At 66.4% G+C, this 56176-nt stretch carries 54 protein-coding genes and 1 pseudogene (1 of these 55 cut by a window edge); 31 read left to right on the top strand and 24 right to left on the bottom strand.

What is annotated here, in order from left to right; genetic code table 11:
* The 6 genes from tssG to tssB all read right to left on the bottom strand — a co-directional run.
* A protein-coding gene (gene tssG / locus AC3A6J_RS21140; RefSeq protein ID WP_487861952.1) for a type VI secretion system baseplate subunit TssG crosses the window boundary here: on the bottom strand, positions 1-181 show its 5' end (the start). 830 nt of this gene lie to the left of the window's left edge; 181 of the gene's 1011 nt are visible here — the first part of the coding sequence; the start codon lies at positions 179-181; the stop codon falls past the left edge of the window.
* Positions 169-1932 carry a type VI secretion system baseplate subunit TssF gene (gene tssF / locus AC3A6J_RS21135; protein WP_487861951.1) on the bottom strand — a complete coding sequence of 588 codons (1764 nt, stop codon included), beginning with the start codon at positions 1930-1932 and terminating at the stop codon, positions 169-171. The genes tssG and tssF overlap by 13 nt, the downstream gene beginning before the upstream one ends.
* A gap of 31 nt (positions 1933-1963) precedes the next feature.
* A complete protein-coding gene (tssE, locus tag AC3A6J_RS21130; protein ID WP_487861950.1) occupies positions 1964-2395 on the bottom strand; it encodes a type VI secretion system baseplate subunit TssE in 432 nt (143 codons plus the stop codon).
* Positions 2396-2419: 24 nt separating this feature from the next.
* Positions 2420-2908, bottom strand: a complete 489-nt coding sequence (locus tag AC3A6J_RS21125) for an Hcp family type VI secretion system effector (RefSeq protein ID WP_042579186.1) — start codon at positions 2906-2908, stop codon at positions 2420-2422.
* 214 nt (positions 2909-3122) lie between these two features.
* Positions 3123-4604: a type VI secretion system contractile sheath large subunit gene (gene tssC / locus AC3A6J_RS21120; protein WP_487861949.1), complete on the bottom strand. Its 1482-nt coding sequence runs from the start codon at positions 4602-4604 to the stop codon at positions 3123-3125.
* Positions 4605-4617: 13 nt separating this feature from the next.
* Positions 4618-5112, bottom strand: a complete 495-nt coding sequence (gene tssB, locus AC3A6J_RS21115) for a type VI secretion system contractile sheath small subunit (RefSeq protein WP_487861948.1) — start codon at positions 5110-5112, stop codon at positions 4618-4620.
* A 326-nt stretch (positions 5113-5438) separates the two neighbouring features.
* Here tssB and AC3A6J_RS21110 point away from each other — a divergent pair, with 326 nt between their 5' ends.
* Genes AC3A6J_RS21110 through tssA form a run of 3 tightly spaced genes read left to right on the top strand, consistent with a single transcriptional unit; the run spans position 5439 to position 9433 of the window.
* Positions 5439-7073 carry an ATP-binding protein gene (locus tag AC3A6J_RS21110; protein WP_487861947.1) on the top strand — a complete coding sequence of 545 codons (1635 nt, stop codon included), beginning with the start codon at positions 5439-5441 and terminating at the stop codon, positions 7071-7073.
* Complete coding sequence (locus tag AC3A6J_RS21105; protein WP_487861946.1) at positions 7070-7819, top strand: response regulator; 750 nt, start codon at positions 7070-7072, stop codon at positions 7817-7819. The genes AC3A6J_RS21110 and AC3A6J_RS21105 overlap by 4 nt, the downstream gene beginning before the upstream one ends.
* Before the next feature lie 36 nt (positions 7820-7855).
* On the top strand, positions 7856-9433 hold the full coding sequence (gene tssA / locus AC3A6J_RS21100) for a type VI secretion system protein TssA (protein WP_487861945.1): 1578 nt from the start codon (positions 7856-7858) through the stop codon (positions 9431-9433).
* A gap of 5 nt (positions 9434-9438) precedes the next feature.
* Here the strand turns inward: tssA and AC3A6J_RS21095 are convergent, their stop codons facing one another.
* From AC3A6J_RS21095 to AC3A6J_RS21075, 5 genes are all read right to left on the bottom strand, one after another.
* Complete coding sequence (locus AC3A6J_RS21095) at positions 9439-11073, bottom strand: serine hydrolase (protein WP_487861944.1); 1635 nt, start codon at positions 11071-11073, stop codon at positions 9439-9441.
* A 133-nt stretch (positions 11074-11206) separates the two neighbouring features.
* The gene (locus AC3A6J_RS21090; RefSeq protein ID WP_487861943.1) at positions 11207-11938 is read right to left on the bottom strand and encodes a carbonic anhydrase family protein; all 732 of its coding nucleotides are present in this window, start codon (positions 11936-11938) and stop codon (positions 11207-11209) included.
* 143 nt (positions 11939-12081) lie between these two features.
* A complete protein-coding gene (locus tag AC3A6J_RS21085; protein WP_487861942.1) occupies positions 12082-14187 on the bottom strand; it encodes a hypothetical protein in 2106 nt (701 codons plus the stop codon).
* Between the two features lie 112 nt (positions 14188-14299).
* The gene (locus tag AC3A6J_RS21080) at positions 14300-15394 is read right to left on the bottom strand and encodes a helix-turn-helix transcriptional regulator (protein ID WP_487861941.1); all 1095 of its coding nucleotides are present in this window, start codon (positions 15392-15394) and stop codon (positions 14300-14302) included.
* Between the two features lie 312 nt (positions 15395-15706).
* Positions 15707-16690 carry an AraC family transcriptional regulator gene (locus tag AC3A6J_RS21075; protein WP_487861940.1) on the bottom strand — a complete coding sequence of 328 codons (984 nt, stop codon included), beginning with the start codon at positions 16688-16690 and terminating at the stop codon, positions 15707-15709.
* Positions 16691-17228: 538 nt separating this feature from the next.
* Between AC3A6J_RS21075 and AC3A6J_RS21070 the strand changes: the two genes are divergently transcribed.
* The 5 genes from AC3A6J_RS21070 to AC3A6J_RS21050 are packed head-to-tail and all read left to right on the top strand — an operon-like array spanning position 17229 to position 20742.
* Positions 17229-18014 carry an ABC transporter substrate-binding protein gene (locus AC3A6J_RS21070; RefSeq protein ID WP_487861939.1) on the top strand — a complete coding sequence of 262 codons (786 nt, stop codon included), beginning with the start codon at positions 17229-17231 and terminating at the stop codon, positions 18012-18014.
* A gap of 15 nt (positions 18015-18029) precedes the next feature.
* Positions 18030-18701 (top strand): ABC transporter permease, encoded by a 672-nt coding sequence (locus AC3A6J_RS21065; protein ID WP_487861938.1) that lies wholly within the window; start codon positions 18030-18032, stop codon positions 18699-18701.
* Positions 18702-18705: 4 nt separating this feature from the next.
* Positions 18706-19386 (top strand): ABC transporter permease, encoded by a 681-nt coding sequence (locus tag AC3A6J_RS21060; RefSeq protein WP_487861937.1) that lies wholly within the window; start codon positions 18706-18708, stop codon positions 19384-19386.
* Positions 19387-19399: 13 nt separating this feature from the next.
* Entirely contained in the window at positions 19400-19987 is a 588-nt protein-coding gene (locus AC3A6J_RS21055) for a hypothetical protein (RefSeq protein ID WP_487861936.1), read from the top strand.
* Positions 19984-20742, top strand: coding sequence for an amino acid ABC transporter ATP-binding protein (locus AC3A6J_RS21050; RefSeq protein WP_487861935.1), 759 nt, complete (start codon positions 19984-19986; stop codon positions 20740-20742). Before AC3A6J_RS21055 ends, AC3A6J_RS21050 begins: the two co-directional genes overlap by 4 nt.
* A 19-nt stretch (positions 20743-20761) precedes the next feature.
* On the opposite strand, the gene AC3A6J_RS21045 is transcribed toward AC3A6J_RS21050, so the two are convergent.
* Positions 20762-21358 carry a chorismate mutase gene (locus AC3A6J_RS21045; protein ID WP_487861934.1) on the bottom strand — a complete coding sequence of 199 codons (597 nt, stop codon included), beginning with the start codon at positions 21356-21358 and terminating at the stop codon, positions 20762-20764.
* 404 nt (positions 21359-21762) lie between these two features.
* Between AC3A6J_RS21045 and AC3A6J_RS21040 the strand changes: the two genes are divergently transcribed.
* Both AC3A6J_RS21040 and AC3A6J_RS21035 read left to right on the top strand, forming a co-directional pair.
* The gene (locus AC3A6J_RS21040; RefSeq protein WP_487861933.1) at positions 21763-23148 is read left to right on the top strand and encodes an RAD55 family ATPase; all 1386 of its coding nucleotides are present in this window, start codon (positions 21763-21765) and stop codon (positions 23146-23148) included.
* Positions 23149-23164: 16 nt separating this feature from the next.
* Positions 23165-23608, top strand: coding sequence for a response regulator (locus tag AC3A6J_RS21035; protein ID WP_487861932.1), 444 nt, complete (start codon positions 23165-23167; stop codon positions 23606-23608).
* 269 nt (positions 23609-23877) lie between these two features.
* On the opposite strand, the gene AC3A6J_RS21030 is transcribed toward AC3A6J_RS21035, so the two are convergent.
* Positions 23878-24390: an Lrp/AsnC family transcriptional regulator gene (locus AC3A6J_RS21030; RefSeq protein ID WP_487861931.1), complete on the bottom strand. Its 513-nt coding sequence runs from the start codon at positions 24388-24390 to the stop codon at positions 23878-23880.
* Positions 24391-24482: 92 nt separating this feature from the next.
* On the opposite strand from AC3A6J_RS21030, the gene AC3A6J_RS21025 reads away from it, so the two are divergent.
* Entirely contained in the window at positions 24483-28085 is a 3603-nt protein-coding gene (locus tag AC3A6J_RS21025; protein ID WP_487861930.1) for an indolepyruvate ferredoxin oxidoreductase family protein, read from the top strand.
* A 389-nt stretch (positions 28086-28474) separates the two neighbouring features.
* Here AC3A6J_RS21025 and AC3A6J_RS21020 read toward each other — a convergent pair whose 3' ends face one another.
* Both AC3A6J_RS21020 and AC3A6J_RS21015 read right to left on the bottom strand, forming a co-directional pair.
* On the bottom strand, positions 28475-28897 hold the full coding sequence (locus AC3A6J_RS21020) for a TA system VapC family ribonuclease toxin (protein WP_487861929.1): 423 nt from the start codon (positions 28895-28897) through the stop codon (positions 28475-28477).
* A gap of 1 nt (position 28898) precedes the next feature.
* Complete coding sequence (locus tag AC3A6J_RS21015) at positions 28899-29138, bottom strand: DUF6364 family protein (protein ID WP_487861928.1); 240 nt, start codon at positions 29136-29138, stop codon at positions 28899-28901.
* Between the two features lie 344 nt (positions 29139-29482).
* On the opposite strand from AC3A6J_RS21015, the gene AC3A6J_RS21010 reads away from it, so the two are divergent.
* From AC3A6J_RS21010 to xseB, 3 genes are all read left to right on the top strand, one after another.
* Positions 29483-30160: a diguanylate cyclase gene (locus AC3A6J_RS21010; protein ID WP_487861927.1), complete on the top strand. Its 678-nt coding sequence runs from the start codon at positions 29483-29485 to the stop codon at positions 30158-30160.
* A 1063-nt stretch (positions 30161-31223) separates the two neighbouring features.
* A complete protein-coding gene (gene xseA / locus AC3A6J_RS21005; protein WP_487861926.1) occupies positions 31224-32963 on the top strand; it encodes an exodeoxyribonuclease VII large subunit in 1740 nt (579 codons plus the stop codon).
* A complete protein-coding gene (gene xseB, locus AC3A6J_RS21000) occupies positions 32960-33295 on the top strand; it encodes an exodeoxyribonuclease VII small subunit (RefSeq protein WP_487861925.1) in 336 nt (111 codons plus the stop codon). Before xseA ends, xseB begins: the two co-directional genes overlap by 4 nt.
* A 518-nt stretch (positions 33296-33813) precedes the next feature.
* Here the strand turns inward: xseB and AC3A6J_RS20995 are convergent.
* The 3 genes and pseudogenes from AC3A6J_RS20995 to AC3A6J_RS20985 all read right to left on the bottom strand — a co-directional run.
* The gene (locus AC3A6J_RS20995) at positions 33814-35118 is read right to left on the bottom strand and encodes a hemolysin family protein (protein WP_487861924.1); all 1305 of its coding nucleotides are present in this window, start codon (positions 35116-35118) and stop codon (positions 33814-33816) included.
* Between the two features lie 134 nt (positions 35119-35252).
* The gene (locus AC3A6J_RS20990) at positions 35253-35579 is read right to left on the bottom strand and encodes a hypothetical protein (protein ID WP_487861923.1); all 327 of its coding nucleotides are present in this window, start codon (positions 35577-35579) and stop codon (positions 35253-35255) included.
* Positions 35580-35673: 94 nt separating this feature from the next.
* Positions 35674-35846 (bottom strand): annotated as a pseudogene (locus tag AC3A6J_RS20985) (IS3 family transposase); the annotation flags it as partial.
* 141 nt (positions 35847-35987) lie between these two features.
* Here AC3A6J_RS20985 and AC3A6J_RS20980 point away from each other — a divergent pair.
* On the top strand, positions 35988-36674 hold the full coding sequence (locus tag AC3A6J_RS20980) for a GNAT family N-acetyltransferase (protein ID WP_487861922.1): 687 nt from the start codon (positions 35988-35990) through the stop codon (positions 36672-36674).
* 20 nt (positions 36675-36694) lie between these two features.
* On the top strand, positions 36695-37066 hold the full coding sequence (locus AC3A6J_RS20975; RefSeq protein WP_487861921.1) for a hypothetical protein: 372 nt from the start codon (positions 36695-36697) through the stop codon (positions 37064-37066).
* A 220-nt stretch (positions 37067-37286) separates the two neighbouring features.
* On the opposite strand, the gene AC3A6J_RS20970 is transcribed toward AC3A6J_RS20975, so the two are convergent.
* The 4 genes from AC3A6J_RS20970 to AC3A6J_RS20955 form a co-directional block, all read right to left on the bottom strand.
* A complete protein-coding gene (locus tag AC3A6J_RS20970) occupies positions 37287-37526 on the bottom strand; it encodes a hypothetical protein (RefSeq protein ID WP_487861920.1) in 240 nt (79 codons plus the stop codon).
* A 339-nt stretch (positions 37527-37865) separates the two neighbouring features.
* On the bottom strand, positions 37866-38180 hold the full coding sequence (locus AC3A6J_RS20965; RefSeq protein WP_487861919.1) for a hypothetical protein: 315 nt from the start codon (positions 38178-38180) through the stop codon (positions 37866-37868).
* Positions 38181-38285: 105 nt separating this feature from the next.
* On the bottom strand, positions 38286-39188 hold the full coding sequence (locus AC3A6J_RS20960) for an MlaA family lipoprotein (protein ID WP_487861918.1): 903 nt from the start codon (positions 39186-39188) through the stop codon (positions 38286-38288).
* Between the two features lie 143 nt (positions 39189-39331).
* Positions 39332-40129 (bottom strand): MipA/OmpV family protein, encoded by a 798-nt coding sequence (locus AC3A6J_RS20955; protein WP_487861917.1) that lies wholly within the window; start codon positions 40127-40129, stop codon positions 39332-39334.
* A 440-nt stretch (positions 40130-40569) separates the two neighbouring features.
* On the opposite strand from AC3A6J_RS20955, the gene AC3A6J_RS20950 reads away from it, so the two are divergent.
* Both AC3A6J_RS20950 and AC3A6J_RS20945 read left to right on the top strand, forming a co-directional pair.
* Positions 40570-41262, top strand: a complete 693-nt coding sequence (locus AC3A6J_RS20950; RefSeq protein ID WP_487861916.1) for a response regulator transcription factor — start codon at positions 40570-40572, stop codon at positions 41260-41262.
* On the top strand, positions 41231-42586 hold the full coding sequence (locus AC3A6J_RS20945) for an ATP-binding protein (RefSeq protein ID WP_487861915.1): 1356 nt from the start codon (positions 41231-41233) through the stop codon (positions 42584-42586). Before AC3A6J_RS20950 ends, AC3A6J_RS20945 begins: the two co-directional genes overlap by 32 nt.
* A 384-nt stretch (positions 42587-42970) precedes the next feature.
* On the opposite strand, the gene AC3A6J_RS20940 is transcribed toward AC3A6J_RS20945, so the two are convergent.
* The gene (locus tag AC3A6J_RS20940) at positions 42971-43531 is read right to left on the bottom strand and encodes a DUF421 domain-containing protein (protein WP_487861914.1); all 561 of its coding nucleotides are present in this window, start codon (positions 43529-43531) and stop codon (positions 42971-42973) included.
* Between the two features lie 265 nt (positions 43532-43796).
* Between AC3A6J_RS20940 and AC3A6J_RS20935 the strand changes: the two genes are divergently transcribed.
* Complete coding sequence (locus tag AC3A6J_RS20935) at positions 43797-44306, top strand: GNAT family N-acetyltransferase (protein WP_487861913.1); 510 nt, start codon at positions 43797-43799, stop codon at positions 44304-44306.
* A 162-nt stretch (positions 44307-44468) separates the two neighbouring features.
* Positions 44469-45113, top strand: coding sequence for a DUF1697 domain-containing protein (locus AC3A6J_RS20930; protein WP_487861912.1), 645 nt, complete (start codon positions 44469-44471; stop codon positions 45111-45113).
* 15 nt (positions 45114-45128) lie between these two features.
* Here the strand turns inward: AC3A6J_RS20930 and AC3A6J_RS20925 are convergent, their stop codons facing one another.
* Positions 45129-45758: a DUF5701 family protein gene (locus tag AC3A6J_RS20925; protein ID WP_487861911.1), complete on the bottom strand. Its 630-nt coding sequence runs from the start codon at positions 45756-45758 to the stop codon at positions 45129-45131.
* Positions 45759-45837: 79 nt separating this feature from the next.
* Here AC3A6J_RS20925 and AC3A6J_RS20920 point away from each other — a divergent pair, with 79 nt between their 5' ends.
* From AC3A6J_RS20920 to AC3A6J_RS20870, 11 genes are all read left to right on the top strand, one after another.
* Positions 45838-46593, top strand: a complete 756-nt coding sequence (locus AC3A6J_RS20920; RefSeq protein ID WP_487861910.1) for a TetR/AcrR family transcriptional regulator — start codon at positions 45838-45840, stop codon at positions 46591-46593.
* Between the two features lie 117 nt (positions 46594-46710).
* The gene (locus tag AC3A6J_RS20915; protein ID WP_487861909.1) at positions 46711-47121 is read left to right on the top strand and encodes a nuclear transport factor 2 family protein; all 411 of its coding nucleotides are present in this window, start codon (positions 46711-46713) and stop codon (positions 47119-47121) included.
* 11 nt (positions 47122-47132) lie between these two features.
* On the top strand, positions 47133-47576 hold the full coding sequence (locus AC3A6J_RS20910; RefSeq protein ID WP_487861908.1) for a MerR family transcriptional regulator: 444 nt from the start codon (positions 47133-47135) through the stop codon (positions 47574-47576).
* A gap of 174 nt (positions 47577-47750) precedes the next feature.
* Positions 47751-48029, top strand: coding sequence for an FAD-dependent monooxygenase (locus AC3A6J_RS20905; RefSeq protein WP_487861907.1), 279 nt, complete (start codon positions 47751-47753; stop codon positions 48027-48029).
* Positions 48030-48283: 254 nt separating this feature from the next.
* Positions 48284-48640, top strand: a complete 357-nt coding sequence (locus AC3A6J_RS20900; RefSeq protein ID WP_487861906.1) for a hypothetical protein — start codon at positions 48284-48286, stop codon at positions 48638-48640.
* On the top strand, positions 48637-49245 hold the full coding sequence (locus AC3A6J_RS20895) for a hypothetical protein (RefSeq protein WP_487861905.1): 609 nt from the start codon (positions 48637-48639) through the stop codon (positions 49243-49245). The genes AC3A6J_RS20900 and AC3A6J_RS20895 overlap by 4 nt, the downstream gene beginning before the upstream one ends.
* Before the next feature lie 365 nt (positions 49246-49610).
* Entirely contained in the window at positions 49611-49973 is a 363-nt protein-coding gene (locus AC3A6J_RS20890; RefSeq protein WP_487861904.1) for a hypothetical protein, read from the top strand.
* 140 nt (positions 49974-50113) lie between these two features.
* The gene (locus AC3A6J_RS20885) at positions 50114-52264 is read left to right on the top strand and encodes a TonB-dependent siderophore receptor (RefSeq protein ID WP_487861903.1); all 2151 of its coding nucleotides are present in this window, start codon (positions 50114-50116) and stop codon (positions 52262-52264) included.
* Between the two features lie 17 nt (positions 52265-52281).
* Positions 52282-53040 (top strand): ABC transporter ATP-binding protein, encoded by a 759-nt coding sequence (locus AC3A6J_RS20880; RefSeq protein ID WP_487861902.1) that lies wholly within the window; start codon positions 52282-52284, stop codon positions 53038-53040.
* Positions 53037-54464 carry an ABC transporter permease gene (locus AC3A6J_RS20875; protein ID WP_487861901.1) on the top strand — a complete coding sequence of 476 codons (1428 nt, stop codon included), beginning with the start codon at positions 53037-53039 and terminating at the stop codon, positions 54462-54464. Before AC3A6J_RS20880 ends, AC3A6J_RS20875 begins: the two co-directional genes overlap by 4 nt.
* Entirely contained in the window at positions 54461-55825 is a 1365-nt protein-coding gene (locus tag AC3A6J_RS20870; protein WP_487861900.1) for an ABC transporter permease, read from the top strand. The genes AC3A6J_RS20875 and AC3A6J_RS20870 overlap by 4 nt, the downstream gene beginning before the upstream one ends.
* The last annotated feature ends 351 nt before the right edge of the window (positions 55826-56176 follow it).

The raw sequence follows: 56176 nt of genomic DNA, 5'->3' as shown, positions 1-56176 counted from the left end.
TGCCGTCGGCTGCGGCACCCCGCATGCGCTCGATGCGCGCGATGTCGTTGTCCGGAAACCCCAGGCTGAGATGGGGCCGCACGCGGATGTTGCGCACCCCGGCGCGGCGCAGAAGGCGGATCGCCTGGAAATAGCCGTAGTTCGAGGCCCGAGCGCGCAGATCGTCTTTCAGAGCAGGCATTGCCGTCCCAGTCTGGCCGGCCATTCGAAGGCCTCGCCCGTGTCGATGTCGCGCAGTTCGAGCCTGGTGTAGGCGTTGATGGTCGCGTAGTCGCCCAGGAAGCGCTCGATCACGCAACCGAAGACATAGAGGCCGCCCAGGCTCGCGAAGTGGCTGCTGCGGCAGCCCAGGCGCAGCCGCTGGCCGCTGAGCATGCGCCGTCCGAGCAACCGCGTCTCCGGCTCGGCGAGAAGCGACTCGATGCCCGCGATGCGGTGCCGGTTGGCGATCTCGCGGCCATGGTCCTGTCGCTCGGAGAAGATGTACAGGCCCAGCATCATCTTGAGGTTGGCCGCATCGGCCAGCGACAGGAAGTTCAGCGAGATGTGCGAGATCATCCGCCACAGCAGGTGCTCGTCGGCCGGCGGATCGAGCTGCGGCGTGACCGGCCGGATGTTGCGAAAGGACAGCCGCTCGGGTGAGCTGCTGGTGGGCTGGCAGATGTCGCCGAGCTTCAGGCTCTCGGGCAGCTCGTGGTTCGTGCAGGTCAGCGAGATCGACAGCGTCTCGCTCGCCAGCGGCTGGTGGCGCGGGGTGGCGATCGACATGAACAGGTCCTGGCCGCGGCCCACGGCCGAAGCGCGGCGAGACAGCGAGTAGCTCGCCGGTGCCTGATCTGCCTGGTTCGCCTGGCCCGGCAGGCCGGCCATGCCGAAGGGCAGGTACACGCGCTCCTCGCCCGCACCCTGCACATAGCCGACGACGCGGTCGACCGAGAAGATCTGGTAGTGGCCCTTCTTCTCGTTCTCGGGCCGCACGCGGTACTCGCTCGTGCGGTGTTCATGCGGGATCGGTTCGCCGGGGTGTTCGAACAGGTTGAGCACCGGCACCACATTGAGCTGAAAGCTGTTGTCACGCAGCTCGGGCGCCCACTCCGGCAGGTCCGTGAGCGTGAGCCAGACGCTGAATTGCTGGCCGGCGCGTGCGTCACCCCAGCGCTCGAACCCGTCGAGCTCGATGAACAGCAGCTTCTCAGGCAGCGCGAAATATTCCTGGATGACGCGAAACCCCGAGAAGGCATGCTGCGGATAGGCCAGCATCTCGTGATCGAAGCCGGCGCATCGAAGCGCCTCGCGGCCGAGTGGGAAGCGTTCGCCGCCCTGTTGCGGGCTTCCGGCGGCGACTTCGACCTGCGCCACGCGGGTCATCAGCAGCATCAGCAGGTTGCTGGCCTGGGCAAAGCCCGCGCCCAGGAAGAGCCGGATCCGCCCGCGCCGCCATTGCGAGAGGTCGATGCCCTGCAGCGCGAAGTCCAGCCGCAGCGCGGGCACCCGGCCCGCATCGTGCACAAGTTCGAAGCCGCGCAGCGCGAGTGGCTCCACCTGCAGTGCATGGCTGAGCCGAAAGCGGCAGCGCGTGCCATCCACCGGCAGCGAGGCGAGCTCGCTGCCCGCGGGCACCTGCACCGCCTCGGTGAGCGGGGCCTTGGGCTCGAACACCACGAGCGTCGCCGCCGGCACCGGCCGAAGGTAGTGCGGGAACAGCTGGTTGGCGAGCTCCTGGAGCAGCTCCGGAAATTCGTCGTCCAGTTTCTGCCTGGTGAGGCCGTTGAGGAAGGCCACGCCTTCGAGCAGCCGCTCCACGTCCGGATCGCCCGAGGGCTCGGCCAGCATCGGCGCCAACGCCGGGTTGGCGCGTGCGAAGTCCACCGACAGCGTGCGCAATTGCTGCAGCTGGTCCTGGTAGTAGCGAAGAAATGTGGCTTTGCTCATCTCGTCTGGGGGCGCGGTTCGCGCGAGGCGGTCAACGCCTCAGTGCATGGTCGGGCACGCTGACCTTGCCGTTGCTGCCGACGATGGTCGATAGTTGCAAGGGGATCTCCTGGCCGTCCACATCGAGCCGCCCATCGACATCGAAGCGCAGCGACATCGGTTCGAGCGGATCGGCACGCAGCCTCACCTGGGGCGCACCCAGGCGGGGCTCGTAGCGCAGGATCACCTGCCGGATGGCGACTTCGATGTCGCGCACCGATCCGGCCGAGAGGCCGCCCGCGAGATTGGTGAAGTCCGGCACGCCGAAGTGCGGATCGAGCGGGACGCTGCCCTGGCGGGTGTTCAGGATGCAGCGCAGGTGCGCGATCACGGAGTCGATCAGCAGGCTCGCCCCGGCGGCAGCATGGCGCTCGGTTCCGCTTTCCCAGCGGGCCACGCGTTCGAGCAGGCGGAATTCACTCACGGCACGCGATCAGCCGCCGTCCGCTCAGGACTTCGGCGCGAGCCAGGAATCCTCGGCTTCGATGCCGTCGGGATTGAAGGTCCAGGTGATCTTCTCGTAGGTGAACGCCACGTCTTCCATGTGCCCCATCTGCTTGTTCTCGGGGTTCAGGCAGTTGGGCGTCCAGGAGCGGATGCTCGTGAGGATGGCGTTCTCGAGCTTGACCGTGTAGTACTTCTCTTCGGTGCCCTTGGGCGAGATCCGGTAGAACTCGAGCTCCACCGACTTCATCTGCTCGCCCGAGGTCAGGGCCTGGAACAGCTTGGGCGAGGACTTGTCGATTTCCTTGGTCAGCGTGGTCGGGCCGTGGACGCGCTTGCCGGTGGGCAGGCCGGTCTGCGGACTCTTGGGAATCTCGATCGTGTGCTCGACGGCCTGCACGAGGATTTTCCCGTCATGGCCCTTGACCTTGGTGGAGCCTTCGATCTTTCCCTGATTCTGACCTTCGAGGGTGAGGTAGCACGGCATCGGCATTTGAATACTTTCTTTGTTCGGCAATTCGTGCCGACGTTAAAACCCCGTCAATTCGAAGAATGCGTTCGCATCATTCGGATTTGAATCGCGGCCTGGGGCAGAGTTATTGGCTGCGTTGGTCTCAATTGTGTTGGGGAGCGGCTACCGCAGCATTTCCTTTTGGGCCGTCCAGGTTACCCATGCAACATGGACGGGCCGCTCCTGCAATAAAGGACTAATTCTTTTCGAGCTTGCCGACCAGCGACAGTGTGAAAGACGCGCCCATGTACTTGAAATGCGGCCGCACCTTCAGATCGACCCGGTACCAGCCCGGCTCGCCCTCGACGTCGAGCACGTTGATCTCCGCCTGGCGCAGGGGACGGCGGCTGCGCACGCCCGCGGCCGGGTTGTCCATGTCGGCCACGTACTGGCGGATCCAGAGGTTGAGCTCCTTCTCGAGGTCGGCGCGCTCCTTCCACATGCCGATGTTTTCGCGCTGAATCACCTTGATGTAGTGCGCCAGCCGGCTCACCACGAAGATGTAGGGCAGCTGGGTGCTGAGCTTGTAGTTGAGCTCGGCCTCCTTGCCCTCCTTGCTCTGGCCGAAGAACTTCGGCTTCTGCGTCGAGTTGGCCGAGAAGAACGCCGCGTTGTCGCTGTTCTTGCGCATCGTCAGCGCGATGAAGCCCTGCTCGGCCAGCTCGAACTCGCGCCGCTCGGAGATGAGGATGTCGGTCGGGATCTTGTTCTGGATCGCGCCCATCGACTCGTACGAGTAGATCGGCAGATCGGACACCGTGCCGCCGCCCTGCGGCCCGATCACGTTGGCGCACCAGCGGTAGTCGGCGAAGCTCTCGGTCAGTCTCGAGGCAAACGCAAAGGCCGCGTTGCCCCAGAGAAAGTCCTTGTTGCCGCCGGTCACGCTCTCCTGGTAGTTGAACTTCTTGCTCGGCACCGTGTCGGCCCCATAGGGCGTGCGCAGCAGGAAGTGCGGCAGGGTCAGGCCCACGTAGCGCGCGTCCTGGCTCTCGCGGAAGGCATTCCACTTGACGAACTGCGGGCCCTCGAACACCGACGACAGGTCCTTCAGGTTCGGCAGCTGCTCGAAGGTGTCGATGCCGAAGAACTGCGGCCCGGCCGCCGCGATGAAGGGCGTGTGCGCCATGGCAGCGGTGCTGGCGGCGTACTGCAGGAGCTTGATGTCCTGCGCCCCGGGGCCGAACTCGTAGTTGGCCACGATCGCGCCGAAGGGCTGTCCGCCGAACTGGCCGTATTCGGCCGTGTAGAGGTTCTTGTAGAGCCCCGACTTCGTGACGTCCGCGGCGTCCTCGAAGTCTTCCAGCAGCGCCTGCTTGCTGACGCTGAGGATCTGGATCTTCACGTTCTCGCGGAAGTTGGTGCGGTCGACCAGGAACTTCAGCGAGCGCCAGGCAGACTCCATGGCCTGGAATTCGGGATGGTGCAGGATCGCGTCGACCGCGCCGGAGAGCCTCTGGTCGAGCCCCGCGATCATGTCGTCGACGGTCGCCTGGGTCACACGCTCGACCGCGTTCTGCGGCTCGAGCAGGTGCGAGATGAACGCCTGCAGTCCCTGGCGGGTGATCGGATAGGCATCGTCGCCGGGTTTGACGCGCGCGGATGCGACCAGTTCGTCCAGCAGCGAGGCAGCGGCGGCGGCAGGCGCAGAGGCGTCCGGCTGGGCTTGTGTTTTTTCCATGGCGGGCCTTCCGTTACTTTTCTTCGATGCCGAGTTCGCCCAGCAGGCGCGCGCGCACCTGATCGTCCTGGACCAGCTCCTGCACGCGCTTGCGGAAATCGGGGATGTTGCCGAGCGGCCCCTTCAGCGCCTTGAGCGCGTCGCGCAACAGCAGCAGTTGCTGCAGCTCGGGCACCTTCCCGACGAGAGCATCGGGCGAGAAGTCGTCGATCGACTCGAAGCTCAGCTTGACCGGCAACGGCGCGCCCTCGGGGGCCTTCGGGTCGAGGTTGCTGTCGATGCCGATGCTGAGTTCGAGCTTCTGGGCCTTCAGCACGTCGTTGAAGTTCTCCTTGTCGACCGACACCGGCCTGGTGTCCTCGACGGCCTGATCGGTGGCGCGCCCCGTGAAGTCGCCCAGTACCAGCAACTTCAGCGGCAATTCGACTTCCGACTGCGCATCGCCGACGGCGGGGCGATAAACGATATTGACGCGCTCCTTGGGAGCGACTGATCCATCGGCTGCCATGGAAATCTCCTGAAATAGGTTGGGTGACCCAACGCAAAAAGCCAGAGGAAAAAACGCCCCATGCATTTCACACAAGACGCCATCGAAAGTATTCATTTCAGTGGCAGGCGACGTTGAATGCCGTGCGTTTCCGGAGCGACGAAGTTTCGGGTTAAAAAGTGTTTCCCCGTTAGTCGATGCATCTCAAACTTTTGTCAATTCGTCTCAACCGTTAATTGGCTGACCGAGTGCGGTTAAAGTCCGGCCGCAAAATGCAACCGTTACAGATGAAAGAACCGGGGTCCCCGAAATTGCGCCCGCCCGGTGTGTTGGCCGGCTGCGCCGCCTTGTCCTTTCTGCTCGGCCTGTCCTACTACCTCCCCGCCCATGCCGGCCCGGGGATGGCGGCCGACCCGTCGCTGTCGACGCTCGCCTGGCCGGCGCCCGCCATCGGCGTGGCGTTGCTGTGGCGCCGGCATGTCCGCGAGTGGCCGCTGTACCTGCTGCTGGCCGCCGGGGCGCTGGCGCTGGCCGGCGCGCGTGCGCCTTCGACATGGTCGGCGGTCAACGTCATGCTGGCCGCGCTGGCCCTGCTCGCAGTCGCGCTGGGCGCCTGGCTCGGACAGCGCTGGATCGCGAACGACGGGCACCTGGATTCCTCGCGCCGCCTTTTGCGCTTCACGCTGCTTCTGCCGGTGGGCTGGTCGATGCTGCATGCGGCGCTGGTCGCCACCCTGCTCTGGTGGGGCAGTGCGGCCGAATGGCTGGCGCCCTGGCGAGGTGTCTACGTTGCCAATGCGGTAGCCATGCTGACGCTGGTGCCCGCACTGCTTGCCTGTGGAACACCAGCGGCCAACACGGTCTTGCGCGAGCGCAGCAACTGGTCGCCGATCGCGGCCACCTTCGCCTGCCTGGCGCTGGCGCTGGTGCCCGGCATGCACGACGAAGTGGTGCGCACGGCCCTCTCCCTGCCGCTGTGCTGGGCCGCGGTGCGCAGCGGCATGGTGCTGGTGGCCCCCCTGAATGCGGTGATCGCCATCGGCATGGTCGGCCTCACGCTGGCCGGCTTCGGCCCCTACGAGGAATTCGGCTACGGCATGTGGACCCTGCAGGTCGACCTCATCGGCATTGCTGTTTTGTCGCTGCTGCTCGCGGTCTCGATCGGCGAACGCCAGCGCATGGCGGCCCGGCTCGACCAGGCACGTCGCTTCGAATCGCTCGGCTTTTTGGCCGGTGGCGTGGCCCACGACTTCAACAATGTGCTGGGCACGATCCGCGCGTGTGCCGAAATCGCCGGCGAGCGCATTCCGCCCGACAGTCCGGCCCAGGCCGAACTGGCGCAACTGGGCCGCGCCACCGACCGTGGCATCGACATGACCCAGCAGATCCTGCTCGCCGCGCGCCAGGGCGATCCGAAGCGCGAGCGTGTCGACCTCGGCGCACTGGTCGACGAGGCGATCGAGATGGCACGCCCGCTGTGCCCCGCGCACATCCGCATCACGCGCGCACCCATGGCCGAACGCGCCCGGACGTTGTCCGCACCCCTGGTGCTGGCCCATCGCGGGCAGTTGTTGCGGGCGGTCCAGAACCTGTTGCGCAACGCGGTGCAGGCAGCGCGGCAGCAGGTCACGCTCACGGTCGGCGCGCACAGCGCCGCGGCCCGGTGCGACGTCCGCTTCGACATCGTGCTGGGCGACCAACGCGCCGGGAACGGTGGCGCGCACGGCTGGGTGGAGGTCGTGGACGACGGCCACGGCATCGCCGCAGATCACTGGCCGCACCTGTTCGATCCGTTCTATTCCACACGCCAGGCGCAGGGGGGCTCGGGCCTCGGGCTGGCGATCGTGGCGGGCGTGGCGAGCGGGCACGGAGGCTTCGTCGGCATGGCCACGGCGCCAGGGCACGGCAGCCTGTTCCGGCTCGAAGTGCCGTTGTTCGACACCGCCGGCGCCGAGCCCCCACTGGAAAGACCATGCGCATGAAGATCGAAGCCACGAACCCGCAACCACGCGGGCCCGTCCTGATCGTCGACGACGACGGTTCACTGGCCACGCTCCTCGGCAGCTACCTGGCGGGCCATGGCATCGAGAGCCACGTGACCCGCAACGTCAAGGAATCGCTCGAGGCCGTCGAGCAGCGCGACTACACCATGGTGCTGCTCGACCTCGGACTGCCCGACGGCGACGGCGTGGACCTGACGCGTCATTGGCGCCAGGAACACCGGTTCCCGATCATCTGCATGAGCGGGCGCGAGGACGAAGCCGACCGGGTCATGGGGCTGGAACTCGGTGCAGACGACTATGTGGTCAAGCCGTTCTCCTTGCGGGAGATGCTGGCGCGCATGCGCGCGGTCTGGCGTCGCACCGATGCAATCCGCAGTCCGGTGACGCGCGGCAAGCATCCGCGGGCCTACCGGTTCGACGGCTGGGAGCTGAATCTCAACACGCGCCGCTTGCGGTCCGGCGAGGGCCGCGAGGTGGCGCTGTCGCCGAGCCAGTTCAACCTGATGGTGATGTTCCTGGGCGCGCCCGGAACGATCGTCACGCGCGAGCAGCTGATCGAAAGAACGCGCGCCTTCGACGACGTGTTCGATCGCTCGATCGACGTTCAGATACTGCGCCTGCGCCGAAAGATCGAAGCCGATCCGAAGCGTCCCGCGCTGCTTCGCACCGAGCGCGGCGCGGGCTACTACTTCGACGCGCTCTGCGTCGAGGCCATCTGGGACTGAGCGCGCTGCGCCACAAGACGACGAGGAACGACCAAAGTGGACATTGCCCTGCTGGACGGCATCGGAAGCCGGCCCGTCACCGCCATGCAGCCCGCGGGCAGCAATGTGCGGGAGGATCCGCGCTTCGACGCGCTGCAGCTGGAGATCGGCAAGCTCTCGAACCCCGGCGCCGACGGCCAGACCGACTGGCCGCGCGTGGCACGGCTTGCTGCGCCGCTTCTGGCCGATGGCGGCAAGGACCTGCTGGTGGCGTGCTACCTCAATGCCGCACTGCTGCAGACGGACGGCCTGACCGGCCTGCGCGCTGGCCTGCAGGTGCTGGCCGACCTGCACGAGAATTTTTGGGAGGCCATGTCGCCACCCGTGACGCGACTGCGCGCGCGCCGCAACGCGCTCCAGTGGCTGCTTGATCGGATCGAGCTGAGTGCCCGGGAGCGGCCATGGAGCGAACTCGCACCGCAGGCCTCCGGGCTGGTCACCGGCCTCCTGGCCGCCGGCCGGCGCATCGATGACCTGCTGCGCGCCAAGGACGAAGAGGCGCCCTCGATGCGGGCGTTGCTGGCGTTGATCGATCAGGTGCCCGTCGCCGAGAACGCAGCGCCGGCGGTCGCCGCGCCAGCAGTTGAGATGGCCGGCACCTCCCCTTCCCCCGTCTCAGCGCCCGCTGCGCTCGCAGCGCCGCCCAGCCTGCCCACGCTCACCGCCCTGGCCCCACCGGCCCCCGGTGAGGATCTCGCCCAGGCGCTGGCACCCGCCCTCGCGCATCTGAACCACGTGGTCGACGTCATGATGGCAGCGGACCCAGGCGATGCCCGCGCCTATCGCATCAGCCGCTTCGCCAACTGGGGCAGCATCGACGCGCTGCCACCCGCCACGGACAGCATGACCCAGATCGGTGCGCCGATCTCGCAGGTGGCGGACGCGATGCGGCGCATGCAGGACGCAGCGGCCGAGCCGCTCGACGCCATCGGCTTTGCCGAGTCCCAGTTTCCGGCCTATCCTTTCTGGCTCGATCTGCAGGCGCTCAGTGCCGCGGCGCTGGCGCAGATCGGCGATGCCGGCGCTGCCGCGCGTGCGGAGGTCGAGCGCAGCACCTTCGCACTGCTGCAGCGGCTGCCGGGGCTGGACAGCCTGTGCTTCGGCAACGGCATGCCCTTGGCGAGCGCGCGCACGCTGGAATGGATTGGCAGCTTGGGCGGGCCCGCGGCGTTGGCCAGCGGCGCCGCAGCGGGCATGACAGGCGACGGCCTTGGCAGCGTGGTGGCGCAGGCCCATGGGCTCGCGGCGAGCGGCGAACTCGAGGCAGCCGTGTCGCTGCTGCGGCAGGCCATCGCCCGCGCTGCGGACGCACCCGCGCAGCTGCGCGCGCAGATCCGGCTGTGCCAGTTGCTCAGCGTGCACCGGGAGGGTCGCGTGCCGCTACCCTTTGCGCGGCTCCTGGTCGAGAGGATCGAGCACCACGACCTGGACCGGTGGGACCCCGAATTGGCGATCGAGGCATGGGTGGCGGTCTACCCCGTCCTGAGCCAGGACGATGCCGATCCGCTTGAGCGGCATGCCGCACTCACGGCCATCGCCCGGCTGGACCCGGCGCGCGCGATCGCGCTGACCTGACCCGCTCAGGGCGTGCGGGTGAACGTGCCGCGGTCCAGGTCCTCCGCGTAGTAGTCCATCGTCAGGCCCGTGGAGATGCCGGAGACGCCGGGCTCGAAGTCCACCCTGCCGAGGGATCCTGCGGGAGCGTTCTCGCCCGACAGGTCGAACACATAGGTGTTGCCGCTCCAGTGACGCAGCGGGAAGCGCCGCTCGCCCGTCGGCCCCATCCTCAACACCAGCCCGCTGCCGTCGAATTCCACGATGGCGCTGCCGTAGTAACGGCTGGCATAGGTGCCGGTGTAGGCATTGCTGCCGAGCGCGGGCACCGGTTGTGCGGGCGACTGCTGGCCGGCCAGCGAGCCCTCGGGCGCGTAGAACGGTTCGAAGCGCTCTCCATAGGCGGCGATCCAATCTTCCGAGGTCGTGCCACGTTCGACCAGTTCTTCGAACGTCTGGTTCAGCGCTTCGGCCGCGCCCACCGGTGCGGCGTTGATCAGCGTGACGATCGCGAGGTCGGCCGCCGGAATCACGGTGAAGGCAGTGCCCGCCCCGAGCATGAAGGCGCCCGAATGGGACAGCTTCAGGCGCCCACCCGTCGACGTGCCGACATTGAATCCATAGCCGTAGTGATTCGCACGCTCGGACGGGTCCGCGGGCGGGGGCCCGTTCACGATCTGTCCGGTGATCGCGGGCTTCAGCGCCGCGGGGGTGTACACCGTGCGCCCCTTGTAGCGGCCGTCGCGAAGAAGAAGGGTCATCCACTTCGCGATGTCGTTGACGCTCGAACTCACACCGCCTGCAGGCGATTGCGCATCGGGCTGGCGCTGGTAGACGGCCTGGTAGCTGCCGTCCTGCATCACGTGCGGCGTCGCGCGGTTGGCGCGCTGCATGAAGTCGACGAAGCGGGAACTGGTGGCATTCATCCCCACCGGCGCATAGAGCACGCGCTCGGACAGCGTCGCCCAATCGGTGCCATAGGCGTTGGCCGCCGCCTCCGCGCCCGCGGTGAGGCCGAAGTTGGCATAGGCGTAGCTGGTCCGGAAGGTCCGCAGCGGCACGTAGCGCAGGCGCTGCAGGATCTGCTCGCGGTCATAGCCCAGGTCCTCGAGCTGGTCGCCGGCAGCAGGCGGCAGGCCGGAGCGGTGCGCGAAGAAGTCGCCGATCGTGACCTGTTGCGTGACCGCCGCGTCCGACAGGCTGAAGCCCGGCAAATGGCTCGCTGCAGGCATGTCCCAGGAGACGCCATGGCCTCCCACGAGCCCGGCGACGACCGTCGCGGCGATCGGCTTGGACATCGATGCAAGCTGGAACACCGTGTCGGAATCGATCCGTTCCGGCGAACCGACCCGGCGCACGCCGAAGCCCTTGGCGTAGACGACCTGTCCGTCCTTCACCACGGCGATGGCCATACCGGGCACCTTCGTGCGTCGCATCACTTCGGCCGCCACGCCGTCGAGCTTGGCCACGGCGGCATCGATCTGCGCCGAGGCAACGGGTGTGATGTTGAACGGCGCAGGCGACGGCGTGCCCGGCGACGAGGGCGGCACGTGGAACGCTGCGCCACCACCACCACCACCGCCGCAGCCGGCCAATGCGGCACCTGCCGCGAGGAAGAGCGCATGGACGAAGCGGCGCAGGAGAACGGGTTTGCAGATCATTGGAATCCGGAAGTTGAAGGAGCCCCGACGAGGGCGGCCGATGGTGCGCAAGGGGCACCGGGATGGCAAGGCTGCAGGCGCGGCCGAGTGATGCAAGCTGAGCGCGGTGCGCGTTGGTCAAACCGCATGTCGGCTAGACCAGCGTGACCCTGCCCGACGCAATGTCGTACATGGCGCCGACGATCTTGATACGCCCGTTCGCCTCCAGACCGGCCAGCACTGCGCTGCGTCCTCGGATGAGCGGCAGCGCCTGCTGCACGTGGGTCTTGGTCACGGCGTCGACGAAGGCGTCGTTCTTCGAAGTGCGCGGGCCTGCGAACACCGTGGCGTCGATGGCCGACTTGAAGCGAGCCAGCAGCAGCGTGAGGTTTCCGAGCACGACGTTGTCGATCGCCCCCTTGGTGGCGCCGCAGCCGGTGTGGCCCATGACCATCACCACCTTGGCCCCTGCCGCGGCGCAGGCGAATTCCATCGACCCCAGGATGTCGTCGTTCACCGCGTTGCCGGCGACGCGCGCGTTGAAGGTGTCGCCAATGCCAAGGTCGCAGACCACCTCGACGGGCGCGCGCGAGTCGATGCACGACAACACCATGGCCGCCGGGAACTGGCCGGCGGCGCTGGAACGCATCTCCGCCAGGAAGTTGCGCTCCTTGTGCACGCCCGACAGGAAGCGCGCGTTGCCGTCCATGATCTTCCCGATCACCTGGTCGGGCGTCATCGCGTTGCGCTGCGCCTCGCTCAGCGAAGCCGCCTCGGTGGACGACGATGCGGTGCCGACGCCCACGCCGACCAGGGCCGCCGCGAAGGAGGTGCCCAGGAAATGACGGCGGTGCGGCTCGCAACAGGCTGGGCGCAGGCTCTTCATGAATGATCTCGAGGGTTGTGACCGCGGCAAGTCTCTCTGCAAACGCCCTCGAGGCGTTAGCTCGTCCGTCTCACGCTTTGGTCGATGCGTCTCACAGGGCCAGCGCGCGGCTTGCGCGCGCTGTTTCGTTCGTCAGGCCGCGCTCAGGGCAGGTAGTCGACCGGCACGGGGAAGCTCAGGAAGTTCTTCGTGAGCTGCTCGTCCCTGATCTGGTTCGGATTGGCCCCGTTGCACCATTGCGCCGACTTTGGATGCACCCCACCGTCGCTTCGGGTCACGCTGCAGGACAGTCCGGCCTTGATCCCGGCCTTGTTGCTGGGACATTGTCCCGGCTCGGCACCCGCTGCGCACGCCGCGAACTGCTCGGTGACATGGAACGTGTACAGGTTGTCCTTCAGGTCGGTGAAGCGCACCTTGACCGGATAGCTCGGCACGCTGCCCACCCGGAAACCCGCGATCAGGCTGTTGGTCGGCATGGTGACGTCCTGCTTGATCGCGCTGCAGCCCGGATCGCTCGCCTCCTGGTTCAATGAGCACACGCCATACTTCTTGATCAGCGGGGTGCCCTGGCTCAGCGTGGACGGCGCGCCGATCGCGAGCGAGAAGCCGTCCGTGAAGCTGAACTGCTTGGTATTCTCCAGCCCGTTGGCGCCGCCGACCACGAAGACCAGGCCATCGCCCAGCTCGCTCATGAAGCCCACGGCGTCGTCGACCGAGAACCCGTAGGCATTCATCTGCAGATCTTCATGGATCAGCGCGACGTATGGGTTGAAGTGCAGCTTGGGGTTGTTCTTGACCGCAGGCTGCCGGTAGCCGTATTGCAGGTCGTGGATGTACATGGGTTGGATCGTTGCATGCGTCCAGCCGGGGATCTTGGTCCCCGCCAGCTTGTTGTCGCCCGCCCCACACCCCTCGTTGAACGGCACCCAGCCATAGATGTGCTTGAGGGCCTCCATGTAGGTGAAGACCGGCTTCTCCGGCTCCTCACCCTTGCAGGATCCGCCCTCGTAGAGCGCCAGGTAGTCCGCGTGGTTCTGCGCGAAGAACTGCCTGACCGTCTCCATCTTCGTCGCCATGTCGGCCGGGCAGGCGATCGTCTCGGTGACGTAGGGGCTGAGGTCCTCGGCACCCCAGTTGGCGCACGAGCCCCACAGGTTCTGCATGCGCTGGACCGCTTCGCCGAAGTGCAGATTCTTCTTCTCGTCTTCGGTGCATTGGCCCCCGATGCACTTCTGCACCGTCAGGACCGGCGGGCTGTCCGCCGGCTTGACCGGCACGTCGTCGTTGGGGGGCAGCACACCCGTTCGTTGCGCGAAGACGTTGTAGCCGCCCGGCAGCTTCAGCGAATGGAGGTTGTAGACCGGCCATCCGCTGCCTGCATCGGTCGCCATGAACGACCCCAGCGCATCGGCGAACTTGCCCAGAGATTGCACGGACCCGCTGTACCCGATATAGGGGTTGTTCTTGGGGCCGATGCCGACCGGCAGATAGACGTGGTCGACGTAGGAGATGTTGTAGCCGACGTTGTCGGGCTTCAGCAGCGGCTTTTGCCCATCCGGAATGATGGCATCGCCGAAGGTGTATTCCGACAGCTGCGCATGGATGTTCTCGGGGAACTGGACCTTGCTTGAATAGACGGTCAATGCGCAGCTCGTGTTCTGGCCCTGGCACGACACGGCGCCTGGGGTTTGCAGCTTCACGTCTTCCTGCTCGCGCAGCCTGTCGTTCCTGTCCGCCAGGACGACACGGCCGCCGTTCCACCAGGTGATGTACTTCTCGGCCGACAGCGCCGTGTACAGCGGGAGGGTGACGGTGACCGACGAGTTGGCCGGAATCCCCGTTCCCTCGTTGACGTACAGCTTGTAGACACTCTCGGTCGGGTACAGCTTGTCGTCGACCCGGAAGCATCCTCGAATCCATTCGTTCTTCGAGTTTTCGCTCGTCGAGAGCACGGGATAGATCACCCGGTCGGAGTTGTTGTGCACCGTGATCGACTTCGGCTTGACCGTGACGGGATTGCCTTCGAAGTCCTTGCAGGTGACATCTGCAGACGGAGTGCCGCCACCGCCGCCCCCACCGCTGCCGGAGTCCGGGGGCGGCACTACTGGCAGGAATGCCACCGGGAAGGAGGAACTCCCTCCGCTGCCGCCGCCGCACGCGGAAAGTACCACCGCGACAACCAGTGTACCGGCGCGAAGCAGGGCGCCGGCCATTCCATGCTTTGCCGACTTGCTTACCAATATGTTCATCGTTTTCTCCAGGAACCCAACGTCAGCGACGGGGTGAATTTCAATTCTGTGGGAGCAGCCAGGGCGCCGAGCCCGAATGTTTCGAATGAAATAAATTGCATTTGAAACAGCGCTACCTCGCCGGCCCTTGCGCAGCGCGAACGTCGCGCGGTGTCGCGTTGAAGCGCTGGCGAAACAGCTTGCTGAAGACGGCCGGATCCGAGAATCCGCAGGCATGGCTGATCGCGCCGATGCTCAGCCGCTCGCCCTCGCCCTGCGCCAGATGGGCCATGCTTTTCTGCAGACGCCGCTCGCGCAACGTGCCGCGCACGCTGGTCTCCTGCGTCTCGAACAGCCGATAGAGCTGCGCGCGCGACATGCTGGTGCCGCGCGCAATGTCTGCCACGCTCAGCTCAATGCGGTGCATGTTGTGCTCGATGTAGCGATGCACCGCCTGCAGTTTGGCGGCGTCAGGGCTTTCGTGACCGGCCGCCGGGGACGCGGACGCCACCGCCTTGAGCAGCGCCTCGGCGACCTGGACGATGCCGCCGACAACCTCGCCGAGTTCCGCGGCTGTCAATGTGGCGGCGTGGACGGCGAAGGTCTGGAGCTGTGCCGCGAGGAAGGGCGCGAGCCCAAGGTGCTCGAGACGCTGCGCAGCGCCCGGTCCGCTGGGGGCCACATGCTCGGGGATCTGACTGTGCCGGGGGGCGTTCAGCCGGATGTAGCTGAAGCGCGCGTGACCCCACCGCCCGCGGAGTGGCTGCATCCCCCGCCAGAGCAAAACGGTGCCAGGACCGTATTCGGTGCGGCCCGCGCCCGCCTCTTCGAGCGCAAGCTCGCCTTTCTCGATCACCCAGATGCTGATGCCGGGCACGATCGGGACGCAGTTCTCTGCAGGCAGCGCGCGCATCTCGGAAGGCGGCACTTCGCTGTGGCCTACCCAGCCACGGCGGCCCTCGCAGAAGAAGCCTTCGGCGCGAAAAGGAGGATCTGCAACGATCTCCAGGTTCATAGGCGCGGCGAGCCGAGTGGCGTGTCCGCACTGCGCCACGACAGGCGCGACGCCTCCCGGCATGAGCGGAATCGTCCATCCGGTCGGCACAAGTGCTCGAAAGCCGTTGCACGCCTCTTCGGGCAGGAGGCGTGCGGCGAAACGCGTCGCTGCCGCGCCCATTCCTGCCACGGTTGCGGGCTGGCCATGTTGCGCGCCTGCGAGCCCGCTCATGCGAGGCCCCTGATTTCACGGCGGGTCGAACGAGGCGTAGAGCATTGATGTGCCATGCGCGGCACCCAGCCTGGCTCAAGCCCCAGAAGCGAGGCGGTCATCGCGCGACGAGTGAATGTCGCGGCGCTCACGGCGAAGGGCCGCGTACAGCGCGCAGCAAGGTCAAAGGCATTGAGGTTCGGCAGCGTGAAATAGTTCACGCGGACGATAGAAGCGCCTCTGGCAGGCGACAAGCACCGAACACGACAGCGTCACTATCCAAGTGCGCCACGGCCGCACCACCGGCCAGCTCGCGCGGCTGCCTGGCCGGCTTCAGCGGGCCTGTCTGAAATCCGCCGGCGTCTTGCCGGTCCAGCGCTTGAAGGAGCGGTAGAAGGAGTTGGGCTCCGAGAACCCGAGCAGGTAGGCGATCTCGGTCAGGGTGGCGCGACCGGCCGACAGGTAGCGCTGCGCCATTTCCAGACGGACCTCATCCAGCAGGGTGGAAAAGCGCACACCCTCGTCCGCCAGGCGGCGCTGCAGCGTGCGCGCGCTCAGGAAGAGCGCGCGCGACACGCTTTCGATGTCAGGAACGTCGCCGTGCAACTGCTGCTCCAGGATCTCGCGCACCGCCGCCGCCGTGCCGCTGCACGTGGTCTCATAGGTCTGCAGGTCGCGCTCGGCCGCATCCTCGAACATGGAGGCCACGCGCCGGTTGGCACTGACCAGCGGCAGGTCAAGATCGGCGCGGCGGAAGACGATCGTATCGTGCGCCTGGTCGAACAGCGCCGGGCAGCCGAAGGCATCGGCGTACATCGTGTGATAGGAGGGCCGCTCCTTGAGGGTCACGCGCACCGGCACGATCTCGCGCTCGGTGAAGGTGCGCCCGAAGACGAGCAGCGTACCCATCTGGATGTCCAACTGGGCCCGTCTGTAGGGTCGCGGCGGTCCGTCGAAGCGGATCCGGAGCTCGCACTCCTCGGCACCGGGATGCATGTCGATGTGGCAGGCCGACACCAGCGCGTTGTAGCGCGCGATCCGGGCCAGTGCCGCGCCGAAGTTCGCGCTCAGCATGCCGGCGAATCCCACCACACCGAACAGTTCCGAGCGCATCGGCTGGAGACCGACCGCGAGGCCCGCAGCGGGGTTGGCCGCTTTCTCGTGCATGACGACGAACACACGGTCGGCCTGCTCGCCGGACAGCGGTTTCCGGAGTTCGTCGGGTTGGAGGCCGGCAAGCACTGCCACCTCGTCCAGATCCATTCCGGCTTTCTGCAAGCCGTCGAGCACGTTGAAGGGGAGGCGGGCCAGGGTCATGGAAATGGGTGGAGGGGCCCGCCTTCGGCGGACCCTGTTGGTGCGGGGTCAGGCCTCGCGGCGAGCCGGCAGCGGTCTGACCTGATTCTCGGCCAGGGAATGTTACAGATCAAGACCGAGCGGTAGTTCAGGCGCGGATCGTTCCCATGCGAGCCGACGCGCGATACGAAAGTTCTAGATCCGCCGCGGAACGATCGCTGGTGAGGTGACGGCCACGCTGCGAGTGCACATGAAGGGTCTGCGCGGGGAGATCATCCGTGTCCGAGCGGCACGAGCGGCGCGGCGAATTCCCGGCCTCGCGAAGCGTCGGATGCATGCGCCAGCCGGGAGGCAGCCGTGCCGAGGCCGAAGCGCACGTCTGGCGGCGCCGCCTTGAAATTGCCTGTCATGCAACGCGTGCGCGCGGACGAAGGCCTGCCCCAAGTGTGCGAAAGGATGGCCTGGCGCCGCACAGTTGCATCCGATGCAAGCGTTGCGCACGCGCAGAAGCTCGTCGAGGATGCCGCCATCACAACGAACGACGCCGGAGACAACGACGATGCACTCTCGAACTTCCTTCACCGGTCCGCGCCGCAGAACCCTCTGCCTCTTGCTCTCGACCTGCGCCTGGATGGCGGCAGCTCACGCGCAAGGCAGCTACCGCATCGCGACCGAGGGTTCCTATCCCCCGTGGAGCTTCAAGGATGCGCAAGGGACGCTGCAGGGCTGGGACGTCGAGATCGCGAAGGCGCTCTGCGAGAAGATGAAGGCCAGGTGCGAGATCGTCGCCCAGGACTGGGATGGGATCATTCCCGGCCTCGTCGCGCGCAAGTACGACATGATCGTCGCGAGCATGGCCATCACGCCGCAGCGGCGCGAGCGCGTGGCCTTCTCGGCCAAGTACAAGGACACCATCTCGCGCTTCGTCGCCCGCAAGGGAACGCCGCCCGACGTCAGCCCCGCCGCGCTCAAGGGAAAGACCATCGGCGTGCAGCGCGGCTCCGTCCAGGCGGCCTACCTCGCGCAGAACTACCGCGACGCCGAGCTCAAGTTCTACGACACGCCGCAGGCGGCCGAACTCGACCTCGTCGCCGGTCGGGTCGCGTACATCCTCGGCAACATGGTCACCTACCATGTCGGCTTCCTGAAGACGCCCGAGGCGAAGGATTTCGCGTTCACCGGGCCGGAGCTCAAAGGCGGCATTCTCGGCGAGGGCAACGGCATCGCGGTGCGCAAGGACGACGGCGAGACGCTCGCGCGCATCAACGCCGCGCTGGAGGCGATCCGAGCCGATGGCACCTACGATCGCATCACGGCGAAGTACTTCCCGTTCAAGCTGATGTAGGCGTCGCGGCCTCCAATGGACTTCCTCCAAGGTTTTGGTGGCCAGTTGCTCCTGGGCACCCTCGTGACGCTGCAGCTCGCCGCGTGCTCCCTCGCGCTCGGCACACTGCTCGGTGCCGCCGTTTGCGCGCTGCAGCTCGCGGGCAACCGCGGGCTGCGGGCGCTCGGCAACGGCTATGCGGCGGTGATCCGCGGCATTCCCGACCTGCTCGTCGTCTTCGCGGTCTTCTTCGGTGGCTCTCTCGCGCTCGCCACCCTGACCGGGCGCTATGTCGAGATCGACACGTTCCTCGCGGGTGTCGTCGCGCTGGCCCTCTCGTTCGGCGCCTACGCGGCCGAGATCGCGAGGGGCGCGCTGCTGGCGGTTCCGAGGACGCAGCGGGAAGCCGCGAGGACGCTCGGTCTTTCAGGCCTTCAGGCGCTGTGCACCGTCGTGCTGCCCCAGGCAGTCCGCTTCGCGCTGGCACCGTTCGGCAACCAGTCGATCGTGCTGCTCAAGCAGACCTCGATCGTCTCCATCGTGGGATGCGACGAGCTCATGCGCAAGGCCGCCGAAGCTTCCGGCGCGACGCGCGAACCGTTCACGATGTATCTCGCCACGGCCTGCATCTACCTTGTCCTGACCGGCTTCGCCACGCTCTGCCTCGAGTGGGGAGAGCGGCGCGCCGCGCGTCCCCTGGCCAGCTGATCCCATGTTCGACATCACCCTCCTATGGTCCGTCGCCCCCGCTCTGCTCGAAGGTGCGTGGCTCACGCTGAAGCTCACCGCATGGGTCGTCGGCATCGGCACGGCCCTGGCTGTCCCCGTGGCGCTTTGCAAGAACTCGCGCGTGAGCGGAATCCGGGCGGTCGCGCATGCCTACCTGCTCTTCTTTCGCGGCACGCCCGCGCTGGTACAGCTTTTCCTCCTCTACTACGGGGCGGGCCAGTTCGATGCCATCCGCCACTCCGCGCTGTGGCCCGTGCTGCGCGATCCGTTCTGGTGCGTCGTGATCGCGTTGGGACTGAATTCCGCCGCCTACACAGGCAAGACGCTCGGGGCGGCGCTCGCGGCCGTTCCGCGCGGCACCCGGGAAGCGGCGCGCGTGCTCGGGCTCGCACGTGCGCACACCTTCTGGTTGGTCGAACTGCCGCTTGCGGCACGCACCGCGCTGCCGGCGTTCGGCAACGAGGTCATCCTGACCTGCAAGGCCACCTCGCTCGCGAGCACCGTGACGCTGCTCGAGCTCACCGGCACGGCTCGGCTGCTCACTTCCGAAACCTATGCGCCCTACGAGGTTTTTCTAGGGGCTGGCATCGTCTACCTCGCCATCAACTACGCGCTGCTGCGCGGGCTGCGCGCGCTGGAAGCCCCTCCCAGCCGCGGGCACTGAATCGAGCATCCCCATGAAATTCATCACCCTTGGCCCGACCGGCAGCAACCACGAATTCGTGGCCCGCCGCTACCTCGACTTCCATGGACTGCAGCACACCGCAAGCCTGGCCCTCGCGCAGGACTTCGATCGATGCGCAGACGCCGTGCTGCGTGGGACCGCGGATTTCATGATCCAGTGCGCCGTGCATCCCGAGACCGCTTCGACCGTCGCGAAGTGCTTCATCGGGCTGCATCTGATCGACACCTTCATCGCCCCGAGCCAGGACCTCGCCATCCTCCAGCGCCACGACGCGGCGCAGCCCACGTCGCTCGCGGTCATGCGCCCCACCCTGCCCTACATCGACCGTCATCGCTGGCAGCACATCGAGTTCGTGGACACTGTCGCAGAGGTCACGCAGGGCGTGATCGACGGCAGGTATCCGGCCGGCGTGGGCTATGCCCGTGCGGCCCAAGAGCATCCCGCGCAGTTGCGCATGGCGCAGTTCATCGGCACGGTGGACGATGCGTGGATGGTCTACGGCCGCACCCGCGTCCGCACGGGGGAACTGACCGCCTGGCGCGACAGCCCGGCAGCCGAACTCTACAAGGGGGCGGCATGAGCGCGGGCACGCCGGCCGCCACCATTTCCCCGGTGGTGTCCGTCGAGGGCCTGTCGAAGGCGTTCGCAGCCCACAAGGTCCTCGACCACATCGATCTGAACGTTTCTGCGGGCGAGCGCGTGGTGGTCTGCGGCCCGTCGGGCTCGGGGAAATCAACGCTCGCGAGGTGCATCAGCGGACTCGAGGGCTACGCAAGCGGTGCGGTGACGGTCAACGGGGTCGTTGTCTCGCCGCGCATGCGCCACGCCGATCTGGTGCGGGCCAATATCGGCATGGTGTTCCAGCAGTTCAACCTGTTCCCGCACCTTACGGTGCTCGAGAACTGCACCTTGGCGCAGCGCTGGGTGCGGCGCCGTTCCGCGAGCGAAGCCCGCGAGACGGCGCTCGAGTACCTGGGGAAGGTCCGGCTCGCCGAGAAGGCCTCGGCGTACCCGGCTCAGCTCTCGGGTGGACAACAGCAGCGCGTCGCCATCGCACGCGCGCTCTGCCTGAATCCCACGGTCATGCTGTTCGATGAGGCCACGTCGGCGCTCGATCCCGAGATGGTCAAGGAAGTGCTCGAGACCATGATCCTCCTCGCGCGCGACGGCATGACGATGATCTGCATCACGCACGAGATGGGCTTCGCCCGCGCGGTTGCGGACAAGGTCGTCTTCATGGACGACGGCCGCGTCGTCCAGTCGGCACCACCCGGCCAGTTCTTCGGCGAAGGCGCCGACCCGCGGATCCGGAGATTCCTCAGCCAGGTCTTCTGATCCGGCGCGCACGGGTCGATCAGTTCGCGCACACGCGCGCCAGCCCGCGGTCCAGCGCGATCCCGTAAAGCGGCGGCAACCGGTTCGCCGCAGCGTGCCATGCGGTGGCATCGGCCAGCTGCTCGCGGCAGTCGGTCCGAGCGCGAAGCGAACGGGTGGCGATGAGTTCATCGATGAACCGCGGGCGCAGGCGGTCGAGCGCGGGGCGCAGCTCGCCGCGCAGATCGGCTCGAGTTTCTGCCGGCGCCCGCCCCCCGCGCCGCCACTCGGCCATGAGCGCGAACTGGACGAGCTTGCTCGCTTCGATCTGGTCCGTGAAGAAGGCCGTCGCCACTTCATGCGCCAGGCCCCGGTCGTTCGCCTCGCGCGCTGCTGCCGCGACGACCTGGCCTTCGCGCGGATCGCCCGGCGGATCTTCGACCGGCTGGCCTGTGTCCCATTTGGTGAGCGCCACCTGGCGCGACAGGTCGAGCCGCACCGCGCTCATCGCGACGAGCCGCGAGAACCCGGTGCCCGGGTCAGGCCCGTGCGCATCCGAAGCGCACGCGAGCAAGACCATGCCGACGAGGCAGGCGCCGGCCGCCCGAAGGCCGGTTTCCAGATAAGGCAGCTGCATGGGAACCTCCGATCCGAGCGGCCCGCCGGCGGCGCCGGCGTCATCCGTTCGACGTCACGCCAGCCTAGCGACGCCGCGATCTCGTGTCGCCTGCAAAGGTTCCGAGTTGCATGCTCTCGCGTCAGCGGTCATTGGCAGGTTTCATCGGTTCCGATGCAGCACCCTCCGCGCTCAGGTGATTCCGCGCCGGCTGGTGATCGAACAGCACGAGCGGCGTCGGGGTGCGGCCATCGCCGAGTCCGATGCGCCAACTCACAGGCACGGGAGCGATCGCTGCGTTCCAAACAGGCGCAGCCCCGGCCCGTGCAGGGAGATCCCATCTTAGAATTTGAGCCGCGGAGCACTCCCGAGGTGCTCGCCGCTGCCTCACCACAGATCCAACCCGTCCCGATTTTCCGATGCGAATGAAAAGATTGCCCACTGCAGTTCCAGGCCTGGACGTAATCCTCAGTGGCGGGCTGTTCGAGGGTGGCGTCTACATCTTCGAAGGACCGCCCGGCGTGGGAAAGACAACGCTCGCCAACCAGATCGCGTACACGCTGGCCCGGCGGAGGATGCGCACGCTCTATGTGACCATGCTTGCGGAGTCGCATGCGCGCATGCTGCAGCACATGGAACAGCAGGTGTTTTTCGATCAGGCCGATGTCAATGCCGAGGTCTTCTACGTCAGTGGCTATCGCGAGTTCGAGCAGGGCGGGCTGAAGGCAGTGGTCGAGTTGCTGCGCGGCGAACTCCAGCGCAGCGGCGCCGGTCTTCTTGTCATCGACGGCCTGGTGGTCAACAGGGGTGTGACCACCGATGATTCCGTGCGCCAGTTTGTGCACGAGCTGCAGAGCCTGGTCAGTGCGATGTCATGTACCTGCTTGGTGCTGACGAGCGGCACCGGCAATGCCCTGAGCGCCGAGCAAACCATGGTCGACGGCATTTTCTCGTTCGAGGACCATGGCTTCCATTGGCGTGCCGAGCGCCGCATGCAAGTTCGCAAGTTCCGCGGCAGCCAGGTCATACGCGGGCAGCATACGTTCTGCATCACGATGCAGGGGCTGCAGTTCTTCCCCAGGCTCGAGAGCCTGCCGCGGCGCGACGACAGTGTCGAACTGGGTCGCGGCATTCTCCCGACTGGCTTGGGCCCGCTTGATGCAGTCCTACAAGCCGGTGGAGTTCTCTCCGGCAGCTCTTCAGTGGTGATCGGGCACAGTGGCTCGGGCAAGACAGCATTGGGCCTTGCATTCGCATCCGGCTGTTCTCCGGCCTCACCCGGCCTGCTGCTTTGCGGCACCGAATCCGCGGCGGATCTGCTGCTTGCGTCGACCGAACTGGGCTTCGCCGCGGGTGAAGCGGTGGACGAGGGTGTCCTGACGATCGAACAACTGGGAGGCGAGGACGAGTCTATGGATGAGATGGGGCACAAGCTGTTGAGGCTTGTCGACGAGCTGAGGATCCGAAGGTTGGTGGTGGATGGCCTTGAAGGCCTGGCGGACACCCTGGCATTTCCTGAGCGGGGCTACCGCTTTCTGGGTCGACTGCTTCTCGAACTCAAGCAACGCGGCGTGACATCGATGTTCACGGTGGATCCCGCCGCTTTGGCTGTTGCGGCTGGTACCCCGCTCGCCGATGGCGTGGTAGGCCGGTTCGACAACGCTTTCACTTTCTCCGCAGCGGCGGTTCAGGCCCTGCAACCCGGCAGGCGTCCCCTCGAGATCACCAAGGTGCGCGGAACGCGCGCCACCAAGAGAGCCGCCGACGTTCACCTGTCCCGATTCGATGCCACACAGCCCCCAAACGCCTGAGTGAAAGGAGCCGTTCATGAAGCTGGTCCTGATCGTCGAGGACGAATTTGGCAATGCCGAGGTACTGCGGCTCTTGTTTGAAGCCGAGGGCTATCGCGTGGCTGCCGCGTCCAACGGACGCGCCGCGCTGGCGCTGCTCCAGGGTGAAAAGCCGGCGCTGATTCTTTCGGACTTCATGATGCCGATCATGAACGGGGCCGAGCTCGGCAACGCCGTTCGCAGCGATTCGACGTTGTCGCAGGTACCGTTCGTTTTCATGAGCGGGACCAACGAAGAGGTCGTGCAGCGCCTCTTTCGGGACTACGACGCTTTCCTCTCGAAGCCCTTCGACTTTCCGGAGATGCTGTCGCTGGTGGAGCGATTGATTGCGGGGGGACGCCCGGCCCGGCCGAGCGCCGAGGAAGTGGACAGATCCATGCGGCACCTGCTCAAAGGGATCCACCTGCCACCGGAACGCTGAGCGCCCTGGCGCCCGGGTGCAACGAGCGCATCGGGACCGGAGGACACGCAATCAGGCTCTCGCGTGTGCACGCGGCGGTCCTGCGCCCCGCATCTCGCATTGCGCGATGGCGCAGGCGCCCCAGATCGGAACTCTGCCGGGCGGCGCCCGATCCCAAGGACTGCGCGCCGTCTCCGAGGCAGGCTGACGCCTTCGCACTGCCCCGCGACACAGTCTCTGCACGCCAGGTCGCGCGGGTTGTTTGCCCGATGTCGGAAGCGCGCCCCGATTCAGATCGCCCTGCGCGCCGTCGCCGCTGTCTGACCCAGATCGATCGGCAGCGTACCGCCGGCCTTCACTTCCCGAAGCACGACCGCCGAGCGCACATGCGTGACGCCGGCCTGCTCGAAGAGCGTGGTGTGAAGGAATTTCTCGTAGTGCTTGATGTCCGGCACGAGCACCGTGAGGATGTAGTCGGCCGGCCCCGTGGCCGAAACGCAGCGCACGATCTGTGGGCTTGCCTGCACCGCACGCTCGAAGTCGCGGACCTTGGACTCGTGATGCCGGTCCAGGTTGACTTCGGTCACGGCGGCAAGGTTGAGCCCCACCTTCTCGCGGTCGACCACGACCGTGTAGCCGCGGATCACGCCCGTGGCCTCCATGTCCTTGATGCGGCGCCAGCATGGGGTCGAGGACAGCCCCACCTTGTCGGCGATCTGCTGCACGGACTGGCGCGCGTCGCGTTGCAGTTCGAGCAGGATCTGGAGCGAGTAGGCATCAAGAGGAACAGAATCGTCGTTCATGGTGGTTTCGGGAGGAAGTTCTTCTCAAAACAAGGGTGACCTCGGGTGCATCGGGAAGAGTATTCCTCCGGGCGGCGAAGAACAATCCTTGCATGAAGCCGCCCGCCACCTCCCCTGTCCAGCGCCCCAGCTACCAGCTCTCCGACGGCCTCTGGGCCCGCTCGGGCGCCGTGTTCCTGACCGGCACGCAGGCGCTCGTGCGATTGCTCCTGATGCAACGACAGCGCGACGCCGCGCGCGGCCTCGACACCCGCGGCTTCGTCAGCGGCTACCGCGGCTCGCCGCTCGGGATGGTCGACCAGGCGATCTGGAAGGCCGGCCCGGACTTCGCCGATGCGGGCATCCGCTTCGTACCGGCAATCAACGAGGAACTCGCGGCCACGCAGGTGCTCGGCACGCAGCGCGTCGAATCCGACCCCGAGCGCACGGTCGAGGGCGTGTTCGCGATGTGGTACGGCAAGGGCCCGGGCGTCGACCGCGCCGGCGACGCGCTCAAGCACGGCAATGCCTACGGATCATCCCCGCACGGCGGGGTGCTGGTCGTCGCAGGTGACGACCACGGCTGCGTCTCGTCCTCGATGCCGCATCAGAGCGACCACGCGTTCGCGGCCTGGAGCATGCCGGTGGTGCAGCCGGCCTGCGTGGCCGAGTACCTCGAGTTCGGCCTCTATGGCTACGAGCTCTCGCGTTATTCGGGCGCCTGGGTCGCGATGGCCGCGCTCTCCGAGGTGGTCGAGAGCGCGGGCACGGTCGACCTCGACCTGATCGCCGCGCGCGCCGCCGCCTGGGCCGATGCCGAGGGCGTGCACGCCGCCTCCGGCCATCGCGCCCCGGCCGACGGCCTGCACTACCGCTGGCCCGACCTGCCGTCGCTGCGCATCGAGTCGCGGCTGGCCGACAAGCTCGCGGCCGTCGCGGCCTTCGCGCGCGTCAACAGCATCGATCGCGAAGTGATCCACAGCCCGCAGGCGAGGGTCGGCATCGTGACCTGCGGCAAGGCGCACTACGACCTCATGGAAGTGCTGCGCCGCCTCGCGCTGACGCCCGAGACGCTGGCGCGCGCGGGCGTGCGGCTCTACAAGGTGGGCCTGAGCTTCCCGCTCGAGCAGACCCGCATGCGCACCTTCGCGCAGGGCCTGGAAGAGATCCTCGTCGTCGAGGAAAAGGCCCCCGTCGTCGAGACCCAGCTGCGCGACCTCTTCTACAACGCGCCAGCGGGCGCCAGGCCGGCGCTGGTGGGCAAGCAGGATCGCGACGGCCGGCCCTTCATCTCGGCGCTCGGCGAGCTGCGACCGTCGCGCCTGATCGAGCAGGTGGCCCGATGGCTTGCCGCCCACTTTCCGGACCACCACGAGTTCGGAGACCCTCTGCTGCAGCATGTGCGCGATTTCACGCCGCCGCAGCTGCTCGGCAACGCGAGCGACACGGTCAAGCGCCTGCCCTACTTCTGCGCCGGCTGCCCGCACAACACGAGCACACGGGTACCCGATGGCTCGACCGCGCGTGCCGGCATCGGCTGCCACTTCATGGCCAACTGGATGGACCGCAGCACCGCGGGACTGATCCAGATGGGCGGCGAGGGCGTGGACTGGATCTCGCATGCGATGTTCACGCGCACCCCGCATGTGTTCCAGAACCTCGGCGACGGCACCTACTACCACTCGGGCTACCTCGCGATCCGCCAGGCCGTCGCCGCCAAGGCGACCCTCACCTACAAGATCCTCTTCAACGACGCGGTCGCGATGACGGGCGGCCAGCCGGTCGACGGTGTGATCAGCGTCGACGCGATCGCGCGCCAGGTCGAATCCGAAGGGGTCAGGCAGATCGTCGTCGTCAGCGACGCGATCGAGAAGTACGCGCCGCAGCGCGGCCGCTTCCCGGCCGGCACCGAATTCCATGACCGCAGCGAGCTGGACGCGGTCCAGCGCCGGCTGCGCGAGGTTCCCGGCGTGACCGTGCTCATCTACGAGCAGACCTGCGCCGCCGAGAAGCGCCGCCGGCGCAAGAAGGGGCAGCTGGCGGATCCGCCCACGCGCCTGTTCATCAACGAGGCGGTCTGCGAAGGCTGCGGCGACTGCTCCGTCCAGAGCAACTGCGTCGCGGTGCTACCGCTCGAGACCGCGCTCGGCCGCAAGCGCAAGATCGACCAGACGAGCTGCAACAAGGACTATTCGTGCGCGAAGGGCTTCTGCCCGAGCTTCGTCAGCGTGACAGGCGGGACGCTGCGCAGGAAGCGCGGCGCGCTGGCCGACGGGCACGACGCCTTCCTTGAGCAGGTGCAGGCACTGCCCGGGCCTGCCGCTCGCAGCGACTGGGAAGCGCCCTACGACCTGCTCGTCACCGGTGTCGGCGGCACCGGCGTGGTCACCGTCGGCGCGGTGATCGCGGTGGCGGCTCACCTCGAAGGCAAGTCCGCCAGCGTGCTCGATTTCATGGGCTTCGCGCAGAAGGGCGGCGCCGTCCTGAGCTTCGTGCGGCTCGCCGACCGGTCCGAACGGCTCAACCAGGTGCGCATCGACACCCAGCAGGCCGACGCGATCCTCGCATGCGACATCGTGGTCGGCGCTTCGCCGGAAGCCCTGCAGACCGTGCGCCACGGCCGCACCCGCATCCTCGCGAACACGCACGGAATCCCGGTGGCCGAATCGCTGCGCAATCCCGACGCCGACCTGCAAATCGAATTGCTCTGCGAGAAGATGCGCTTCGCGGCCGGCCGCGACCAGGTCGAAACGTTCGATGCGCAGGTCCTGGCCGAGGAATTCCTCGGCGGCACGCTCGCCTCGAACATCCTCGCCACCGGATATGCCTGGCAGCGCGGCCTGATCCCGCTGAGCCTCGAGGCGCTGACGCGCGCCATCGAGCTCAACGGCGTTGCCGTCGCAGCGAACCTCACGGCGTTCGCGCTCGGGCGCCTCGCCGCAGAACGGCCAGAGGCGATCGAGACGCTGCGAGGCGGCGGCACAGCCGCCGCAACGGACGTCGCCGATGCATCGCTCGAGACGCTGATCGCCGAAGCCCGTACGCAGTTGCACAGCTACCAGGACGCCGCCTGGGCGCGGCGCTTCGAAACGCGCGTGCGCCGGATCGCTCAGTGCGAGGCCGCGCTGGTGGGCGGCGATCCGTCCCTGCCGCTCGCGCGCAATGCTGCACGCAGCCTGCGCAAGCTCATGAGCTACAAGGATGAATACGAGGTCGCGCGGCTCTATAGCGACGGCCGCTTCCGCAAGGAGCTCGCCGGGCAATTCGAAGGCAATCCAAGCCTCGCGTTCCACATGGCACCACCCTTTCTCGCGCGTCCCCGCAACGGCCAGCCACCGGCCAAGATCCGCCTGGGCGGCTGGATGCTGCCTGCCATGAAATGGCTCGCCCACGGCAAGCGGCTGCGCGGCACGCCCTTCGATCCCTTCGGCCACACGGCGGAGCGACGGCTCGAACGGGCGCTGATCGGCCAGTTCGAAGCCCGGCTCGACGAACTCGCATGCGAACTCACGCCTGCCAACCAGGTGCTCGCCGCCCAGATCGCCGCACTGCCGCTCGCGATCCGCGGCTTCGGCCATGTGAAGCTCGCGAACCTTGCCATGGCCCGCGCCCGCGAGGCGGAGCTGATGCACCGTTTCTCGCCGCATCGCTACCCGAGGCCCGCGGGTCCGCCCGGCGCGGGCCAGATCCGAGGGATCGCCGTCGTCGCGCAGTGAACGACAGGCGCAGTGTCCTTCAATGGTGGACCCGTTGATCGTTGGCAACGGCGACACACCCTTCCGACGGCCGCACCCCGGACCTGCGGCATGGCTAAGCCTGCATGACTGCGAAAACGTCCAGGGTGTTGCGGCAACGCTCGGCGTGCAAAAGACGGAAGGAGCACAGCGCCCGACGGGCGTCGATTCCCGGCCTGGCCGCAGATCCTTGCCACCCGCAGCTTAGCTGCGCTGCAAGTTCGAGAAGGCGTCCGGCCAAGTCCTCACTGTCGCAGGCGAGCTCGCAGCGGGCCAAGCCGAAACTTCAGCCGCCATCTCGCATTCGCCGAACCGGTCCGGCGAACCGTTCCTCGATCTGAACGTCGTGCTCCGACTGCGGCAGCATCTTCCTAGGTCGCAAGCCGCGTGAATTGCGCTCTGGTGAGGAGCCGCTTGAAATCGCCGTCAAACGTTACAAGGTGCTCGCCCTGGTGCGAGACCGCCGCAGCCAACCACGCGTCCGGAATGTCGTTAGCGGTCAGATTGTTGTCGGCGCAGAGTCGATGCAGCAGATCCCATTCACCGCCAAGCTCCCTCATCTCGACCCCGGGTGAGTTCAGGATAGCCTGGACGAAATTCAGCGCCGCATCGATCGGCGTGGGCATCACAAAGATTTTTGAGTTCGTCACCAGGCGCAGAAAGCTCGCAACCACCATAGGCTGCAAGGCAAGAGAGCGTCCTGCGCTCGCATCCGCAAGCGCTCGCTCAAGCCAGCTGAGTGCGGTTGCATGGTTCGGATGGTCGCTTCGAGACGCCGCGACCAGAACATTCACGTCAGGCGTCACGGTCAGCCGCGTCCAGCAGTTCCTTGTTGCTCAGGCCGCTCATGCGGCCGACCAGCCCCCCCTTGCCGCGAAACACGGGCAAACGCGCAGTCTGGGAAGCTGCCGGCTTGACCTTCAGCCGCATTTGTAGCCCTTCCTCGATAAGGCGCGTGAGGCTCGTGCGCTGCTGCGCCGCAAGCGACTTGGCCTGCATCAACAAATTGTCGTTCAGATCGAGCGTCGTCTTCATAATCAACCCGCCAAAAATGCGATACAGATTTCTGTATTATAACTTTGCGTCGGTGCTGGTCAAGGCGCGGCGCTCTGACCATGGCGTGTGGGGGCATCGATCACGACCTGGTCGGCGGCCACTGGCGAGCGATATGCACCAAGGTCAATATCCAGCGTCGGCACGCACCTCGTAGATCAGCCGATAGCTCTCGTGTGGGATCAACTCACGCGTGCCGAGGATCTGTCCGGCCCGCCCTAGCAGGGGATGCTCGGCCAGCCGGCCCAGGCCGAGATCTACGCCGCCCGCTAAGCCGAGCAAGACGACGCCGACTGGAGCCCCGATGCACCTTGTCTTTGACACCGATGCCCTGTCCTTCGCGCTACTGGAGCGCGGCACACCGCACCACCTGCTGTAACGGCCGCTGGTTCCATGGCAACGACGAGATCTGCAAGTTGCCGCAGACGATCCTTCTCATGTGCGTCGTCATGCCGGCGTGGTTCGCCGCCGGCTTCGCCGACTGGGCGCTGCACCGGCGCACGCGGGTTCGAACGCAACGCGGGCGTGCGGGAGTCGGTGTTGCACATCGTCATGCTGGCCGAGATCGGCATTCCCATCCTGGCCGTGATCCTCTCGAGTTCAACGCCGGTGTGCTTGCGCTGTGTCTCTGGGCTTTCGCGATGCACGAGGTCACGGTGTACCTCGATCTGCGGTGGGCAGCGCCTCGGCGGGCGATCACCCCGCTGGAGCAGATGGTGCACAGCGTGCAGGAGATGCTGCCCGTTGCGGCCATCGCCCTGCTCGCTTCCTTGTACTGGGAGGTCACCCTGTCGTTGCTGGGCGTCGGGCCGCGAGAGGCCGCGTTCGTGCCCGTGCTGCGCGCCGATGCTCCGCCGTTTGGCTATCTGGCCGGGCTCGCGGCGACTTCCGTGCTGCTGGGCGCTTGCTACCTCGAGGAGCTGTGGCGCTGCATCCGCCATTGGCGGGGCGGCGCGCCCGGGCGAAGAACGACAGCCGACGGTCCGGACCTGTCCGATCGGTGAAATCGCCAGCACCCACGCCGCGACGCGCCGGCACAACGCGGCTGGGAGCATCCCACGGGCCGAAGCCTGCGAAGTTTGGAGGAGAACAGCCATGAAGCCGTGGACCATCCTCGTGGCGCTGGCCGCGAGCGCACCGGCCTGGGCGCAGACCCTGCGGTCCTGCTGGAAGCATGCAACGCGATGGAGCCGACCGGCAACCGCCTCGAGTGCCTGCGTGCAGCCAGCGGCATCGGCCACGGTGCCCCGCCCCTCTCAAGCCAGGACTCGGCCATGCCGCAGCCCGTGCATGCGCCAGGCGCGCCGCGCACTGCTGTCTCCAGGACCGACAACGGCGCCGCCGGAGGCAAGACCTGCCACCTCGCCCGCGCGGCGCAACGTACACGATCACCGCCAGGGGGCGGAAGAAGTACGGCGGATGCTGAGCATCGCGTGGCCGGGTGGGACCTGGCTTGCGAGCCCTCGCGATGGCGCCGCCGCCGCGCTTGCGTCATCGCCGCATGCCGCGCATACCGATAGCCAAGACGATAGCCAGGCGCGTTGTCAGTGGCTACAACTCTTTCTCGCAGGAGCCGCCGGGTAGCTACCCCATCGTGCGCGCGTGACCCGCGACGCGCGATCAGAATCTCCGACGCCTGCCCCACCAGGGCAGGTCGTGTCCGCTCGACGACAGGAGGAACCCAGCCGCGAGGAGGCCCGTCAAGGCCGCCGGTGCCCAAAGCCTGGCGGGCTTGTCGTTCGTGCGGCTCACAATGGCGCGACGCCGACGAGCGCCGTGGCTCGTGCGCTGGTGGCCGGCGTGGACGCTGCCGCAACGGCGGCCGCAAACTGCACATCGACCTGCACTGCACAGGATCACGGATGTGGGCGATGCTGTTCGTGCTGGCCCTGAGCAGCGTCGCCTTCAACCTGCCCCAGGTGTACGAGCCCGCGATGAAAGCGCCTGCAGCAACGGGCTATCTGGGAAAATCGACCTGCTGCCTGAGTGCGTCCAACTCGGCATCGATCGGGCGCTCGCTCAACACCTTTCGGCAACAATGCCGCAGCACAGGGTCCCTCCGCACCGATGTCTCGCCAATATTTGAACGTTCCCTTCGCTCAGAAGGACGCTGCCAAGGCGCTCGGCGCGCGCTTCGATGGTGCGGTCAAGCGCTGGTACGTCGAGCCCGGCACCGACCTCGTCCCCTTTGGCGCCTGGCTGCCGGCGGATGCAGCCTCTGCGGGCGCTGGCTCCGGCGACCTCGCCCTCGCGGGCACCGCGGAAACGGGCTTGGCCCTTCCCAAGGGTGGCATCCCGCTCTCGCGCCTCCTCGGTGGCGTTGCAAGCGCCGTGGCCCAGGCTTTCGCCGGCGGCGTCTGGACCCTGGTGGAGGTCAACGAGGCCAGCATCCGCAACGGGCATGTCTATCTGGAGCTCTCCGAGCGCGATCGCAGTGGCCAGCCGATCGCCCGGGCGCGGGCCATGATCTGGGCCTCGACGGCCTCCCGCATCCTGCCCGACTTCGAAAACGCCACCGGTGCCGTGATCGGCGCGGGCATCAAGCTGTTGGTGCGGGCCAAGCCGGTGGTGAACGCGCGGTTCGGCCTGAACCTGGAAATCGATGCCATCGATCCCGAATACACGCTCGGCGACCTCGAGGCGCGCAAGAAGGGAATACGCACACGGCTCCAGCAGGAAGGCCTGTTCGACCGAAATCGCCGGCTTCCCCCCGCGTGGGACTACAGCCTCGTGCTCGTCGTTGCGCCGCAGGAAGCCGCCGGGCTGGGCGACTTCCGTAAGGAGGCCGAGCGGCTTGCGCAGTTCGGCATCTGCCGCTTCGTCTACGCGCACAGCCGCTTCCAGGGCGAGGGCGCGGGGCGCGAGATCGCCGGCGCCGCGGCCGCGGCGCTGCGCAGAATGGAAGATGACTTTGAGGCCCGCCCCGACGCCATCGTCGTCATTCGAGGCGGCGGGGCCGTGAATGATCTCGCGTGGCTTGATGACTACGACCTGGCCCGCTTTATCTGCGAGCAGAACATCCCGGTCCTGACCGGAATCGGCCATGAGCGCGACAGCACGATGGCCGACGAGGTGGCGCACACCCGCTTCGACACGCCGAGCAAGGCCATCGGGGGCATCGAGCAGCAGATCGCGCGCCGGGCGCGAGAAGCCCGGATGGCCTGGGACGCAATCCTCGCAGCCTCTGCGCGCGACGCGCGCACCGTCTCGGTGTCGCTGGAGCGTTTCAACGCGGGGATCCGGGCCGACGCACGGGAGCATCTCTTCCGGGCCAAGCAAGCCAACACGACGGCGCTCCATGCGGTCTCGGTCGGTTCGGTGCAGCGCGTCCACGACGCCTCGAGGCATACCGAAGCCCTATTCAACCAGGCGCGCGGCGACGCGCTTCAAGCACTGGCTACGGCCGGGCAGCAAGTGCCGTCCTGGATGACCGCGATCCGCGCCGGCGCGCTGGCGAATCTCAATGCGTCCCGATCGGCCACACGCGTCGCCCTCAACACGGTGGTCGACCGCACGGGCGCGGCGGCGCGCGCCACCGCGCAGGCGCTGGATGGGTGCATGCAGCAGGTCGCGGAGCGTTCGGACGGCGTCATGCAACGGACCCGAGACAACGCCCAGGGACTGATACGCGAGATCGCCGGACAAGGCCCCGAGAAGACACTGACCCGCGGCTTCGCCATCGTGCGCGCCCCCGACGGGAAGCCGGTGACCTCGAGCGTGCAGGCGCGAAGCGCGCCGCAACTCCAGATTCAATTCAAGGACGGACCCACCGACGTCCGGACCGTCCCTGCCCAAAGAAGGAAATGACCATGGCTCAACGAAGTTTCAAGGAGGCGTACGGCGTGCTGCAGCGGCATGCCGAGACGCTGCGCGACCAGAACGAACCGAACATCGACGACCTGCTGACGATCGTCACGGAGTCCGTCGATGCGTACAAGGTCTGCAAGGAGCGCATCGACGCTGTCGAAGCGGCGCTCAAGGCGGCTCTCGACGGCGCCGGTGTCGGGGCATCGATGTTCGGCGCTGCTGCCGCTGAGAGAAACAGCGAAACACCCAGGAAAAGCACCTCCGCAACACGAGCGCCACATGCGGCGCCAGCGGCGGAGAAAGGCTTCGACGACGACGACAACCCATTTTAGGGAAGGTCTTGGACGGGCGCCTCCCGGATCACAAGGAAATCGTAGCGTGAAGAGGCAGGAGGCAGGGCTGCAGTCTTATATCCGGCCTGTACTGCAGGCTGATATGCGCGCTGGCCTTGGTGGTTTTCGCTGACAAGGTTCCCATCTGAACAACGAGCTCGCTGCTCTTGTTCCCTATCGGAGTGTGCTCGTCCCGGTCCGACCTGCCTGTCCCATCAAACGCACCCATGCCATCTGAACAAGTCCACCGAAAGCGGCAGTTCGGCTTGGTGAAGGTGCGTCTCCTTGGCCTGGCGACTGAGGTGCGCCTGATCGCCGATCACGTCGGGTTGCCGCAGAAGTTCGGAGATGCCCATGTTCTCCGGCCTCAGCAGAGCGGGACGTCCTTGGTCGGGTAGCCGTCGGTGCAAGCGGTGCCGAGGGCAGCCAAGAGGAGCAAGCTTCCGGCGACCCTCTGGCCGGCAGAAGCAGCGACTCGATGCTTTGCCACGGAATCTACTCAACGCCGAGCGAAGGTTTCATCGGCTCGAGGCCGGGGCCTTGGGGACGCGTGCCGCCAGAACCTTGTCGATGGTCTTGCCGTCCATGTCGACGATCTCGAAGCGCCAGCCTTCCCAGTCGACGGTGTCGGTGATCTTCGGCAAGCGTCCCGTCAGCAACATCATCATGCCGCTGAGGGTGTGGTAACGGCCGCGATCCTCTTCCGGCACCTCGTCCAGTGTCAGCCTGTCCTTCAGTTCGGGAACTGGGATGTGGCCATCGAGCAGCCAGCTGCCGTCATCGCGCTGAACGGCCCACGATGTCTCTGGATTGCGCGGCTGGAACTCGCCGGTGATGGCCTCGATGAGGTCCTGCAGCGTGACGATGCCCTGGACTTCACCGTACTCGTCGACAACGAACGCCATGCGGACGTCGGAGGATCGGAAGTTGTCGAGCAACTCCATGCCGGTCAGCGTCTCGGGTACGTAGAGCGGCGTCTGCAGCGGTTGACTGCTCAGGGCGCGTTGTCCGCCGCGCAGGGCCTGGGACAGCCACTTGCGTGCATTGACGATGCCCAGCACGTTGTCGAGACCGCCGCGCACAACCGGAAAGTGCTCGTGGTTCGAGGATTCGATCCGGGCGAGGTTTTCCTCGAAAGGCAAGTCCACCTCCAGGATCTTCACGTCGCCGCGAGGCACCATGAGCGACCCGATCTCGCGGTCGTCGAGGCGGAAAACGTTGCGGACCATGGCGTGCTCGTGAGACTCGATCACCCCTGCGGTCGTACCTTCGACCAGCATCGCGTGGATCTCTTCCTCGGTGACCGGGCTGCCGCTGGTTTCCTTCACGCCCAGCAGGCGCAGCAGCGTGCGCGTCGAGACGGACAGCAGGACGACGAAGGGCTTGGTGGCAACGGCGAGCCAGTTGATCGGCCGCGCGACCAGGCGGGCGAACGTCTCGGGGTACGACTGGCCGATGCGCTTGGGCACGAGTTCACCGACCACGATGGAGAAGTAGGTGATGACCAGAACGACGAGGCCCGTGGCGCCATAGCTGGCGTACGGATCGGGGACACCGAGGCTCGAGAGCCAGACGGCGAGCGGTGCGGCAAGCGCTGCCTCGCCGACGATGCCGTTGAGGACGCCGATGGAGGTGATGCCGATCTGGATGGTCGAGAGAAAGCGCGTCGGGTCTTGACCCAGTTCGACGGCAGCGGCAGCGGAGCGGTTGCCCTCATCCACAAGCTTCTGCAACCGCGCCTTGCGCGCAGTCACAAGCGCGATCTCGGACATGGCGAACAAGCCGTTGAGCAGGATCAGAGCGAAAAGTATGGCAATTTCCATGGCGAACCAAACAAGGAAGAAGGAGAGTCAGTGCAGGCACACGGTTGCTGCAATGACGGAGTGGTCCAGGGCGCCGCATCGGGCGTCGGAATCCGTAAAGCGACCTCAGACGAGGTGCAATGTGTCGAAGAGGCTCAGGCGCTCTTGGGAGGGCGGCGCAGGCCCTCGAGATGAGGCGAAGCTCGCATTGGATCGTCGGCCTGCCGGGGGAGCCCTGATCCGGCGGCACTGCAGGTGATGGACACGCAAGCGGTGCCAGCCAGTGCGGCAAGGTCCAGCGCGGGTTCTCCAAAAGGCTGCGCCGGTTGATCGTCGATCACATGGTCGTCCATGGACCCATGCAGATCGCTGCGCTTGCCTTCGCCCGCCAGGCTCGCTGCCTGCTCGTGCAAGTCGAGTGCCTCGGCAAAGCGCTGCTCGGTGACGGCCAGGCTCGACCAGAGCATGAGGACGGCGAGCAAGACTGCGATGACATGGGGGGGCATTGAGCCGCCAGTGTACAGGCGAGCACTCGGGATTGTCGCCCCGGCATTGGCGCGGGCTGCTTGGTCTAAGTCAAACCGCCCCAGCAGTGGCCTGACTTGCGAATTGCCGGTGGTAGTTTGTCTCGGCTTCGTCGGGCAGGATGTACCCGATGGGTTCGAGCAGGCGATGGTGGTTGAACCAGGAGACCATTCGAGCGCCGCGAGTTCCACGGCTTCCTCTGAAATCCATGGCGCCCGGCGATGGGAATCCGCGGCTCCCGATCGCTCTTGCCTGCTGCCGGCTCGTCCGATTTGGTTCGGATGCTGCCTGCCAGTGCGTGCGCAGGAGCTGTTCATCGCAGGCGCCGATCTCGAACTCGAAGGCATCCGATGCGGGCGCAGGCGATGCACGACTGGCCCTCCAACTCGCCGACCATCGTCGCGTTGCATGTCGTCCCGAATCGAAGTACTGTGCGGACCTTCAACGATTTTGGGGCAGACCTCATGACAATACCTGGCATCCAGATTGTCGAGGCGGCCGATGAAGCCCGCGCTGTTGCTGCCGTGGTGCTGGCGTTCGGCTCGGACCCGGCGGCGCGCTGGACATGGCCTGAACCCGAGCAGTACCTCCGGCACTTCCCGGCGTTCGTCCATGCCCTCGGGGGCAAGGCATTTTCCCATAGGAGCGCCTATTGCATGGACGACCATGCAGGCGCGGCGCTGTGGCTGCCACCGGGAGTCAGTCCGGACGAAGAAGCGCCAATGGCCCTGCTGCAGCGCACGGGCTCGGCGGGCTTCAGACGGGACGGCCCGGCGGTTTTCGAGCAGATGGGGCAGTATCACCCGCAAGAGCCGCATTGGTATCTCCCGTTCATCGGGGTCGATCCCTCCCGTCAGGGCGAGGGGTTCGGTGCGGCCCTGCTGAAACACACGCTCGCTCCGTGCGACCGTGAGGGCGGGTTGGCTTACCTCGAATCGTCCAACCCGAAGAACATTCGGCTGTATGAGCGGTATGGGTTCAAGTTGCTGGGTACGATCCAGGTGGGAACCGCGCCTCCCATCTTCCCGATGCTGCGCACGCCGCGGCGGTGAGCGCACCCAAGGAGTGCCGCATGGATGAACGGTCCGAGCGATCCGATCTGCTGGCGGCCCTGACGACGGAGCATTTCGTGCTGCAGACGGCGAACAACTCGACGTACTCGGAGGCCGCCGCCCGAAGCACGCTCTATGTCATGGCGCTTTCGAGCTCGCTGGTGGGCATCGGTTTTGTCGCCGGCTCCACGGACCTGCTGATCCCGTTCGCTGCGTTCGTGCTTCCCGTGGTGTTCCTGCTGGGTACCAGCGCTGGCGCATCGAGGAGCGGTCTGGAACGCGGCCGTCCGAGTGACCACGTCAAAAGTCATCCGAGGACAAGCAAGGTCATGCGGTGGTTTGGACGGGCGAAGTGGCAGGCGTCCAGGAACGTCCGGTGTTGGCGACTGTAGCCGGTCGCATCGCCATCGTGAAAAGGCCTGAGCTGCTGTATCGACTTCTCCAAAGCAGACACCTCAAGTCGCCGGAGCGGATTCCTCGCTACGCCAGGGATTCACCTGCAAGTTTTCTCTGCACAGATCGTCTGCGTGAACAGTGGTAGCAGGCCGGCCCGACCCGAGACGATCGCTCGGAACCGGGTTGCCCGCCCTGGCGGGTTCGAATTCGATGACGTCAGCCATCTCCGCGGCCATCGCCTTCTCGCTCTTGAGCCCACTTCATCGCCAGCTCCCTGGCTCGGTGGAGCGCCAGCCCGGCTGTGGCGTGGCTCTCCGGATCAAGCACCAGGGTGCGGATCTGGTCGTCTGGTGGCGCCTTGTAGCGCACCGTCGCCTGAAACCCACCCGAGGGCAACTGCTCGCCGCTGCACAGGAACCGCCACCCTTGGTAGTCGAGGGTCTCCATCTCGTCCATCTTTGCCTTCCTGTCGAAAGTCTCTATTAGAGGCACTGTGACCTGCCCCCTGCTGCCGGGCCATTCATAACGAGGAAGTCCGGGGTTTCTCCGGACACGCCTGCGGCGCGAGCCCTGGGGCCTTGCGCCGGATCCCGGGTCAGAGCCTCTGCTCCCGTACAGCATGGCAGACCCTCACTCCCCTTTCCAGAGAACACACGGCCGAAGTCCTTTCGCGGCTGGCCGATGTCGACGCAGGAGATGGGCGCTTTTCAGGCAGCCGGTGCTGCTTGATCGCCTGCGGGTTGCGGCCCCGCCTGATTGCAAAGCGGTGTCGGCACGATAGGCCGGAATAGGCGGTCACGATGCCCCGGAATACCCATCTGCCGCGTCGGTCTCGAATTCCTGACCGGTCGGGTCGCTCAGGAGGTGCCGACTCTGTTGAGCTGCCCAACGATGGGCGTCGAAGAATCGCCTGGACCGCACGAGCTCTTCGTTGCCGAGATTGCCCGGGCCACGCGCGAACTCTTCCTGCCGCGCGATGAAACACGCAATCAGTTCGCGCACGTTCCCGAAGCACCCTTCGAGCGACTGTGCATACGCGAGCCTCGCGACCATGGTGTCGTTCAGGGTCGGCAACGTGCCTTTGATCGACACCGAGAAAGTATCGTTCATGGACATGAGGGGTCGTTTCAGCGGAGATCCCTCGTGAGCACCTTCGTACAAGCCGGGAAAATTACGGACAAACCGCGGGATGCGTGGGACCATGGCTCACGCCTTTCAATTGTCGCCAGACCGTGTGTCACCGTCCTGGATTTGACCCTCGCGCCTTTGCATCCAGACGTCTCGAATCAATGCATAGTCGTCGAGGGCGTCCGCGCGAATGGCATCCAAGGGGAGCGCCTGGGTGCGGCTGTTGGCGAGTTGAACGAGCTTCAGGCTCCACACGACGGCTTGGTTGTCGACGTATCCCAATGGCGCCAACGGGGAGTCGAGGAACCCCCCAGAAATATCGCGAATGGTGCGCGGTCCCATAAACGGCACCACCACAAAGCGCGACGTCTCCCATCCCCAGACCGCAAGGGTCTGGCCGAAGTCCTCGTTGCTGCGACGAAGACCCAGCGACGCCGCGGGGTCGAAGAGGCCCGCAATGCCTATGGTGCTGTTGGTCGCGAATCGGCCCAGCGTTCGCAAGGCTTCAACGGGGCGCGCCTGCAGAAGCTGGTTCGCGAGTGTCCGGGGCGATTGAAGGTTCGAGAAGAAGTTGGTGACGCTTCTTTGGACTGGAGCAGGCGTGACCGTGTCGTAGGCCTTTGCAAGAGGCCGCGCAAAGTACGCATCCACCTTGAGATTGAATTTGTGAGCGCCACGGTTGTAGCCTTCCCAGGGGTCCTCAATGGTGGCTTCCCGTTCGGGCTGCATGTTCGCTTTCGCGGTGTTGGCAGGGTCCACAGCAGTGCCCGGATTCGAAGACCCGTCGTTCCCGTGAGCTGCTGGGTAAGCAGTGATCGCAGGCAATTCATCCGCAGTGCCCACTCGAGATTGAGCCGCCGGTGGTGGCATGGCTCGGGCCGCGGCGCTCGCACGCGATTGCGCCATCGCGGGGCCGGAGCACGTGAAGGCGACAACGCTCAATAGCAGGCATATCGCGCGGGAGATGGTGAAGTCGTTAGGTTGGAACATACAAATGATTCCTCAGGAGGTGATGGCTGTGCCGGGCGCCTGCCTTTGCGCCGTCTTGCGATGGGAGACCATGCGGAACAGATGTGGGAGTGCATGCCTGGGTCGCTCCGGACCCACGGCGGCGGGGCCGAGTCGCCAAGCCGTCAGAAGCGGTAGCTGTATCCGAAAAGTACCTGTGTCTGATTCGACCGGTCGACCAGCGGACTGTTCTCTATCTCCTTGCCCATCGCGGTCACGCTGACGTCCATGAACACGGCGTGGCGAGGATCGATCAGATAGGTCGAGCGCAATCCGATCTCCGTGGCCACGGTGGCTTGGCCCAGATACGTGGGGCGCGTTGCAGTGACTTCCTCGTCGCGCACGCCGTAGTAGTAGTCGACGTATTTCTTGTCCAGCCAAGTCACGCCGAGCCGTGGAACGAAGACAAAGCTGCCCGCAGAGAAGCTCTTCTCAGCGCCCAGCCTGATCTTTTGACCTTTGCTGTTGCCGGAAGCACCCGTCCATGTGACCTTCAGGTCCACCAGGTCGGAGCGCCAGCCGGCAGTTGCGCCGAGCCAGACACCGCCCTTGCGCTTCGCCATGCCTGCCAGCGCAGGCGAATCATCGGCTTCGTAGCCAGTCTGGTCGTAATTGGCCACGAGACCGAAGTTGAAAGAGCTGCGCGGACCGAGTTCGATGCCAGGCAATTTGACTTCCAATCCTGGACCGAGCACGCGCACCCATCTGTTCTCATACGAAATCAGTGGCCCTCCGACGGTGTCGCGCTTCTTGCCGGCATACATGGATTGCTTGCTGCCTACAGCAAGGCCCAAGCCCCAGCGACTTTCCGCTTCGGGCGTATCCAAGGTTTGGGCCGCAACTGGATTGAAGATGCCCAGCGCGAGGACGCTCGAAAGGGACCAAGAAACATAGATCGCAATGTGTCGATTTGGCAGATGCATACCAGGATCCAGCAGAGTTGAAGAGTCCAGATGGTCGAAGGGATGGCCTTACTGCCAACTTACCGCTGTGGAGGCAAGTTTTTTGAGACCCGGTAAGGTTGGAGAAAGGCCCCCGCAGCGACAGTGGGCACTGCGCTGTTCGCCTTTTTTTTCATGTTCATTCGCTCCGCAGTCAACCCGCCTTTGCGGCCGCGCCCTCCTTCGGGGCACTCTGGGCCTGCTCGCACGCCATGTTGGGCAAGGACGCTCTATCTCAGCGTAATGTTCGCTGCGGTGAGTGCCGCAGGTCTGCAAATAGCTTTGGTTGGCGGGCCAGTCCTATGGACGCGCGCAGCACCACCACCCGCGCCTCATCCACGCGTTCGGTTGGTCGTCAGCCTTGATATGCTGCGCGGGATGGCAGTCAGTACCTCACTGGGCAGCGCGCCCCGGTTCGCGCGATGAAGAACCGCATCCTCCTGGTCGAGGATCACCCGCGACTGACCAAGCTCCTGGTCAATGCCCTTGAAGAGGCCGGCATTGCCGCCGACGCCGTGGAACGCGGTGAGGACGCTTGGGGCGCGACCAGGGAGTTCGACTATGCCGCACTGGTGCTGGATCGGGGCCTTCCCGACGGTGATGGGCTCGCGCTGCTGCGACGCCTTCGGACAGCAGGCTCACGACTGCCATGCCTGGTGTTGACGGCGCGCGATGCGCTGCACGACAGGGTGGACGGACTGGAGTCCGGTGCCGACGACTACCTGCCTAAACCTTTCGCGATGGACGAGCTTGTGGCGCGGGTCCGGGCGCTTCTGCGGCGACCAGCCAACCAATGGCGGGTTCCGGTAACGGCGTTCGGCGACCTTCGCCTGATTCCGGAGGCGGGCGAGATGGCCTGTGGAGGCCAGCACGTGGCGCTTGCCGCGGCGGAATTTCAGCTCATCATGCTGTTGGTGCAGCGCGGCGGCGAGACGGTGCGCCGCAGCGCACTGGAGGCGGCGGGTTGGGGTTTCATCGAGCCTGTCACGGCCAACGCTTTCGACGTGGCCATGTACCGACTGCGCCGCAAGCTCTCGGTCATCGGCTCCCGGCTCGAGATCGAGAACTTGAGGGGGCTGGGCTATGCGCTTCGCCAGACCGAACTGGATCGATAGTCTCTCCTTTCGCGTCGTGCTGGCCTACCTCGCCGGCAGCGTGCTGAGCACCGGACTGATCGCCGTATTTGTCGTCTCGCTGCTGGGTCAGCCATTGATGTCGGGGGGCACAGTAGCAACGGACCTGATCGAGTCGTTGCGGTTCGACGCACAAGGGCAGCCGATCGCCCCGGCTCATTCAGAGGAGTATTCGTGGATTTTCGACACCGTCAAGACGGAAGTGACTTACCGGGTCGTGGACGATCAGGGCAACGTGGTGCTTGCGCCCGGGACGGACCGTCGCCCTCTGAGCGCTATCCTTGATGAAGGCACCTTCGCAGTCACCCTCGACGGAGTGAATCTGCGCGGCCGGACTTTCCTCGTTCTGAATGAGGGACGCCGTTGGTTCGTACAGTTCGCCGCCAGCCAGCGTCTGAGCGACCGCTTGCGCAACGACTTGTGGTTGCCGTTGGTGGGGTCCGGCGCGGTGATTGCCGGCGGCGTGCTGCTGATCGTGCTGGCGGCATTGACCGCCTACACCTTGGCGCGTGTGCTGCGACCACTGCGCGACGTGTCTGCTGCGGTCACGCGCATCACACCCGACGCACTCGACGCACGCCTGAACGAGACGCGCGTCCCGACGGAGATCCGGCCGCTGGTGCACAGTTTCAACGGCGCCCTGGCGCGCCTGGAGCGCGCATTCCAGGTGCAGCAGGAGTTTTTGGCTGCAGCGGCCCATGAACTCAAGACGCCCTTGACCTTGATTCGAGGACAGCTCGAAGCTGAGCCCACGCTTGTCGGCCGCGTCTCCCTGCTCAAGGACGTCGAGCGCATGACTCGCCAGGTGCAACAGCTTTTGCACCTGGCCGAGGCGAGCGAACCCCAGAACTACCGCTTCGGCACCGTGCAGCCGCAGGAGCTGGTGGCGGAAGTCTGTGCCTACATGCAGCGGCTTGCCGACTCCGCGGGCGTTCGGATCGAGTCGCAGGTTGCGGCGGATGTGCGGCCATGGAAGGGAGATCATGGCGCGCTATTCACGCTGCTGAAGAATCTCCTGGAAAACGCGATCCAGCATGCTTCGCCCGGCAGCGAGGTGCGCGTCGAAGTTTCTCCGACTGAACTCTGCGTGGCCGACGAGGGCCCGGGCGTGGAAGAAGCAGAGTTGCCGAAACTCTTTGTCCGCTTTTGGCGAGGCATGAGCCGACGCGATGAGGGGGCCGGCCTCGGGCTCGCAATCTGCCAGCAGATCGCTCACGCGCATGGCGGATCGTTGAGCGCCGAACTGGTCCGGCCTGGCCTGCGCATGCGCATGCGATTTGGTAGCCAGTCCGCTTCCCAGACCTGAACGCAAAGGAGCCCAAGAACCCATCAGGAGTTGAGGATGGCTCGTCGCTCTGGACTGGGCGGTGCCTGCCGAGCCAGGAGCGCCGCGGCGCCTCGCGCGGCGAAACCCTGACCCACCTGTGCCCTGGTGGCGCGAACCGCACAGTCGCAGTGGCTCACTTGATGGCAGGAGCCCTCCGTTCTATCCGCATGACGATGGAAGGCGCGGCGCCCGGCCCCGGCGCTGATCCAGCGTCGATCCCGGGATACGTCTAGAGCCGGACGGGGCTTGAGCCGCGGGGGCGAACGTCGTAAGCACCGTGCAGGGGCCGCCATCACGAGCTGCTTGGTACGCCTTTGGCGACCTGGCCTGCCAGCTCTTTCCGCGTAGGACGCTGTGGATGAGCTACGGCGCCTTCGCCGCTCGCGCGTCAGTCCGGGTTGCCTTCCGGTCGACGTTCATTCCCTGGAGCACCGGGGCGCCCGCCCCGCTCTGGCGCAGCACGACGCTGCAGGATCCCTCGGTCTCCAGCACGACCGCACGCACCTCCGAAAGTTGGCCGAAGCCTGCGGCGCGCACCGCGGCAAAGACCTCTGCGGGCGTGACGCGCGTGTGGCGCAAAGCGTCGTGAAGCAGATGCCCTTCATAAGCGAGGAGCGTGGGCTCGCTCGTGACCAGGCGCCGCACCCACCCGATGCGCACGCTCAGCCAGGTGACCGCGAACTGCATGAAGACCAAGAGCGCCAGGCCCGCCAAGCCCTGAGCGAGGCTGACGTCCTTGTTCAGCAATATGGTTGCCAAGGTGGAGCCGAGCGCGACCGTGACGACCAGGTCGAACGCGTTCATCTTCGAGAGGGTTCTCTTGCCCGAAGCGCGCAGCAGCAGCACCAGACAGGCGTACGCGACGAGCCCGAGGGCAAGGGTTCGGCCGAGGGGCAGCAGGCCATCGAACAGAAACTCCGGCATGGTGATCTCCTTTCAGCGAGCGGCGGGAGTCCGGCGCGCCGGCGCTCCCAATCTGGACAGTATGGTTCGTCGTGTCGCCTCGAACGGCGGCCGGCGCCGCCTTGACCTTGAAGGCCGTTGAGTGCGTGCGGCGGGGTCTTCTGCTCATCTTTGCTCCAGTCTTCACAGGCGAGATCCTCGCCAGTAGGAGCACAGTCTCCACGCCTGTCGGGATGTTCAGATTTCCGGGGCCAGCTCTATAGAATCACTGCACCCGATATCCGCCATGAGTTCCATCTCGTTTCGCACCCTGCACTCATCTGATTTCGCGATGCTCCACGACTGGCTGTGCCGCCCGCACGTGGCCGAGTGGTGGACGCCCGTGCCAACGCGCGCCGAGGTCGAGGCCGAGTTCACGCCGATGCTGGTGTCCGACTCGCCCCACCGGGGCTACATCGCACTGCTCGATGGGCAGCCGCTGGGTTTCATCCAGTCGTACGTGGTGATGGGTTCTGGCGACGGCTGGTGGGAAGACGAGCGCGACCCGGGCGCGCGAGGCATCGACCAGTTCCTGGCGCATGCGGATCAGCTGAATCGCGGACTCGGCAGCGCGATGGTGCGCGCCTTCACCGACCAGTTGTTCGCCGACCCGGCCGTGACGCGGATCCAGACGGATCCGTCGCCGCGCAACGCCCGCGCGATCCGCAGTTATGCCAAGGCCGGCTTCCGCGCGTTGGGCGAGGTGGTCACGCCCGATGGGCCGGCGCTGCTGATGGTGCGCGAACGCGGCGCCTGAGTCGCTGCGGGCGTAGCGTCGAGGCCGCACCACATGTGAAGCCTCGACAGGAACCCGCCGTCGAGCGCAGTGGCCATCCGCTCGACGCCCGAGACCGCACGTCGCCCTCCACCTGGAGCTGCTCACGGTCGCACCTCACCAGGCTTGCAGGAAGGAGTATTCATGGCAGACCGCCCGAAAACGACAAGCATCTCGAAAGCCAAAACCGCGGCCGGCTCGTCTGCGAAATCCTCTGCCCCGCAGGCCGGGAAGACCATGAAGCCTGCCAAGGCAGAGGAATTTCGCTGTGTCGCACTGCTCCGGGGCGTCAATGTCAACGGCATCACGATCCGCAGCGCCGAGCTCAAGGCACTGTTTGTCGGAATGGGCCTCGATGCGGTGCGCACGGTGCTCGCCAGCGGCAACGTGCTTTTCGACACCTGCGAGCGTGATGCTGACGCCTTGCGACTGCGCATCGAATGCGGCCTGCGCGAACGCTTCGGCTACGACGCCTGGATCGTCCTGCTCCGGCAAGACACGATGGCCGACATGGCGGCCGCTTACCCTTTCGAACGCATCGACGATGAGCGCCATCCCTACATGGTGTTCGGCTCGGATCCGGCCATGCTCGACGATGTGATGGAGAAGGCGGGCCGGGTCGATCCTGCGACCGAGCGGTTGGAGCGCGGCAAGGGCGTCCTCTACTGGCAGGCACCGCGCGGCGAGAGCACCGACACACCGGTTGCAAAGCTGCTCGCCAAGACACGCTACAAGTCGAGCACCACGACACGCAACCTTCGTACGATCGAGAAGCTGCTGGTGGCGTGAGCGCCTCGACAGAGCTCACGTCCAGATCATCACCCCGCGCGATCGAGCGCTGCATGAGGCGAATCCGAGCCAAGTGTGCGGATTGCCTTCCCAACACCAACCCAGCTTGGGTTGCTTGCCGCTGAGCCAGAGCGCCGGCACGCGCTTGTCGCCGCCGCGCGAGCCCAGCATCATGAAGCACCGGTTGGGCTGAAGAAACTCAGGGCATTGGGAAAGAACCGCGACACCTTCTTCCATGGTGAGCGGCGAGCGTCCCTGCGCAGCAAGACGTGGCTGTGCTTCGCGAGGTACGGCATTCAACGACGCGTTGCCGCGGTCGATGTCGAGCAGGAGATAGGCGTGGCCTTCGGGTATCTGCACCTCCTCGATCGGCCGGAAGTACTCCGGCCGGCGCGGAAACAGCCGCTCGATCGCGTGCTGCGCGCCTCGCGCCACGCGCGGCAAGGTCAGCTGTATGGGGGCCCGCGCGCAATTCACGACCACTACGAAGCCGATCGTTCCCGCCTCGATGTCCGTTTGCGGCAAGTCTGCCGGAATGTGCGCACGCAGCGGCGCCAGGCCCGCACGCAAATGCGCGGCGGAACAGCCGAGCAGTTGCGGATAGCCCAGGACCACCAGCCGCTCCACCTGATTGTCGAAGTCCATCGAGGCCACACTTTTATGCGTACATGGTACGCTATTATAGGGTCCGTTCTTCAACTTCCGTCTTTCTGAGGAAGACAACTTGCCAACAGACTTCTCGGGGCGCGGCGACCCCCAAGCCACGCTCGCACTCCTCTGGGGATTGCCACGTCCCGTCAAACGCGGTCGCCAGCCCAATCTCACGCCGTCCTCGATCGGCTCCGCAGCGATGGAGATTGCCGACCGAGGCGGATTGGAGGCGTTGACGATGCGCGCGCTCGGCGACAAGCTCGGGGTGTCTGCCATGTCGCTCTACCGCTACGTGCCAGGCAAGGCCGAGTTGCTCGACCTCATCCTTGAGCAGGCCTACGCCGAACTGCCGATCGACTTGCCGGACGCCCATTGGGAAAGCCAGCTGCGGCGCGTTGCATTGGACGCCTGGGAGCTCTACGCGCGCCATCCATGGATGCTCGACATCTCGACTTACCGAGCCTCGCTCGGTCCCCACTCGATCAGGAAGTACGAGCGTGAGCTGAGCGCGGTCGCCAACGCAGGTCTCTCCGACCTCGAAATGGACCTGGTGGTCGCGGCAGTTTCCGACTACGTTCGAGGCGCGGCGCGCGCAGTGGCTGAGGCTCGGGCTGCGGCCCAGGTGACGGGCCGGTCGGACGAGGAATGGTGGGCGATGCATTCCGACTTGTTGCAGCAACTCGTCGATCCGAACGCTTTTCCGCTGGCAACGCGCATCGGTGCGAAGGCGGGCGCAGAGTACGGCGGCACGACCGATCCCTGCCGTTCGTTCGACTTCGGGCTGGCGCGTCTGATTGCCGGCATACGAGCCATGGTTGAGCAGAATTAGCCGGGTTGGAAGTCCCTCGGGCTTCAAGCCAGGAGCCGTGGTGCAACTGCCACTTGACCTAGAGTGCACTCTAGCTGGCCCAATCCCCGCTCCTCTCATTTTTACCGGAGCTGAACCATGCAAGCGAACAAGGCGCTCATGCAAGAAATCTTTTCCCAACTCTCGATCGGCAATGGCCGGCCATTGGTGGACGCGATGGCCGAGGATTTCTGCTGGACCTTCAAAAGCGGCGGGCCCTGGCGCGGCAGCTACCGCGGCAAGCGATCGGTCCTCGAGGATCTGCTCGGGCCGCTCATGGCGCAATTCGCCGACCGCTACACCAACACCGCCCGGCGCTTCATCGCCGAAGGCGACCACGTGGTGATCGAATGCCAAGGCAGGGTCACGACAAAGGCGGGGCAGCCGTATCACAACCAGTATTGCTATGTCTGCCGACTTGAAGACGGCCAGCTCAAGGAGCTGACCGAGTACATGGACACCGCGCTGGCCGAATCGGTGCTGGCGCCGCCCGCGAGGCAGGGCGCATGAGCGACGGCGGCTTGGGCATCGGCGATCTGGCCACGCGCATCGGCCGCAGCGTGCACACGATCCGCTGGTACGAGTCGCAGGGACTCATGCCCGGGGTCGTGCGCGACGCGGGCGGCCGGCGCGTCTACCACGCGACGCACGTGGGCTGGCTGGAACTCATCGACAGGCTGCGCACCACCGGCATGTCGGTCGCCCAGATGCGCGAGTACACCGCGCTGGTGCGGCAGGGTCGCAGCAGCCTGCAACAGAGGAAGGAACTGCTGGAAGTGCACCGCGCGCGAGCGGAGGCCACCATCGCACAGTGGAGGCAGTCGCTCGAACTGATCGACGGCAAGATCGCCTTCTACGACGAGTGGCTGGCCACGGGCCAGCCACCGCCACTGCCGGCGCCGCACCGCGGTACTTCTACCCCGCCGGCAGGAGCGCCGCGGCGCCGTCGCCCGGCGAAACCCTGACCTGCTTGCACCCCGACGGCGCGGCTCGGCTCCTGCTGGCCACGCGGCTCGCCCTGGGTACCTCGCGAGCGTCGCGAGCCAGTACCAAGGCGGCCCCGGCACGGGGCCGCTGTCCGCGCCAAACAGAGAGGACAAGCAAATCATGACAGAAGATGGCGAGCACCGAACCCGGGGGTGACAGCCCCGATCGAATCCATCGCAAGCGGCGAACACGCGGTGCTGATCGTGGGCGCAGGCCCGACCGGAGTGATGCTCGCTGGCGAACTGGCGCTGGCCGGGCGCGATGTGGCCGTTTTGGCGCGGCGCCTGACGCAGGAGATCGAAGGTTCTCGCACAGGCGAACTGCACGCTCGCACCATCAAGATCTTCGATCAACGGGGAATAGCCGAGCGATTCCTTTCGGAAGGTCGGACCGCGCAACTCACGGCGTTCGGTCACAGCCCCTCGACATAGGGACGTTCCCCCGCAGCACAACATGGGTTGGCGCTGTGGCAGAAGCACATCGGGCGCATCCATATGTCCATCGACCGGTTGAATCCGTCGCCACCACCGGTGATTGGCGAAGAGCTGCTGCTCGTGCGGGCCTCATCGGACGCTGTGCCCATGAATCCTCCCGTTGAGGCCCACACGTAGATGAACGCGGGAACGTCGATGACGGGCAGCCGCAGCTCTACACACATTTACGTGTCCACCATATAATGTGTAAGATGAACATCACGTTCTCTTTCGACGATGCACTTCTAACCGCAGCCAAGGTCATGGCGGCAAAGCAAAACACGTCCGTCAACGCTCTGGTTCGCCAAGCGCTGGAACACGTGGTAGCCACTGACGGTGCCGTCGCCATGAGTGGCAGTTCAGGTGTGGCCCAGGCTCTCGTGGATTACTCAATGGGACGAAAGCCGAGGCTGGCCACGATGCAGGAACTGGCAATCGACGACTACGGGGTGCTCATCAGGCTGCTGAACGAGGCAGGGCTGCCCCATCCGATGGTCCCGCTGGTGCAGCGCGAAGCAATGGCAGTTCAACTCGCTGAAGTTCTCAAGGCGGCGGGGAGCAAGTCGTGAGGCGCCCCATCTCGGTAGTCCTTCCAGACACCGGTCCCCTCATCTCGCTCGCTGCGGGCGGCGCACTGGATCTCCTTTTGCTCGCGCGCCATGACGTGAGGATCGTGGTCACGGACATGGTCCATTTTGAAGCGACTCACCGTGCCGACGAATATGCAGACGGCGCTGCGATCGCGAGCTTTCTTGCGAAAAACCAGGGAGGTGTCGATGTCGTCCCAACGACGATAGGGCAGTTCGCACTGCCCGAGTTGAAGCGTCGCCTGGCGGCAGGGGAGCAGGTCTCGATGCCGCAGGATCTGGGCGAGTTGTCGATCACGAATTTTGTCATCTCGATTCGGCAGTCAAACCCGGGCGACCCGATGCTGGTCCTCATCGAAGACGATTGGTTCATCGGGAACTCCTACGCGGTTCCGGGCAACGTGCATCTGCTCTCGACGGCGTCCTTCCTCGATGGACTCGAGAAGGCGGGTGTGATTCCTTCAGCCGCAGAGGTCCGAAGACGCATCCAACAGCAGCGTCTGCACTTTCGCTCGGATTGGCATGTCGACCAGGAAGCAGCAAAAATCGACGACGGCACGGAGTGGACGAGCAGGTTCCGTGGGTAACCAGTGAAGGCGGGAAGCGGGCCGCTTGCGGTCTTCGCTGTCGGCAAACGGCCCGACGCGAGCTTCGTATAGAGCCTGCAATTTAGCCGGTGAGTTCCAAGTTAAGCGAGACAAAATCCGAAGAATTCCATCCTGAGTGGAATGACGGTTCCAAACGCATGGATCGATCGGCGCCTACCGGGTTGCTTCAAAGGGGCGCGGGTCTCATCGCACCGGATAGCCAACACGAGCATTGTGCTGCAAACGGCAGCGGGCACAACCTGCCGCAGGAGGCACCGCACGCCTTCGCCGCCGCTGTAGCGGAGCTGACCCGTCTCTGAACCATTGCGGGCCAGGATCCGACAGTATGATTCCGGGCCCTCGCCATGCCATTGCTCCTGCGCCACGCCCTGATCCGTCTGCTGCTGCTGGCCGTGTTCTTCAACACGGCCATCGGCATGCCTGCCCACCAGACGGTGCACCTGCAGGACGCCACGGCGGCAGCGGTGCTTTCGGCGCATCCGGCGGCTGACGAGGCCGTTGACGCGGAGCATGGCAGCGAAGCCCACGGCGCCTGCGCGTGGTGTCTTGCCTATGCGCACCTGGGCATCACGCCCACGGCATCGGGCGCCACGCGTGCCGTAGCCTGGCGGTCCGATCTCCCGCGCCCGCAGGCACGGGCGGCATTCGTCCCCGACCCCTGCCACTGGCCGTTCGCCTCGCGCGACCCGCCACAAGCCGTCTCCTGAAGAAGCCCGCCGCTGCGGCGGTGCCTTGGCCCCTGCGCACTCCCGTGGCGCCCGGTCTGAAACCGCGTGCCCCGGGGCGGCGTGCGTCCGGCATTGGCCGGCTCGCTGCCGCGCTCTCCATTTCCTTCTCGAGTCGGCTCATGATCTCCATCCAACGTCCCGCGCCCGGTGCGCCCTTCCCCCTGGCCGTCGCGCTTGCCGCGCTGTTCGCCGGGCCCGTCCTTGCCCAATCCACGCAGCCGCCGGCCGCGGCCGAGCTCTCGACCATCGAAGTCATCGGCCGCACCGAATCGGGCGCCTATCACGCGGAGGAGGCCGCCGGCGCCAAGACCGAGCTGCCGCTGCGCGAACTGCCGCAATCGGTGCGCATCGTCACGCGCCAGGCCATCGACGACCTCGGCGCCACCCGTCTCGACGACGTGCTCGACTACGTGGGCGGCGTCTCGCGCCAGAACAATTTCGGCGGCCTCTGGGACAACATCGCGATCCGCGGCCTGCCCGGCAACGAGAGCACCGGGATGGCCACGCTGCTGAACGGCTTCTCGTCGAACCGCGGCTTCAACGCCCCGCGCGATCTCGCGGGCGTCGAGCGCATCGAGTTCCTCAAGGGCACGGCCGCGGCGCTCTACGGCAGCAGCGAGCCCGGCGGCACGCTCAACATCGTTTCCAAGCGCCCGCTCTGGACCGCCGCACACGCGGTCGAAGCCTACGGCGGCAGCCATGGCCTGAAGCGCGGCGCGTTCGACAGCACCGGCCCCATCGGGGAGAACTTTGCCTACCGCCTCAACGCCGCGGTGGAAGAGCGCGGCAGCTTTCGCGACCACGTGCGCTCCGAACGCCAGGTGATCGCGCCGGCCTTCACTTGGAAGCTCGGCCGCGACACGCTGCTCGAGTACGCGGGCGAAGTGCTGCGGCACAAGACCCCGCTGGACCGCGGCGTGGTCGCGGTCAACAACCGCCTCGGCGCCATTGCGCGCAGCCGCTTCCTCGGCGAGCCGGCCGATGGCGACGTGACTGTGGAGAACCACACGCACCAGTTCGTGCTGTCGCACGAATGGAGCACCAACTGGCGCAGCCGGATCGGCCTTTCCTACCGCGAGACCTCGATCAACGGCTTCGCCACCGAGGCCAACGCGCTGCAGGCCAATGGCAACCTGACGCGCCAGCGGCGCTTTCGCGACTTCGACTCCCACGACACCGCGCTGCAGGCGGAGCTGCAGGGCAAGGTGCGCACGGGCGACATCGAGCACGAGCTGCTCTTCGGCGCGGAGAGCTTCCGCTTCGCGATGGATTCGGTGATGCTGCGCGCCAACCCCAGCGCCGCGCGGCCCTACGCCATCAACATCTACAACCCGGTCTACGGCCAGGTGCAGCCGGTGCCGGGTGCCAACACCGACACGCTCGAGCACCAGCGCGGCAGGGCGTTCTATGTGCAGGATGCGATCAAGCTCGCACCCGAATGGCGGCTCGTGGCCGGCGTGCGCGTGGACAACTACCGCCAGTCGCTGCTGAACCGCCGCACGAACACCGCGGCGAGCCAGGCCCCCTCGTCCACCTCGCCGCGCATCGGCTTGAGCTGGCTGCCGACGCCGCAATGGACCCTCTACGCGAACGCGGGCCGCTCGTTCCGCCCGAACGTCGGATCGGACTTCGCGGCCAACAGCTTCCAGCCCGAGACCGGCCGCGCCCTGGAGCTCGGCGCCAAGTGGGAAAGCGCCGACCAGCAAATCGGCGCCACCGCGGCGCTGTTCGACATCCGCAAGCGCAACGTGCTGACTTCCGACCCGGTCAACACCGGCTACTCGGTCTCCGCGGGCGAGGTCCGCAGCCGCGGGCTCGAGCTCGACTTCGCCGGGCAGGTCACCCGGAACTGGCGCGTCAACGCGAGCCTGGTGTTCAACGACGTCGAAGTCGCCAGGGACAACAGCCTCGAGGTCGGCGGGCGCCTGCTCAACGTGCCGAAGGTCAACGGCAGCGTGCTCGCGGTCTACGAGAACGCCCTGGCCAACGGGCAGCGCTACGGCATCGGCGGCGGCATCACCCATGTCGGCAAGCGCCTGGGCCAGGCCCGCACGCAGGCGGAGGCGAATGCCGGCACGCCCGCTTTCGATTTGCCCAGCTACACCACGGCCAAGCTGGTCGCATACTGGCGCTTCAGCCCCGCGCTGCGGCTGACGCTGGACGTGGACAACGTTTTCGACAAGACCTACTACGCGAGCTCCTACAGCCGCGTGTGGGTGACGCCCGGCACCGCACGCACCATCACCGTCGGTCTGCAGGCCCGGTTCTGAACGACCGAGGAAACACCGTGAACCGGACCAATACCGCACCGCCGCGCGCAGCGCATCACCCTGCCCTGCAAGCCAGCGCCGTGGTCGCCGGCTACGGCGCCCACACCATCCTGCACGGGCTGGACCTCACGGTCGAAGCCGGCGAGATCTATGCCCTGCTGGGCGCCAACGGCGCCGGCAAGACCACCACATTGAGCCTGTTCCTGGGCTTCGTGCAGCCCGCGAGCGGCCACGTGCGCGTGAACGGTACCGACCCGGTGACGGACCCGACGGGCGCACGGCGCCAGCTCGCCTACATCCCCGAGAACGTCGCGCTCTACGAGCACCTGAGCGCGCGCGAGAACGTGGCCTACCTGCTCCACCTCGCGGGCCAGCCCGCCAGCGCGCAGGACATCGACGCGGCACTGGCCACGGCAGGGCTGGATGCCGCCGCGCACGGGCGGCGCGTGTCGGGGTTCTCGAAAGGCATGCGCCAGAAGGTCTCGATCGCGCTCGCGCTCGCACGCCAGGTGCCGGCACTGCTGCTCGACGAACCCACCTCGGGACTCGACCCGCAAGCCACCACCGAGTTCAGCCGCCTGCTCGGGCTGCTGCGCGCCCAGGGCGTGGCCGTGCTCATGGTGACGCACGACCTGCTCGGCGCGGCCGACGTGGCCGACCGCATCGGCTTCATCGAACGCGGGCGGTTGATCGAGGAAGTCGCCGCCTCGGGCGCCGAACGCTTCGACGTGCGTGCACTGCACCGGCGCTACGCGGGCCAGGAGGCGCAACGGTGAGCGCGGCACTGCACATCGCGCGCGAGGAATGGCGCCTGCTGCGACGCGACCGCGTCGCGGTGCTCGGGCTCGCGCTGCTGCTGCTCTTGACCGCCGTCGCCGCCTTCACTTCCTGGGAGCAACGCCGCGCGACGGACGCCGAGCGCACGCGCCACCAGGCGCAGGTCGACCATGAGTTCGAGGCCCAGCCCGACCGGCACCCGCACCGCATGGTGCACTACGGCCACTTCGTGTTCCGGCCGCTCAAGGCGCTCGCCGCCTTCGACCCCGGCGTCGACGCGTACACGGGCCACACGCTCTTTCTCGAAGGGCACCGGCAGAACAGCGCCAACTTCGGCGACGTGCGGCAGTCGTCGCTCCTGCTGCGCTTCGGCCAGCTCACCCCGGCCTTCGTGCTGCAGGTGCTCGCGCCGCTGCTGCTCATCTTCGTGGGCCATGCGGCGCTCGCGCGCGAGCGCGAATCGGGCACCTTGCGCGTGCTGCTCGCGCAGGGCGTGCGGCCGCGGCAGATCGTCGCAGGCAAGCTGCTCGCGCTGGGCGGCGTGGCGGCCGCGGCGCTGCTGCCCGCGCTGCTCGCGCTGCTGTGGATCGGCGCCGCCACGCCAGCGCCCGCGAGTCTCGCCCTCATGCTGGCGGCGGGCTACGCGGTCTGGCTGCTGATCTGGGTGGCCGGCATCGTCGGCCTGTCGGCATGCTTTGCGCGCGGCCGCGACGCACTGGTGGCGCTGCTCGCGCTCTGGGCGGTGAGCGTGGTGCTCGTGCCCCGGCTCGCACCCGAACTCGCGGCCTCCGCGCTGGCCCTGCCCACGCGCTTCGAAACCGACATCGCCGTGGCGCGCGACCTCGCCGCGCTCGGCGACAGCCACAATCCCGACGATCCTTACTTCGCCGGCTTCAGGCAGAAGGTGCTCGCGCAGTACGGCGTCACGCGCATCGAGGATCTTCCGGTCAACTACAAGGGCCTGCTCGGCATGGAGGGCGAACGCCTCACCAGCGCCCTCTTCGACCGCTATGCCGACACGAACTTCGACCGCCAAGCCGCGCAGCTGCGCCGCGTCGATACCTTCGCGCTGCTCAGCCCAGTGATCGCGCTGCGCCGCCTGTCGATGGCCGCCGCGGGCACCGACCTGCACAACCACCGCCGCTTCGTCGAGCAGGCCGAGCACCATCGCTATCGCATGGTGCAGGCGCTCAACCGGGTGCAGGCCGAGAAGCTCAGCCTCGCGGGCGACCGCTCGAGCCGCGACAGCCGCATCAGCCATGCGCACTGGCACGGCGTGGCCGACTTCCGCTACGAGCCCGCACGACCGGGCGAGGCGCTGCACCGGGCCGCGCCCGCCGCGGGCGTGCTGCTGCTGTGGCTCGGCGTGCTCGCCGGCTTGCTGGTGGTGGCGACGCGCCGCCTGGGGAGGGCCGTGCGATGAGCTGGCTCGCCCACGAACTGCGCCTCCTGCTGCGCTCGAGGCTCGCGGTCGCCGCGCTGGCGCTGCTGGCACTGCTGTCATCCCTCGCAGTGCTTTCGGGCCTGCGCGAGGTCGAGCGCCAGCGCCAGACCATCGAACGCCTGGCAGCGCTGCAGCAACAGGAACTCGCCACGCAGGCGCGCAAGTACGTCGACGGCGGCGACCCCGGATCCGCCGCCTACTACACCTTCCACGGCACCTGGGACGATCCGTCGCCCACGGCCTTCCTCGCGCTCGGCCTGCGCGATGCCGCGCCCTACGTGCTGCGCGTGCGCGCGCTCGCGCTGCAGGCGCAGCTGCACGAGGGCGAAACCTTCAACCCCGAGCTCGCGCTGGCCGGACGCTTCGATTTCGCGTTCGTGCTGGTCTACCTCGCACCGCTCTTCGTCATCGCGCTGCTCTACGACCTCGTGTCGGGCGAACGCCGCTCGGGCCGGCTCGGCACGCTGCTGGCCATGCCCGGCGCGGGCCGGCGCCTCTGGCTGCGCCGTGCGGGCCTGCGCGCAACGCTGGTCTTCGGCTGCCTCGTCCTGCCGGTGCTGGCCGGCGGGCTGGCGAGCGATAACCCCGCGGCAGCCATCGGCACCGTGCTGCTGGTCACGGCCACCTACCTCGCGGTCTGGACCGGAATCGCGCTGGTCATCGCCATGCGAAGGGGCAGTTCCGCCGCCAACGCGATGGCCCTCATGGGCTGCTGGGCCGTGTTGACGCTGATCCTGCCGACGCTGGCCAATGCCGTGCTCGCACGCGCCGTACCCGTGCACCAGGGCGTGGCGCTGATGCTGGCGCAGCGCCAGACCGTGCACGGCGCATGGGACCTGCCGCGAGAAGCCACGATGGAGAAGTTCTTCCGTACCCACCCGCAGTGGCGAGACACGGCGCCGCTGCCCGCGGGCTTCCACTGGAAGTGGTACTACGCCTTCCAGCAGCTCGGCGACGAGAGCGTCGCCTCGCAGGTGGCGGCCTACCGCGACAGCCTGCTCTCGCGCCAGCGCTGGACCGCGCGGCTCGGATGGCTGCTGCCCGGCGTCGCGGTGCAGGCCGCGCTGCACCGCCAGGCCGACACCGATCTCCAGGCGCAGCTCGCCTACCAGGCGCGCATCACCGACTTCCACAAGCGGCTGCGCAGCTTCTACTACCCCTACCTGTTCAACGACCTGCGCTTCGGGCCACAGGACTTCGCCGCACAGCCGCGCTTCAACCCCACGCCCGATCCAGCGCAGACGCCCATCGGCCAAATGCTGGGACTGCTGCTGGTAGGCACAGCAGTGTTGGCACTCGGCATCGCCGCCGCTGGCCGGGTGCGCCCGGCGAATGACTAGGGAGTAGCACACCATTCCTCATCCGCAAGCAACCGTCGCGCGCTTCAAAGCGCTTGCGTGCCAATGGGTCGACGTTCTGGAACAGGCATCTTCTGGCTTGTCGGGCTGCATGCCTGGCCTCACCAGGCTGGCGGCATGAAGAGGACAGTCCCATCTGGTGTTCCCCGTCGCAGGCGCTCATACCGAAATAGCCAGCTCTTGTTGCCTGACGTTGTGATCTGCAGGTGTTGATTTCCATCCAGAAGTGACCCACTAAGCCCGGCGATTTCCATCTAAATCTGACCCACGTAAGAACCCTAACCTGCTGCTTTTAGCGGCAGGAGCACAGGAGTGATTGACGTGGCGACACTG

The sequence above is a fragment of the Variovorax sp. Soil_C_39 genome (assembly GCF_057656815.1).
This window is presented reverse-complemented; position numbering and strand designations above follow the sequence as displayed.

Bases quoted from the DNA above. Each gene is read 5' to 3' on its own strand.
- tssF (WP_487861951.1), bottom strand. From the start codon at position 1,932: ATGAGCAAAGCCACATTTCTTCGCTACTACCAGGACCAGCTGCAGCAA.
- AC3A6J_RS21125 (WP_042579186.1), bottom strand. From the start codon at position 2,908: ATGCCGATGCCGTGCTACCTCACCCTCGAAGGTCAGAATCAGGGAAAG.
- tssC (WP_487861949.1), bottom strand. From the start codon at position 4,604: ATGGAAAAAACACAAGCCCAGCCGGACGCCTCTGCGCCTGCCGCCGCC.
- tssB (WP_487861948.1), bottom strand. From the start codon at position 5,112: ATGGCAGCCGATGGATCAGTCGCTCCCAAGGAGCGCGTCAATATCGTT.
- AC3A6J_RS21105 (WP_487861946.1), top strand. From the start codon at position 7,070: ATGAAGATCGAAGCCACGAACCCGCAACCACGCGGGCCCGTCCTGATC.
- AC3A6J_RS21095 (WP_487861944.1), bottom strand. From the start codon at position 11,073: ATGATCTGCAAACCCGTTCTCCTGCGCCGCTTCGTCCATGCGCTCTTC.
- AC3A6J_RS21090 (WP_487861943.1), bottom strand. From the start codon at position 11,938: ATGAAGAGCCTGCGCCCAGCCTGTTGCGAGCCGCACCGCCGTCATTTC.
- AC3A6J_RS21085 (WP_487861942.1), bottom strand. From the start codon at position 14,187: ATGAACATATTGGTAAGCAAGTCGGCAAAGCATGGAATGGCCGGCGCC.
- AC3A6J_RS21080 (WP_487861941.1), bottom strand. From the start codon at position 15,394: ATGAGCGGGCTCGCAGGCGCGCAACATGGCCAGCCCGCAACCGTGGCA.
- AC3A6J_RS21075 (WP_487861940.1), bottom strand. From the start codon at position 16,690: ATGACCCTGGCCCGCCTCCCCTTCAACGTGCTCGACGGCTTGCAGAAA.
- AC3A6J_RS21070 (WP_487861939.1), top strand. From the start codon at position 17,229: ATGCACTCTCGAACTTCCTTCACCGGTCCGCGCCGCAGAACCCTCTGC.
- AC3A6J_RS21065 (WP_487861938.1), top strand. From the start codon at position 18,030: ATGGACTTCCTCCAAGGTTTTGGTGGCCAGTTGCTCCTGGGCACCCTC.
- AC3A6J_RS21060 (WP_487861937.1), top strand. From the start codon at position 18,706: ATGTTCGACATCACCCTCCTATGGTCCGTCGCCCCCGCTCTGCTCGAA.
- AC3A6J_RS21055 (WP_487861936.1), top strand. From the start codon at position 19,400: ATGAAATTCATCACCCTTGGCCCGACCGGCAGCAACCACGAATTCGTG.
- AC3A6J_RS21050 (WP_487861935.1), top strand. From the start codon at position 19,984: ATGAGCGCGGGCACGCCGGCCGCCACCATTTCCCCGGTGGTGTCCGTC.
- AC3A6J_RS21045 (WP_487861934.1), bottom strand. From the start codon at position 21,358: ATGCAGCTGCCTTATCTGGAAACCGGCCTTCGGGCGGCCGGCGCCTGC.
- AC3A6J_RS21040 (WP_487861933.1), top strand. From the start codon at position 21,763: ATGAAAAGATTGCCCACTGCAGTTCCAGGCCTGGACGTAATCCTCAGT.
- AC3A6J_RS21035 (WP_487861932.1), top strand. From the start codon at position 23,165: ATGAAGCTGGTCCTGATCGTCGAGGACGAATTTGGCAATGCCGAGGTA.
- AC3A6J_RS21030 (WP_487861931.1), bottom strand. From the start codon at position 24,390: ATGAACGACGATTCTGTTCCTCTTGATGCCTACTCGCTCCAGATCCTG.
- AC3A6J_RS21025 (WP_487861930.1), top strand. From the start codon at position 24,483: ATGAAGCCGCCCGCCACCTCCCCTGTCCAGCGCCCCAGCTACCAGCTC.
- AC3A6J_RS21015 (WP_487861928.1), bottom strand. From the start codon at position 29,138: ATGAAGACGACGCTCGATCTGAACGACAATTTGTTGATGCAGGCCAAG.
- AC3A6J_RS21010 (WP_487861927.1), top strand. From the start codon at position 29,483: ATGCCCTGTCCTTCGCGCTACTGGAGCGCGGCACACCGCACCACCTGC.
- xseA (WP_487861926.1), top strand. From the start codon at position 31,224: ATGTCTCGCCAATATTTGAACGTTCCCTTCGCTCAGAAGGACGCTGCC.
- xseB (WP_487861925.1), top strand. From the start codon at position 32,960: ATGACCATGGCTCAACGAAGTTTCAAGGAGGCGTACGGCGTGCTGCAG.
- AC3A6J_RS20995 (WP_487861924.1), bottom strand. From the start codon at position 35,118: ATGGAAATTGCCATACTTTTCGCTCTGATCCTGCTCAACGGCTTGTTC.
- AC3A6J_RS20980 (WP_487861922.1), top strand. From the start codon at position 35,988: ATGCACGACTGGCCCTCCAACTCGCCGACCATCGTCGCGTTGCATGTC.
- AC3A6J_RS20975 (WP_487861921.1), top strand. From the start codon at position 36,695: ATGGATGAACGGTCCGAGCGATCCGATCTGCTGGCGGCCCTGACGACG.
- AC3A6J_RS20970 (WP_487861920.1), bottom strand. From the start codon at position 37,526: ATGGACGAGATGGAGACCCTCGACTACCAAGGGTGGCGGTTCCTGTGC.
- AC3A6J_RS20965 (WP_487861919.1), bottom strand. From the start codon at position 38,180: ATGAACGATACTTTCTCGGTGTCGATCAAAGGCACGTTGCCGACCCTG.
- AC3A6J_RS20960 (WP_487861918.1), bottom strand. From the start codon at position 39,188: ATGTTCCAACCTAACGACTTCACCATCTCCCGCGCGATATGCCTGCTA.
- AC3A6J_RS20955 (WP_487861917.1), bottom strand. From the start codon at position 40,129: ATGCATCTGCCAAATCGACACATTGCGATCTATGTTTCTTGGTCCCTT.
- AC3A6J_RS20950 (WP_487861916.1), top strand. From the start codon at position 40,570: ATGAAGAACCGCATCCTCCTGGTCGAGGATCACCCGCGACTGACCAAG.
- AC3A6J_RS20945 (WP_487861915.1), top strand. From the start codon at position 41,231: ATGCGCTTCGCCAGACCGAACTGGATCGATAGTCTCTCCTTTCGCGTC.
- AC3A6J_RS20940 (WP_487861914.1), bottom strand. From the start codon at position 43,531: ATGCCGGAGTTTCTGTTCGATGGCCTGCTGCCCCTCGGCCGAACCCTT.
- AC3A6J_RS20935 (WP_487861913.1), top strand. From the start codon at position 43,797: ATGAGTTCCATCTCGTTTCGCACCCTGCACTCATCTGATTTCGCGATG.
- AC3A6J_RS20930 (WP_487861912.1), top strand. From the start codon at position 44,469: ATGGCAGACCGCCCGAAAACGACAAGCATCTCGAAAGCCAAAACCGCG.
- AC3A6J_RS20925 (WP_487861911.1), bottom strand. From the start codon at position 45,758: ATGGACTTCGACAATCAGGTGGAGCGGCTGGTGGTCCTGGGCTATCCG.
- AC3A6J_RS20915 (WP_487861909.1), top strand. From the start codon at position 46,711: ATGCAAGCGAACAAGGCGCTCATGCAAGAAATCTTTTCCCAACTCTCG.
- AC3A6J_RS20900 (WP_487861906.1), top strand. From the start codon at position 48,284: ATGAACATCACGTTCTCTTTCGACGATGCACTTCTAACCGCAGCCAAG.
- AC3A6J_RS20890 (WP_487861904.1), top strand. From the start codon at position 49,611: ATGCCATTGCTCCTGCGCCACGCCCTGATCCGTCTGCTGCTGCTGGCC.
- AC3A6J_RS20885 (WP_487861903.1), top strand. From the start codon at position 50,114: ATGATCTCCATCCAACGTCCCGCGCCCGGTGCGCCCTTCCCCCTGGCC.
- AC3A6J_RS20870 (WP_487861900.1), top strand. From the start codon at position 54,461: ATGAGCTGGCTCGCCCACGAACTGCGCCTCCTGCTGCGCTCGAGGCTC.